The organism is Providencia sp. PROV209, from assembly GCF_028479485.1.
Lineage (GTDB): Bacteria > Pseudomonadota > Gammaproteobacteria > Enterobacterales > Enterobacteriaceae > Providencia > Providencia alcalifaciens.
In genome coordinates this window covers 115344-156246 of sequence record NZ_JAMPNR010000011.1, presented here as the reverse complement: position 1 = coordinate 156246, position 40903 = coordinate 115344, and the positions used below count along the sequence as shown (strand labels likewise).

The following is a 40903-nucleotide window of genomic DNA, read 5'->3' as shown; positions in this document are numbered from 1 at the left end:
TTGTTTTTTCGTATTCGCAACATCAACCAAACCATCATTAAGTTGTTTTTCCAACTTTTTGATGGTTTCTAAAGACTGATCATTCTGTTTGGCGAGCGCTTCCAAACTGGCTTGTTTTTCAGCAACAACACCCTTCGATTTCGTTAACTCATTGTTAAGTTCATCGATAACAACTTTATTATCAACCGACTTCACAACATTTTGTAACTGATCAATTTTCAGCTTGTTGGCTGCAATTTCTTCGCTAAGTTGATTAATCGTAGATTGTTTTTCAGTAATAATACGATTTAGCTCAGCAATACTTTTATTGTAATTGGTAAGCTTATTGACTAACTGGCCATCCGTTAAAAGCTTATTGTACGCAATTAACTCACCCACACCTTGCGCAATGCCAAGGCGATAAAGGCTTTTTAATTGTTGCTGCTCAATTAAGTTTGCCAACTGAGCTAAATAGGCAGCATTATCTGCCCCTGCTTTCTTCGTGAAATCAGAAGAATACAGACCAAGAGGATCAATAATAACTTGGTATTTGGCAAAATCTTTCGCCAAATACTTAGGATTCCATTGATTACTTTGCAGTAAGTATGAAGATGTCGGCTGGTAAGATGAAGGCTCAGTTGGTAACACACAAACCTCTGTAACAGGAGGAGTCACCGGCTCTGTTACTTGTGGTTGTGTTTTAGGCTCGACCTGCGTTTGTACCGTGGCGGTTACTGGCGCTGTAGTGTTTTGAGAATGAGACACCGTCGCCGTATTCGATACGTGCTGAGTGGCCTTTTTCTCTTTAGTATTCCTTGCATTAACCGTCTTGACTTGGCGGTTTTCTTTCGGCAGTGGAACTGGCGAAAGTGTGGATAAAACATCATAACCCTGGGCTTGTGATTTAACACTCAGCGGCACTTCGATAGGACGTGGCTTTGGCTTTTGACCTTCATTTTCAGATTGAAGGTAAGTATCAAAGTCATCGATGACATTGTTAAAACGATCCGCATAGGATGCCGATGAAAAACATGTCGAGAAGAGTGCCAGAGAGACACAAAGCCTTAGGTTAAGTCTCATAATCCATTAATTTTCTGCAAAGTTGATTCCGTTGACAGCACTGCGTTGTAACGCACCTTAGCACAAAGTACTTTTGTTTTAGACTCAATTGCCATTTGCAATAGTTCAATCGTATCTGGGCTAGCAGTTGCTTCGATTTGCTTATACAACTGATTGATTTCACTCACTTCCTTAAATGAACCAACCAGACGATTGTAATTTTCTGGTGATAATGTTTTCAATGAACTGAGTTCTTTAATACAGGTATTAAGTGGAGCAACGCCCGATTGCTCAGCACCATTTGGCGAGCGATCTAAAGCATTATTTAAAACATTTTGTGATTCAGGGTAAGAATTATCGACCTTACCGCTTTGTGAACTTTTCGTTGATGCTGTAGCTAGTTGAGAATCAGCTGATGCCGTATTTTGCGCGTTTGGACCAGAAACACAGCCAGAAAGTAAAACTGTGCTTACCGCAAGCAAAGATGCGACATAAAATTTATTTTTTAAAAACATATATTTACCTTACCAGTACTTTTCTTCGCTATTATTATGATGTCCTAGAAACCTAGTGTAAGCTAAAAACTTCTTATTTTCTATATAGTCGAATAGAGAAATAGAGTCTCCTCATAAATATAATGCATTTTTATTTTTCACTAATATAATTCCACGCTGCGGTGTCGTTATTTTAACGACAATAATACTCATCGCTACTCTAAATAAGATATCCTGCATTCCTATTTATTGGTTGTTTATCTCCATTTATTAACACCAAAAACACATCTCATTAGTAATAACTTAAAATGAGTAATGCCTATTTACTTTATCTATCCAGTTATCTACACGTGTTTTATCAAGTAAACCTAATTAGCAATGTCATATCAAAATCAATCAATTACAATCAAGTAGATTTACTCATTAAAAGACTTAAATTCTCTTAATCTGAAAAACAAAAAAGTGCTAACGCTCACCTTGATGATAAAAATAAGTATTAATGAAACAATACTCTACATTTATTAAAACCAGCGAAGAATAGCAGTTATCTTAAAAGATACAGGCATTCAATTAACGCACAACGTGATATAACTCAGCTTTTATTTGCTATAAAAGAAAAATACGACAAATTAATTGTAAGTTCACATAGGTTAATTAAATAGAACGGTGACAACGTATTGAGAGGTTCATGCCCAGCAATTTACTGGGCATGAAAAGCAAAATTTAAGCTTTGCTAGGACGTAATGCAGGGAATAAGATTACATCGCGGATAGTATGGCTATTGGTAAATAACATGACCATACGGTCAATACCAATACCTAAACCTGCTGTTGGCGGTAAACCGTGCTCTAATGCGGTGACGTAGTCTTCATCATAGAACATCGCTTCATCATCGCCTTCATCTTTCTGGCGAACTTGCTCAGCAAAGCGCTCAGCTTGGTCTTCCGCATCATTTAACTCAGAGAAACCATTACCGATTTCACGACCACCGATGAAGAATTCAAAACGATCTGTAATGAACGGATTTTCATCGTTACGGCGAGCTAATGGTGAAACTTCAGCTGGATATTCAGTAATAAATGTTGGCTGAATTAAGTGGCTTTCCGCAACTTCCTCGAAGATTTCACACTGAATACGACCTAAGCCCCAGCTCTTCTCAATCTTAATGCCAAGAGACTGAGCAATCGCAACCGCTTTGTCCATGTCATCCAGATCCGCAACATTGGTTTCTGGGCGGTATTTGCAGATAGCTTCTTTCATCGTCATTTTGGTAAATGGCTTACCAAAATCAAATTCTTGCTCACCATACTTCACAACCGTATTCCCTAACACTTTCTGCGTTAAGATACGGAATAAGTCTTCAGTCAGAACGATTAAGTCACGGTAATCCGCATACGCCATGTACAGTTCCATCATTGTGAATTCTGGGTTATGGCGTGGAGATAAACCTTCATTACGGAAGTTACGGTTAATTTCGAACACACGTTCAAAACCACCCACAACTAAACGCTTCAGATACAGTTCTGGCGCAATACGCAGATACATATCGATATCTAACGCATTATGGTGTGTGACGAATGGACGCGCAGAAGCCCCACCAGGGATGACTTGCATCATTGGAGTTTCAACTTCCATAAAGCCATGATCGACCATGAAATTACGAACTTCCGCTAAAATCTTAGAACGGATGATGAAAGTGTTACGAGATTCATCGTTAGCAATTAAATCAAGGTAACGTTGACGATAACGTGTTTCTTGGTCTGATAAACCGTGGAACTTGTCTGGTAATGGACGCAGAGCTTTGGTTAACAAGCGAACTTCATGACAATGAACAGTCAATTCGCCCGTTTTAGTTTTAAATAAACGACCCTTAGCACCCAGAATGTCACCTAAGTCCCATTTTTTGAACTGCTCGTTATAAATACCTTCTGGCAGATCATCGCGGGAAACGTAAATCTGAATACGACCACCAACATCTTGCAATGTTGCGAATGATGCTTTACCCATGATACGGCGAGTCATCATACGACCCGCGATAGTCACTTCAACATTCAGATCTTCTAACTCTTCTGCTGTTTTTTCACCAAATTCAGCGTGAAGCTTATCGGACACATTTTCACGGCGGAAATCATTTGGGAACGGAATACCCTGTTCGCGTAACGCAACCAGTTTTTCTTTACGGGCTTTGAGTTCGTTATTTAAATCGGGAGCGTGTTCTGCACCCTGTTGCTCTTGAGACATTTTTTCCTCACAGGCCAGCTTTTAAACTAGCTTCAATGAATTTATCCAAATCACCATCCAGCACGGCTTGCGTGTTACGCGTTTCCACACCAGTACGTAAATCTTTAATTCGCGCATCATCAAGGACGTAAGAACGAATTTGGCTTCCCCAGCCAATGTCCGATTTATTCTCTTCCATCGCTTGCTTATCTGCGTTCTTCTTCTGCATTTCCAGTTCGTACAACTTCGCTTTTAACTGGCGCATGGCTTGATCTTTATTTTTATGTTGCGAACGGTCGTTTTGACACTGAGTCACTATGTTGGTCGGTATATGGGTAATACGCACCGCTGACTCAGTTTTGTTAACGTGCTGACCACCAGCTCCAGAGGCGCGGTATACGTCGATACGCAAATCAGCAGGGTTAATTTCGATATCAATATCATCATCAACTTCAGGATAGATAAACGCTGAGCTAAATGAGGTATGACGACGGCCGCCAGAATCAAATGGGCTCTTACGAACCAAACGGTGAACACCCGTTTCTGTTCTTAACCAACCATAGGCATAGTCTCCGATGATTTTAATTGTCGCAGATTTTAAACCTGCCACATCACCATCGGACTCTTCAATAATTTCTGTTTTGAAGCCTTTTGACTCGGCCCAACGCAAGTACATACGCATGAGCATACTTGCCCAATCTTGCGCTTCAGTACCACCAGAACCTGCTTGTAAGTCAATGTAGCAGTCAGCACTATCATACTCGCCGGAAAACATACGACGGAATTCCAGTTGTTCTAACTTGCCTTGCAGTACGTCTAACTCGGCACCCGCTTCGTTGAACGTTTCTTCGTCATCAGCTTCTACCGCTAATTCCAATAAACCTTCTACGTCTTCGATACCTTGGGTCAGTTGGTCAATAGTCTCAACAATTGCCTCAAGGGAAGAGCGTTCTTTACCAAGCGCTTGAGCTCGTTCTGGTTCATTCCAGACATCCGGTTGCTCAAGTTCTGCGTTCACTTCTTCTAAGCGTTCTTTCTTGGCATCATAGTCAAAGATACCCCCTCAGAACCATTGTCCGTTCAGACAGGTCCTGAATCTTGCTTTTTACTGGGTTTATTTCAAACGTCATTTTCACTATCTTATAGTTGATCAATAAAGATAAATATTTCCATTCACGAACCGTTTAGTATAACGGAATTCCTGTCAGGTTTATAGGGCATCACTCCCCTATTTCTGTACGAATTGTATCGTCAGTTTAATCCGGCCAAATATGCTCAATCATCAATTGCACATTTCTATTGCCGCGAAATTCGTTCACATCCAGCTTAAATGCGATTTTAGCTTTTTTCACACTGTTGTCTGGCCATCGGCGAACATCAATATTAAACATGATACCATCGAGCATGGGTCCACCATTAACGGGCTCCAACATCAATTTCAAATGTTTTTCACCCACTAACTTTTGTTGTAATAACTGGAAATGTCCATCAAATACCGGTTCAGGGAAAGCCTGTCCCCAAGGACCACTTTCACGCAGTAATTCTGCTGTTTCTAATGACAGCTGATTACGCAATAGCTCACCGTCACTCCAGATCACACCTGATAACAGTTCAGGCTGAATAAGCTCCCCCATTAACGTCTCAAAGTGGTATTTGAAGGCGTCAAATTTACTCTCTTCAAGAGACAAGCCAGCCGCCATGGCATGTCCACCAAACTTTTGCATTAACCCTGGTTGCAGCGTATTCAAACGTTCAAGCGCATCACGCATATGTACACCTTGAACCGAGCGACCAGAGCCTTTTAATAACCCATCACCGGCGGGTGCAAAAGCGATGACAGGACGGTGAAACTGCTCTTTAATTCGCGATGCTAAAATCCCAACAACCCCTTGATGCCATTCAGGATGGTACAAAGCTAGCCCATTGGGTAATTGATTGTCGCTATATTCGATTTTATTAAATAACACCAAAGCTTCTTGCTGCATGCCTGCTTCGATTTCTCGACGAGTTTGGTTCAAACCATCAAGCTCATTAGCTAGCTCACGCGCATATGCCATATCATCCGTGAGTAGCAATTCAATACTCACCGACATATCATCGAGCCGTCCAGCCGCATTTAACCGAGGACCTAACGCAAAGCCAAAATCGTTCGCGACAAGACGAGACGCATCTCGCTTGGATACCTCAATTAACGCTTTGATTCCCGCGCAGCAACGTCCTGCTCTTACGCGATTTAACCCTTGATGCACTAAAATACGGTTATTGGTATCTAATGGCACCACATCAGCGACCGTGCCAAGTGCAACTAAATCGAGATATTCCGCTAAATTAGGTTCACTGATCCCTTGCTTTTCAAACCATTGCTGTTGGCGTAAGTGCGCCCTTAATGCTGACATTAAATAAAACGTAACCCCAACACCCGCCAATGATTTTGATGCGAATTGGCAGTCACTCAGGTTTGGATTGATGATAGCATCAGCTGTTGGTAGGATTTCACCCGGCAAATGGTGATCTGTAATAATCACCTTCATCCCATATTGATGAGCAGCATCGACCCCATCATGAGAAGAAATACCGTTATCTACGGTAATAATCAGGTCAGTTCCCTGCTTATAGGCTTCATCCACCACTAGCGGCGTCAAACCATAACCATTTTCAAAACGGTTAGGAACGATATAATTTAAATTCACATACCCCATGGCTTTCAGTGCACGAATAGCCAATGCAGTGCTGGTTGCGCCATCAGCATCAAAATCCCCTACAATGGTAATTTTTTGATGCTCCACCAGTGCGACATAGAGCAGCGTTAATGCATTCTCAACCCCTGATAATGAGCGATAATCTAGTAAATTAGAGGCTTTTCGCTCTAATTGGGCGATATCAGTGATCCCTCGAGAGGCATAAATACGCTGCAAAAGCTCAGGAATATTGGGTAATGCGGCAGCATCACCCGTTAATTCTCTTTGACGTAAAAAAGTTTCAACATTCACAATAATGATTATTTCTGTTCAAGTAATTGGAGTAATTCATCCGGTTTTAAAAAGCCAGGTAGCACTTGTCCGCTTGGCAAAATAATCGCTGGCGTGCCTGTTACTTTAAATAATTGACCTAATTTTAAATGATTACCTAAATCAATTTTACAGTCATCAATCATGGCAACCTCATCACCTTTAAATGCTTTCGTTAACGCATCTTGAGGTAAACCATTGCACCAAATGGATGCCATTTGTTTCGCCGTATCACTCTTCAGTCCTTGGCGTGGGAATGCTAAATAACGAACGGTAACTCCTTTACTGTTTAATTCGCCTACGGTTTCATGTAACTTTTTGCAGTAGCCACAGCTGATGTCCGTAAAGACGGTCACCACATATTTTTCATTAGGCGCTTTGAAAATGATCATTTCATTTTTTAGCGCTTCTACCTTCTTCAATAATGGTTGGTTACTGATATTTACAGGGACTTTGCCACTCAGATCATAAATAGGACCTTGCAATAAATATTTACCATCATCAGTCACATAGATAACGCCGTTATCCGTTTCTACCGTATTTAAACCCACAATTGGGGAAGGCTTAATAGACTCTACTTGCATATTATAATGTGCAAGTTTTTCGATAATCAGCTTCTCTTCTGTTGCTGCATAAACAGATGCCGTTAATGACGCGATGCAGGCGCCTAAAACAAGTAATTTGCGTTTCATATTTATCCTTTTCACCCATCACCCTCGAGGATGATGCTGCTCATGTAAAGCACGTAGTCGCTCAGTGGCAACATGTGTGTAAATTTGGGTTGTTGATAGGTCACTATGACCTAATAGCATCTGTACGACGCGTAAGTCTGCGCCGTGATTCAATAAATGGGTTGCGAATGCATGCCTTAATACATGAGGTGATAATGCTTCCCCATCAATATTTGCCAAAACGGCGTAATATTTTATTCGGTGCCAAAATGTCTGGCGGGTCATCTTTGTACCGCGTTTACTTGGAAAAAGCACGTCGCTGGTCTTTCCATTCAATAAGTCAGGGCGCCCTTCTGCAATGTATTTTTCCAGCCAATAAATCGCCTCTTCTCCCAGAGGGATCAAACGCTCTTTGTCACCTTTCCCCACAACACGCACAACCCCTTGCCGTAAACTGATATCCGAGAAGGTCAATCCCGTCAGCTCAGAGACGCGTAAGCCACAGGCATATAACACTTCTAACATCGCTTTGTCTCGTAATTCGAGCGAGTCCTCAGTTGCAGGCGCATTGAGTAAATCTTCGACTTGTTTTTCACTCAAATCTTTTGGCAATCGTTGCGGAATTTTAGGTGCTGCAATTACCGCAGAAGGGTCATCTGACCTAATTTTTTCACGATAAAAATATTGAAATAGCCTGCGTATCGAACTTAGCAAACGCGCCGAACTTGCAGCTTTATATCCACCGTCAATACGCTCTGCTAGAAAAGATTGCAAATCAATAGATTGAACGGTTTCTAAATGTAGCTGCTGCTTATCCAGCCACCGATCTAATGATTGGAGGTCATTACGATAAGATGCCAAGGTGTTTTCAGCAAGATCTTGCTCCAACCAAATTGTATCAAGAAACTGTTCAATTAATGGATTTAGTTGTTTACTTTCCACGCTAGATCCTATGCCTCTTTATTATTACCATGCAATCTATTATGCCTGATTGTAGCACCATCTGTTACAATACGTCCCTCGTGATAAAAACCAGCGCTGGATATAGTAAGAATATATATGAAAATAGGTCTTTTTTACGGCTCAAGTACCTGCTACACCGAAATGGTTGCGGAGAAAATACGCGACATCCTAGGTGATGATTTCATCACGCTCCATAACGTCAACGATACACCGCCAGAATTAATGGAGCAGTACGATGTTCTTATTTTGGGAATTCCTACGTGGGATTTTGGTGAAATTCAGGAAGACTGGCTGGAAATTTGGGAGGCGCTTCCCAAACTTAACCTTGTCGACAAAATGGTCGCCATGTATGGCATGGGTGACCAAGTTGACTATAGCGAATGGTTTTTAGATGCATTAGGTATGCTCTATCACCAACTAAAACCGACTGGCGCACAATTTATTGGTTTTTGGTCTACTGAAGGGTATGAATTTGAAAGCCCCAAACCACTGACTGAAGACGGTAAAATGTTTGTTGGTCTCGCACTCGATGATGTAAACCAATTTGAACAAACGGACGAGAGAATCGCCCAATGGTGTGAGCAGATCCTACAAGAAATTGAAGCTGCTCTTTAGAGATGAAGCGCAATAAACTGCAATATCAAATGTCGGGATATTGCAGTAATAATTGATTGAGGTTACGCCAATTTTCTTCGGACACTGAATCTTTCGCCACCCACAAACGCAGCTTCTGTGGCTTTCCTTGCAGTGCCTTAAGCGTCAATAAAATACCACAACGGCTACACCATGGTGCTTTGATTATTTCCCACTCATTCTTTTTCCATTGAAGCTTATTGCCATTCACCAGTACAGCAACGCCTTTCACTTTGCTAATGTTCTTTTGACTTTTTGCCCAGCTCGCCACTAAGATAACCAATAATGGAAGCCAAATCATCGAGTTACCAGGTTCCCATGGTGCAACAAGCAAAATGATACCCGCCCCCACATGGAGGCAGGTTGAAAAAAGCTGGGTTTTCCATGAAATGGAAAGATTAGATTTCCACAGGACCACGATTTTTATTTCTTTCTTGAATGAGTTTAATCATAGAGAATAGCTCTTCATCCTCCGGACGCCCGTGATTCATCAACCAATTGAACAAATCTGGATCTGGGCACTCGAGTAGACGCACAAAAATACGTTTATCGTGATCTGTCAGTTCGTCATATTCATGTTCAAAAAATGGCATGATAGAAATATCAAGCTCACGCATGCCTCTTCTGCATGCCCAATGAATTCGCGCCTTGTTATTGATATCGATTTGACTTTGCCCGCTAGGCATTCCATTATCCATTTCACTACGACCTTTTGTTGCAGTTGACTGATAAGATTGATTATTTTAAATACTCTATCAGATAATCTGTCAATAAAACATGCCACACTCTACATAGTTCACATTTTAGGTTGTAAAATACCGTTTTTCTACAAACTATTTACCCGCTTATGCTGAATAATAGGCTAATGAAACTTTAGTACCGTTTTAGGCTTGCAATGTGACCTAGCTATTTTACCATTAAGCACCATTATCAGATAAAGAACAACAGGTGAAATCATGACTTCTCATGTAGACAACACACTTCAGTTTCCCCTCAATTCTCAGTCTTTACCCCTTGTATTGATTTCACTGGAAAACTGGGAACTTATTCATCTTCACGGTGCCGACGCAGAAAAATATCTGCAAGGGCAAGTCACCGCGGATATTAGTACGCTTGAACATGCCCACACACTGACCGCACATTGTGACCCAAAAGGCAAAATGTGGAGTGACCTACGCCTATTCCATCATTTAGATGGTTTTTCTTATATTGAAAGACGCAGTGTCGCCGATGCCCAACTTGCAGAACTAAAAAAATATGCCGTTTTTTCTAAAGTCACTTTTGAGAAAAAAACCGAACTGAAATTACTGGGTATCGCCGGACAAGGCGCAAGAGAAGCACTAGCAGCTATTTTTGCCACATTGCCGGATCACCAAAATCAAGTGGTTGTTGATGGCAATAGCACCCTTCTGCATTTTGACCTCCCAGCAGAACGCTTCTTAATCATTACAGATGAGCCCATCGCACAAAAGATAACAGACACATTAAATGCACCACAGGTTTCTGACCAACAATGGTTAGCGCTTGATATTGAGGCCGGTCTCGCTGTTATTGACCAAGAGAATAGCGCTCAACATTTACCACAAGCAGCAAACTTACAGGTTATCCCTCACAGTATTAGCTTTAAAAAAGGCTGCTACACAGGCCAAGAAATGGTGGCTCGTGCCAAGTTCCGTGGTGCTAACAAACGAGCGATGTATTGGCTTACAGGTACAGGCTCAGCGCTCCCAACCATCGGCGAGGGTGTTGAATGGCAACTCGGTGAAAACTGGCGTCGTACAGGCACTGTTCTCGCGGCAGTACGTTTAGGTAATGGTGAGCTTAGCATCCAAATCATCATGAATAATGACATGGAAGCCGATAGCGTATTTCGTGTTATGGGAGATGAGCACAGTCGCCTAACAATTAGCCCACTCCCTTATTCTTTAGAAGAAGATAAATAATTGAGGTTTTTATGTCATCTGCAACAGGTACTAAGCCACAGAATATTTTGAATTTTGGGGCTTTTACCGAAGTCATCCAATTTTTAATGGAGCTCGATAAACTGAAAAGTGTTTATCGAAAAAATAAATTATTAAACCGTGAAAGACACGAAAACACCGCAGAACATAGCTGGCAATTTGCGGTTGCAGCAATGGCATTCGCACCTTATGTACCGGGCGTTAATCTGGAACGTGCCATTAAACTCGCCTTAGTACATGATATTGTTGAAATTGATGCTGGTGATGTCTTAGTCTTTGATAATGCTGCTCGTGATGCCATTCATGATGAAGAAGTCAAAGCGGCTAACCGCCTGTTTAACCTACTACCAAGCCCACAAAATGCGGAATTTTTAGCCTTGTGGAATGAGTATGATGCTGTTGAAACCTTGGAATCGAAATATGCCAATGCCATTGACAGAGCGATGCCAATGTTATTGAACTTGCATAATCAAGGTCAAAGCTGGGTTGAAAATCATATTCGCCATGAGCAGGTCGTCAGTAAGTGTGACTATATTCAAGAGATCCTGCCTGAGTTTTGGTTGCAACTTGAACAGCAATTAGAACAGGCACACCAAAAAGGATGGCTGCTGTAATTATAAAAACAGGCTACAGAAAAGGCAATCCCATAAAAAACGCCAGATCTTCATCTGGCGTTTTCATATTCAACACTGAGTAAATTAATTACATATACTCTTCAATAGGTACGCACGAACAATGTAAATGACGGTCCCCGTAAACATCATCAAGACGTTTCACCGCTGGCCAATATTTGTTCACTCGAGTTGCGTGAGATGGGAATACCGCCAATTCACGACTATAAGTATGCGCCCACTCTTCCGCTAATTCGGTTTGAACGTGCGGAGCGTTCACTAACGGGTTATCTTCCAACGTCCATTTACCTTGAACCACTTGGTCTATTTCATCACGAATAGCCAACATCGCATCGATAAAGCGATCAATTTCGACAATGCTTTCTGATTCAGTTGGTTCAATCATCAAGGTTCCCGCGACAGGGAATGACATGGTTGGCGCATGGAAACCGTAGTCAATCAAACGCTTCGCAATATCTAACTCACTGATACCTGTATCTTTCTTGATAGGACGTAGATCCACGATACATTCGTGAGCCACATAGCCTTCTTGCCCTGTATACAGAATGTCATAGCGAGCGGCTAAGCGTTTCGCGATGTAGTTAGCATTTAAAATAGCCACTTGGCTAGCTTTTCTAAGCCCGTGCGAGCCCATCATACGGATATACATCCAGCTAATAGGTAGAATAGAAGCGCTACCAAATGGTGCAGCAGAAACCGCGCCTTGCTCAGTCAACATTTCTTGCGTGACCACCGAGTGCCCAGGAACAAACGGTGCTAAATGTTTTTTCACACCAATAGGTCCCATACCTGGTCCGCCGCCACCATGAGGAATGCAGAAGGTTTTATGTAAATTCAAGTGAGACACATCCGCACCAATAAAACCAGGTGTTGTTAGACCTACTTGTGCGTTCATGTTCGCACCATCTAAATAAACTTGCCCACCATATTGATGAATAATTTCACACACTTCACGGATACTCTCTTCATAAACCCCGTGAGTAGATGGGTAGGTCACCATGACACAAGAAAGAGCTGTGCTGTGTTCCTTCGCTTTTTCACGGAGGTCAACAAGATCAATATTACCTTCATCATCACAACGCACAACCACGACTTCCATGCCTGCCATATGTGCAGATGCAGGGTTAGTTCCGTGTGCCGATGCGGGGATCAAACAGATATTACGCGCGCCTTCATTGCGGCTTTCATGGTAACGACGAATCGCTAACAGCCCCGCGTATTCACCTTGTGCCCCTGAGTTTGGCTGCATGCAAACGGCGTCATAACCCGTTAATTGCACTAACCAGTGAGAAAGCTGCTCAATCATTTGGTGATAACCTTGCGCTTGCTCTGGTGGGCAGAACGGGTGTAATTCACCAAATTCAGGCCATGTGATAGGGATCATCTCCGCAGAAGCGTTCAGTTTCATCGTACATGAACCTAATGGGATCATCGCTTGATTCAGCGCTAAATCCTTACGTTCTAAGCTATGCATGTAGCGCATCATTTCCGTTTCACTATGATAACGATGGAAATTTGGATGGGCTAAGATAACATCATCACGCAACATCGCGGCTGGAATAGAATTTGTGCCTTCTGAAACGAGCTTGTCTAATGCTTCAAAATCCAATTTTTTATCCATGCCAGTGATCACGAAGAACAACTCGTTCAGGTCATGACGTGAAGTGACTTCGCTAAATGTTACGCCCACCGCACCATGAATATCTGTGCGCAAGTTGACTTGTGCTTTTTCTGCGCGCGCTAATACTGCGGCTTTATCTGCGACTTCAATCGCGAGAGTATCGAACCACGTTTTATGACGAAGAGTAATACCCGCCTCTGTAAGCGCTTTGGCAAAAATAGAGCTAAAGCGGTGAATACGCTCAGCAATCAGTTTTAAACCTTCAGGACCATGATACACCGCGTACATTGCTGCAATGTTAGCGAGTAAAACTTGAGAGGTACAAATGTTAGAGTTCGCTTTTTCGCGGCGAATATGTTGCTCACGAGTTTGCATTGCCATGCGTAATGCTGTATGTCCTGCCGCATCACGGGAGACCCCGATAATACGTCCCGGCATCGCGCGTTTAAATTCATCTTTGCAGGCAAAAAATGCGGCATGAGGACCACCATAGCCCATTGGTACACCAAAACGTTGAGCGGAGCCAAAGACAATATCCGCACCTTGTTTTGCTGGTGCTGTCAGTAAAACGAGTGCCATCATATCCGCAGCCACACAACTGACGATATTTTTCTCTTTCAGCTTAGCAAACAGTTCACTGTAATCATGAATGTTCCCTGTGGTACCAACTTGTTGTAGCAATACACCAAATACCCCTTCATGCTCCAGTGCTTTTTCTGCACTATCCACAATCACTTCAAAACCGAAAGTACCCGCGCGAGTACGCACAACATCAAGTGTTTGAGGATGGATATCATCTGCAACGAAAAAACGCTCTGCGTTTTTCAACTTACTAATACGTTTTGCCATCGCCATGGCTTCAGCCGCCGCAGTCGCTTCATCCAATAAGGACGCTGAAGCGAGATCTAAGCCCGTCAAATCGATAGTGAGTTGCTGAAAATTCAGCAGGGATTCAAGACGCCCTTGAGAAACCTCAGGTTGATACGGCGTATAGGCCGTGTACCAGCCGGGATTTTCTAACAAATTACGCAAGATAACAGGGGGAAGTACTGCAGGGGCATAGCCCATACCGATGTAACTTTTATAGCGTTTATTAAGAGATGCGATGCCTTTTAGCTCGGCCAATGCCTCTTGTTCTGTAGCACCACCACCCACTCTTGGTGGTTCCGGTAGTAAGATTGCTTTTGGGACAATTTTGTCCATTAAATTATCGAGAGAGGTCGCACCAACAGTACCTAACATGGTTTTTATTTGTTGTTCTGATGATCCAATGTGGCGCGAGATAAATTCTGAACGGTTTTCTAGTTGACTCAGTGACATCGACATATCTGTGTTCCCATCCTTTTTGCCGTGCGTAGCGTAGGTTATAAGACTCTAGCGATGATAAGACCTATTTATAAACTGCGAGGTAAGTGGGCCAGTTCAAACTAACCTTTATAAAAACAATATTTTTAAATACGTTGCGCTGTAGCGAACTATCAGGCTACAGCGCAACGTACGATGCAATAAATTACTCTTCCGCGGCGATCATGCTCAGATAACCCTGAGCATCAATCAGGTCAGCTAACTGTGAGTCATCAGTCATCTTAATGCGGAAAATCCAACCTTCTTGATAAGGTGATTCGTTGACTAATTCTGGAGAATCACTTAATGCATCATTTACTGCGATAATTTCACCGCTAATAGGTGCATAAATATCAGATGCCGCCTTAACAGATTCAACAACTGCGCAGTCATCCCCTGCACTCACGACATCACCTACGTTAGGTAAGTCGACAAAAACCATATCGCCTAAAGTTTCTTGCGCATGTTCAGTGATACCCACAGTAAACTCACCGTTGCCTTCATCACGTAACCATTCGTGTTCACGGGTATATCTTAACTCTTTAGGTGCATTGCTCATTTCTAGCCTCTCTTCTGATTCTGAGAATATGTTTTTTGAGAATAAAACTAAATATTGTGTTGCATTAGAAAATATCTAATTATACTAATGCCTTACCTTCGCGTACGAACCCCGGCTTAACCACTTCAACCGGCATTTCACGATGGCGAATTTCAACGATGGCCTGATTTTTAATCCCATTCGGTACACGCGCTAATGCGATACTGAAACCCAACGTTGGAGAAAATGAACCGCTAGTGATCACTCCCTCATGCAATTTACCCGATTCGTCGGTAAAGCGCACAACCTGTTCAGCACGTAAAATGCCTTTTTCACGCATGACAATACCAACCAGTTTGTCTGAACCTTGCGCACGTTGCTTTTCCAATGCTTCACGACCGATAAAGTTCCGATCTTGCGGTTCCCAAGCAATTGTCCATCCCATATTGGCTGCCAATGGAGAAATAGACTCGTCCATATCTTGCCCATATAAATTCATACCTGCTTCAAGGCGTAACGTATCACGAGCACCCAAGCCAGCTGGATGCACACCCGCTTTAAGCAGCTTGCGCCAAAACTCTACAACTTGCTGCTTTGGCATTGCGATTTCATAGCCTTTCTCACCGGTATAACCTGTTGTTGCAATAAACAGATCGCCAGTTTGTACACCATAGAAAGGCTTCATATCTTTAATTGCAGCACGCTGCTCTTCAGTCAGTAAAGAGTGAACTTTATCTTGTGCCTTTGGACCTTGAACGGCTAATAACGCGAGATCATCGCGTACAGTGATTGCAACAGCATACTCTTTAGCATGCTGTTCAATCCATGCAATGTCTTTGTCTCGTGTCGCAGAGTTAACCACCAAACGATAGAAATCATCGTCAAGGTAATAAACAATCAAATCATCAATCACACCACCGGATGCATTCAGCATACCGGTATACAGTGCGCGGCCTTTGATCGTGAGTTTGGCAATATCATTGGCGAGAAGATAACGGAGAAAATCGCGGCAGCCTTCACCATGTAAATCAACAATGGTCATGTGGGAAACATCAAACATTCCTGCATCGGTTCGGACAATATTATGTTCGTTGATTTGCGAACCATAGTGCAGTGGCATCATCCACCCGTGGAAATCCACCATTTTTGCACCGCAGGCTATATGCTCATCATATAGAGTTGTTTGCTTTACCATGAATACCCTCTTTACATTACTGTGTCTGATGGGGTGATTGCGTGATGACGGTATAAATTTTTTCTGTAAACCCCGTTTCATCAAAACGCAAATCATCGAATTTGATTCAAAATCGCTAACATTCGAAATTGGATGCTATAAAAAAAAATAGGGTGACGTACTCACTGTATTACTGATTGCGCGGTTATATTGCCAGCGCTTTTTGTTAAATAATTGAGAACGATCACTCAATCCCTTCATATTTGGCTTATTGGTGAGCAAAATATCATCAAAACTGAGATTCCCATCGAAATAAGGCTCTAACAGCGTCTAATTGTTAAATTAGAAAAACTAATCCGAAATAAGGGATAAATTAGTTTTTCTCAGCCATTGGAAAGTATCAACGAGGTGGGTAGATAGTGATTACAAATAAAAAAACGGAACGCGTTAAACTCAGCGTTCCGTCTATAAGAGAAAAATAAAATCGATTACTGACTATCAATAGGGAGTTGTTTTAACCATTTAGGCATATCCGATAAGCCCATTGCATGGTTCAGCAATTGTGGTTTTATTCCGGGTAGGCTATCCGCTAATACTAAGCCAATATCACGTAACAATTTTTTCGCAGGGTTATTGCCATCGAATAACTCACGGAACCCTTGCATACCCGCTAACATCAATGCGGCACTATGTTTACGACTGCGCTCATAGTCACGTAAATAGAAATATTGACCAAAATCCTTACCTTCTCGATGCAATCTTCTGATTTCACCGATCAGCATAGCAACGTCCATAAAACCAAGGTTAACGCCCTGACCTGCCAATGGATGAATCGTATGAGCAGCATCCCCCAGAAGTGCAAGACGCTGAGCCGCAAACTGGCGTGCATAACGCCCAGTTAATGGAATAGTCACACGATCGCTTTCAAGCTGGCATAACCCTAAATTAGCATCAAATGCAACGGTTAACTCTTTCTCAAACTCGAGCTTGTCTAAATCTTGGCGACGCGCCGCGGCTAAGTTTGGTTGGGACCACACAATCGAGCATAAATGCGGGTCGCTCAATGGTAAGAATGCGAGGATACCTTCCCCATTAAAGGCTTGGCGAGCAATCCCTTCGTGTGGACGTTCCGTTCTAATTGTGGCAACTAACGCAGTATGTTCATAATCCCAGAATGTCAGTGGGATATCCGCATGACTACGTAACCATGAATTCGCCCCATCGGCACCGACAACTAATCGAGCTGTCAGCATATTTTCGTCATCTAACGTGATGAAAACATCATTTTCGCCCCAAACAACTTTCTTAATGGTCGCTGGCGCTAATAATGTCACATCACGCAATTGGCTGGCTTTTTGCCACAGCGCATCACGTACCACATTATTTTCAACAATATGACCTAAGTGCGAAAGGTTTTGGTCTTTTGCAGAAAAAGCGATACGCCCAAAACTATGGTTATCCCACACTTCCATACCATTATAGGCAGACGCTCTCATTCCTTTAATGGCTGACCACACATCTAAGTGAGCCAATAATTTTTCACTCGCTGCATTAATTGCTGATACGCGCAGCGCATGGGGCTCACTGGCAGAAAATGGCACTTTAGGCGGATGGTTTTCTACCACTGCCACACGTAAACCACTGCCTTCGAGTCCACATGCCAATGCCAGCCCAACCATGCCACCACCAGCGATAACCACATCGAACGATTGCATATTATAATTCCTCTTAATTTTGTGGTTATTTATGTGCGACCCAGCCAAGGGTTTGGCGGGCTAAAACATCACGAATAGGCGGTAACATTTCCATCGCCATCAGTCCCAAATTGCGCCCAACGATCAGGGGAAAGCAACGATTAGCAAATAACCGAACCAGACCATCCGTCATGGCGACCGTTTTTTCTCTGTCAGCTAATCGGGATTGTTGGTACTGATTTAGCAATGAATAATGACCAATATCTTGCTGATTAGCATGAGCATTCACCACTAATTCAGCTAATTGCATTACATCACGGATCCCAAGATTGAAACCTTGCCCCGCGATTGGGTGTAGCGTCTGAGCTGCATTTCCCACCAGCGCAACACGATGACTCACTGAATTAACCGCTTTTCTTAATACTAACGGGTAACAGTTGCGTTTACCGGCTTGGGTGATTTCACCTAAACGCCAACCAAATGCTTGCTGCAATTTGCGAATAAACGTTTCGTCGTCCCATGAATTAATAGCATCAGCATGCTCTTGATGATGGCACCACACTAGCGAGCTGCGCCCTTCTGACATAGGCAATAACGCTAAAGGACCAAATTCAGTAAAGCGCTCGAAAGCACGTCCTGCGGGGTCAATTGCTGTTTTGACGTTCGCGATAATCGCCACTTGCCCATAATCATCCTGCTGCCATTGCATGTTACAAGCTTGTCCAATCGCAGAGCGACTTCCATCGGCCGCCACTAAAAGATGACCCGTAATTTGTTCGCCACTTGCTAACGTGACCGTCACATTATCCACGGTACGCTCTACATGCTCTACTTTTGCAGGACAATAGAGTTTGACTCCTGGGGCCTTACGCAACAGGGTAAATAAACGGGCGCCAGCTTCATGCAATTCAATCACATTACCGAGCTCGGTAATCTGGTGACCTTCGGCATGAATATTAACAAAACCGGCATGACCTCTATCAGACACATGAACGTGATTAATCGGAGTCACACAGTCAGCAAAAGCAGACCAAACACCTATCGATGACAAGTACTGACAGGTGCCGTGGGATAATGCAATCGCTCGAGCATCAAAGCCTGGATGCTGACCTTCCGGTCGAGAGGCTTCAATGAGTGATACCGAAACGCGTCCTTGACTGAGTGACGAAATCGCCAGAGCCAATGTGGCGCCAGCCATCCCTCCCCCAACAATAATCACATTCATAGATTATTAATTACCTTCTGTTATTACTTTGTACTGCTTAACCTAAGCGTTTTTTAGCAGCCGCCATTAACGCTTCTATTTCATCTGGATCTTTCACGACCATTGACGTTAGATTCTCATTCCCATCTTCAGTGATAAGAATGTCATCTTCAATACGCACACCAATACCGCGGTATTGAGGGGGTACATCTGCATCTGGTGCAATATAGAGCCCCGGCTCAATGGTCAGCACCATGCCCGGTTCCAAAATGCGATCTCTTTCCACACCATAGAAACCAACATCATGCACATCTAAGCCCAACCAATGACTTAAACCATGCATAAAAAATGGATGATACGCTTTGTTTTCGATCAATTGTTCGACATCACCCTGTAAAATGCCTAATTTCACTAAACCTTCCGTTTTGATACGAACAATTTGTCGAGTCACTTCGTGGATGCTGGTTCCTGGGCGATAAAGCGCTAATGCGGTATTGATAGATTCAAGAACGATGTCGTAAATTTCACGCTGCGCTTGGGTAAATTTACCATTCACAGGAAACGTACGAGTAATATCTCCTGCGTACCCTTCTAACTCCGCACCCGCATCAATTAAAACTAAGTCTCCATCCTTCATAGCACATTCATTTTCGGTGTAGTGCAAAATGCAGGCATTTTCGCCGCTACCAACGATAGTGTTATAGGAAGGGAAACGCGCGCCATGGCGAGTGAATTCATATTCAATTTCACCACAGAGTTGATATTCATACATATTTGGACGGCAAGTTTCCATCGCACGAATGTGGGCTAAGGCTGAGATTTCCCCCGCTTTACGCATAACTGCCATTTCTGCATCCGATTTAAACAGACGCATTTCATGCACCATCGGACGCCAATCAATAACAGTTTGAGGGGCTTTCAAATTGCGGCGGCTACCACGGCGTAATACATCCAGCGCACCAAAAACCAATTTATCCGCATACTCAAACTCACCTTGAGCATGATAAACCACATCTAATCCATTCAATAATTGATAGAGTTGATCAACAATCTCATCAAATGGTAGCGCTTTATCTACACCTAATTTTTCAGGTGCCGCTTCTTGTCCTAGACGACGACCAAACCAAATTTCTGCGGTTAAATCACGGACGCGGTTGAACAACACGGTATGACTATGTTTCTCATCACTTTTAATTAAAACTAAAACCGCTTCTGGCTCACTAAATCCAGTCAGATACAAAAAATCACTGTGCTGGCGATACGGATATTCGCAATCCGCATTACGTTGTGCTTCAGGTGCTGAGAAAATAATGGCAGCACTTGCAGGCGCCATTTGAGCCAATAATGCATTACGACGAGAAATAAATTCCTGCTTATTCATACCGTTATTGCCTTATTATTTTGGGTTTTAGGTAAATTGCTTATTTGATGATTAGCTAAAAATCAAAGAGCAATCGTCTTATATTAGGTAAAGAGCCCCCTTAACCATAGGCTTCTGATAACCCAGAAAACCGACGGTTAATGGTCATTACCTAGCATTATAGATTAGTGGAGAACGGGCTTGATATTCTCGACTGCGGTTGGTCCATTTTTCGGCTCAACTAATGCGATGTAGCACAGTTGAACGGCAACTCTGACATATTCAACAACTTCTTCTAAGGCTTGCTCAAGCTCTTCTTGGTCTTCTTCTTCATCATAACCAAGCATACCGATGTTACGTAAATCAGTAATAACTTCGCTAATCTCTTTTTTATCAGTAAGTTTAGGTTGAGCAACACCAATGCCCAGTAAGAAGTGATTAACCCAGCCAGCTAACGCATCTGCGTGATCAAACACTGAAGCGTCTTCATCAGGAAATAGCATATTAAATGCGAATTCGCTGTCATCTAATGCATCAAATGTGAGGTCATACAGCTCACGTAGCGGCTGAGCTACCGTCTGTGGAAATGCAAGTCCGTCATTTGCCAAATCATGGACGAGTGTTTGCCAACCGTGGTCACGACTTCCTCCACAAATTAATCCGGTAATTAAACCATGGATTTCGGCAGCAGTGAGTGCGATTGAGTGCTGTTGGAGCAAATTGTCCAACGATTCATAGTTAGGTAAAGATTTTTGTATAGACATCTGAATTCGTCATGTTAGCTTGGGATTCGTGATATGCTACCACCAAGGATAGCCGCTAGACCAGTCTGCTTTTTTTTGTCTGAGTTATTATTAGTTTATTTTTATTCTAAACTAGTAATATAACGCCAATGCCTATCTATGCATAAGCTATGTGAAAATTAACAACATTTACGCCAAATGTCCCACTTTTATTGGCGAAAAAGATTTTAGTATGGAGGTATCATGTCCGCACAACCCGTTGATATTCAGATTTTTGGGCGATCTATGCGCGTTAATTGCCCAATAGAACAAAAAGAAGCGCTGTTAGAAGCCGCAAAAGAGTTAGAAGAACGTCTAAAGAATTTAAAAGACAGAAGTGGTGTAACTAACACTGAACAGCTTATTTTCATTGTCGCATTGAACGTCTGTCACGAATTAGCACAAGAAAAGACAAAAACACGCGATTATGCTTATAATATGGAAGAGAAGATAAAGGTATTGCAACAAACGATTGAGCAAGCGTTGCACGATCAGGTGAAAATCACTGAGAGGCAGGTATTGCCCCTAGAGTAATTATGCTTATTAATCAATCACTAGTAAAAAATAAAACTAAAAATTAGGTTGCATTTATACTCTAATTTCGTACAATGAAGTCACTGAGTAACGTAAGTTCTCAAAACAAATTTCTCTGAGATGCGCGTCAGTGGGTGAGTCCCCTGAGCCGATATTTCATACCAAACAGAATGTGGTTTTTGCGCTGGTGAGCATGCCTGATTCGCTCAGGAAGCCTAAAGGTTGCTAAACTGCGTTCACCTTGAACCAAGGGTTCAAGGGTTACAGCCTACAACGGCATCTTGGAGACCTCCCTTTCTTTTCCTGTTGTTTATGTGTCCTCTGCACAACTTCCCAAATACTCTGCGAAAAACTACCCATTCCTATCGCTTGCGATATACTGTTTGTTATGTTTTTCCGCTGGTTATACAACTTTCTATGAGGGAAGGTATATGGAAATGGTTATGTCAGATGCGCTTTCTTTATCACGTCAGCAAACTCGTCAATCCATTAGGGCAGCCCGTCGGGCACTTTCCCTTGAAGCACAAGACGCTGCGGCACAGCAAATAGTGACTCACTCACTCAATCACCCCAAAATAGCACAAGCAAAAACTATCGCCCTATTTCTATCGTTCGATGGGGAAATTAATACACGCCCATTAATTCAAGCTCTCTGGGAACAAGGGAAACATATTTATCTCCCCGTCATTCATCCATTTAGCCCTAATAACCTCTTATTTTTACGTTACACACCAGAAACTGCACTAGTAAAAAATAAGTTTAATATCGAAGAACCTCCATTGAATATTTCAGATGTATTACCCATTGAGCAGCTCGATATTATGATGATCCCACTCGTGGCATTTGATAGCCAAGGGCAGCGATTAGGAATGGGTGGCGGTTTTTACGATAGAACGTTAGCGAAATGGCAGCAAACTGGCTTTTATCCTATTGGGCTTGCCCATGATTGCCAGCAAGTTGAAAATTTACCAGTAGCACATTGGGATATTCCATTACCTGAAATTATCACCCCTAAAAAAATATGGCGCTGGTAAGCACCAACGCCATATGAGAATAAAAAGCTAAATTCAATTAGAACAACAGGCGAGCGCGAATAGTGCCTGGCAGTGATTTCAATTTCACTAACACTTCATCCGCCTGACCAGGTGATTGCGTCAGCACATCAATAACAACATAACCAACATTACCTGACGTTCTCAGATATTGCCCTACTACGTTGATGTTATTTTCCGTAAATACTTGGTTGATGCTATTCATCATCCCTGGACGGTTTTCATGAATATGCAGTAAGCGGTTGGTATCATCCGTATGGACTGGCAGTGAAACCTCAGGGAAGTTAACCGCAGATAATGTTGAACCATTGTCAGAGTATTTTGCTAGCTTACTCGCCACTTCTAAACCGATATTCTCTTGCGCTTCTTCCGTTGAACCACCGATGTGTGGTGTCAGGATCACGTTGTCAAATTTAATCAACTCAGAGATGAACGGATCATTCGGATCATTATTTGCCGCTGGCTCTGTTGGGAACACATCAACTGCCGCGCCTGATAATTTTTTGCTTTCTAATGCTGCGCTAAGTGCTGGGATATCAACGACCGTACCACGAGAAGCATTGATGAAAATTGCACCTTTTTTCATTTGCTCAAATTGCGTTGCACCAATCATATCCTTGGTACTTGCTGTTTCGGGCACATGCAAACTCACCACATCGCTCATTTTCAGTAGCTCAGGTAATGAGCGAACTTGCGTCGCATTACCTAATGGCAATTTATTTTCAATGTCATAAAAATAAACATCCATACCAATCCCTTCAGCTAAGATCCCTAACTGAGTACCGATATGACCATAACCGACAATACCTAAACGCTTGCCTCGAGCTTCAAAACAGCCTTTCGCTTGTTTTTCCCAAATACCGCGGTGCGCCTGCATATTGGCTTCAGGAATACGACGCAATAATAGTAATAGCTGACCTAATACCATTTCCGCCACGGAACGTGTGTTGGAGAATGGTGCGTTAAAGACAGGAATACCGCGTTTTGCTGCCGCATCTAAATCAACTTGGTTAGTCCCAATACAGAAGCAACCCACTGCCACCAGTTTCTCTGCCGATGCAAAGATCTCTTCAGTCAAATGAGTACGGGAACGGATACCGACAAAACGAGCGTCTTTAATTGCTTCTTTTAATTCTTCGTCCGACAGCGCGCTTTTGTGATATTCGATATTGGTGTAACCCGCTGCTTTGAGGTTATCCACAGCACTTTGGTGAACACCTTCAAGCAGTAAAAATTTAATTTTGTCTTTCTGCAAAGATACCTTGACCATTTACCCTACCCTATCGTACTTAATTTATGACAGATGAATTTCGTATGAACTCAAAATAATTCGAGATGCAAGTCATGAAATTAAGGCACTCCAGCCCCTCACATGCACCTTGAAATAAAACGAGAATACCAACATAGCAAAATTCAGCGCAGTAGCAATACAAACGATTGCTTAGACGCTGCTAAAAAGTGTGAAGAAAAAGAAGTTATGTGGTGGAAAATCTAGAGCGGTAACACAAAATAAGCATTTTGCCCACCCAATGGGCATTTGTGTGAGATATATCACCAAAATAACGGATGGTAAAAAAAATTTAAATAATTTTCAGGTTTACCATATTTATAAAAGTCATTAACGCTTTAGCTATCTAGTTAAAAACAAAATAAGCCAGTGAACTTAAAATCCACTGGCTTATCATTAACCACAGAAGATTACAGCTTAATAGTTTTTACACCTTCAGCTGTTCCCATCAATACGACATCAGCACCACGGTTAGCGAATAGTCCCACAGTCACGACGCCAGCAATACCGTTGATTTTGTTTTCTAATGCAACAGGATCGAGGATCTTTAAGTTGTGGACATCCAGAATAACGTTACCGTTATCCGTCACCACATTTTCACGGTAAACTGGTTGCCCGCCTAATTTAACCAATTCACGCGCAACATAGCTACGCGCCATTGGAATGACTTCGACAGGTAGAGGGAAATTACCTAAAACACCCACTAACTTAGATTGGTCAACGATACAGACAAACGTTTTAGCAATGGCAGAAACAATTTTTTCGCGAGTTAATGCGGCACCACCGCCTTTGATCATGTTCATGTTGCCATCTACTTCATCAGCCCCATCAACATAAACATCTAATGAATCTACACTGTTACAGTCAAAAACAGGAATACCCAAGGATTTCAATTTTTGTGTTGATGCTTCAGAGCTAGAAACGGCTCCTTCAATTTGTCCCTTCATTGTTGCCAATGCATCAATAAAGTGGGATGCGGTAGAACCTGTACCTACCCCAACAATCGTGCCTGGCTTAACATATTCTAATGCCGCCCAACCTACTGCTTTTTTCAATTCATCCTGAGTCATGCGAGAGCCTTATACTGGAATATTCAATCATTAAATAGATAGTGAATAGTATATACCGGACATTCTGCAAGTTGCAGTATTGTTATTAGGGATTGTGCACTACTTCTTATGAAAAATACCCTTTAGGAATATTTGCAAGTGTTATCCCTAAAAATATGGCATAGTGATTGGCAGAATAACAAGAAGGAGAGTTTTTGATGAAGCGCCCTGATTATCGCGCCTTGCAAGCACTGGATGCCGTCATTCGTGAACGCGGATTTGAACGAGCAGCACAAAAGTTATGCATCACTCAGTCTGCAGTTTCTCAACGAATCAAACAGTTAGAAAACCTTTTTGGTCAACCTTTGCTTGTGCGTACCGTTCCGCCACATCCAACTGAACAAGGTCAAAAACTGTTGGCATTGCTTCATCAAGTTGAATTACTCGAAGAACAGTGGCTTGGAGATGAAAACAGTGGCTCCACGCCATTATTGCTCTCCTTAGCGGTGAACGCTGACAGTTTAGCAACATGGTTTTTGCCCGCCCTAAACCCAGTTTTAGGTAATACGCCTATCCGTTTGAACATTCAAGTGGAAGATGAAACCCGCACCCAAGAGCGCCTAAGACGCGGGGAGGTGGTCGGGGCTATCAGTATTCAACCTCAAGCCTTGCCAGGTTGTTTAGTCGATAAACTGGGCGCATTAGACTATATTTTCGTCGCCTCACCGGGTTTTGCCGCGAAGTATTTCCCTGATGGGGTAACTCGAGCCTCCTTACTAAAAGCACCCGCGGTGGCATTTGACCATTTGGATGATATGCACCAAGCCTTTGTACAACAAAACTTTGGACTATCACCTGGCAGTGTACCTTGCCATATCGTTAACTCATCAGAGGCCTTTGTACAATTAGCTAAACAGGGGTCAACATGCTGTATGATCCCACACTTGCAAATTGCCAGTGAGTTAGAAAATGGTGAATTAATTGATTTAACACCGGGGCTCTGTCAACGCCGGATGCTCTACTGGCATCGTTTTGCACCGGAAAGTCGCACAATGAAGAAAGTCACTGACGCCCTATTAAAAACAGGACGCCAGATGCTAAAACAAGATGATGAAATCGCCGCTGAGATTAACGTTTAATTTCAAACACCACATCAACTTGATCATTAAAATCGATACTTTGCTGCTCATAGGTCTCATTAACGTTGAGATCTTGAGCCGCCGCTTTCAGTGACCCCGCTTGACCACGCACAGCCATTGGATATGGGACATCAGCTGGAGCATTGTAATTAATGCTATAAATCGGTCCTAACTGTGCATTAAACCCTTTTGCCAGCGCTTCAGCTTGTAACTGAGCATTCTTCATTGCTTGGTCACGGGCTGCATTACGGTATTTCTGAGGATCACTCACCCCAAACTGCACAGAATTAATTTCATTTAATCCTGCCGTCAACGCACCATCAAGTAGAACATTTAGCTGATCCAACTTTTTCACTTTGACATCGACGGTTCTTATCGCCGTATATCCTTTCAGTGTTGGCTTAGACGCTGAACTATAATCATAGTTAGGTTGTGTTCGTACATTTGCAGCATCAATATCCTGCTTTTCAATTCCATTTTTCTTCAGGAATTCAAAGTATTCAGCAACGCGCTTATCAACTGCCGCTTTTGCCGCCGCAGCATCTTTATTCGTAACCTGCACATTAATGCTCAACGTTGCCATATCCGGTGCTACTTTCACCGCCCCACTTGCTGACGTTGAAATATGAGGACCTTCCGGTGCTGCACTAGCCAAAGAGATGCTCGGAACCGCAAGACCTGCCAATACGGCAGCAACAACGATAGATTTCAATTTCACAGAACCTCCCAATGGTGTTTTTCTCTATAATAAAGAGGAAGTTCATCATAAACCTCCTCTGATTAAGATTCACATTATCATATTTACCACAAACTGCGATTCAGAATAATGCTAATTAATATCCTAGCCCGTGCATTGCGAGTTGAAATGCAATAAACCACATCACACAGCCTACAAACAGATTAATAAAACGCTGGGACCGTGGTTTATTCAGTATAGGAGAAAACCACGCCGCTAACATCGCTAATAAAAAAAACCAAACGAATGAAGCCGTTAATGCCCCAGCCGTGAACCATGGGCGCAACTGACTTTCTAATTGACCACCAACACTACCTAATACCACAAAAGTATCTAAATACACATGAGGGTTAAGCCAAGTCACGGCAAACAACGTCACGACCACTTTCCATCGTGTCATCATCTTACGTTCTAATTGCAATACTGCGTCATCTGGCGTCATTGCTGTGCGAAATGCCTCATAGCCATACCACACTAAAAATGCGACTCCCGCCCAAGTAATCAGTGCCATTAATAGCTCAGATTGACTTAATAACGCGCTGCCACCAAAAACCCCCGCAATAATTAAAATCGTATCACTTAATGCGCATAATAATGCACTCATCAAATGAAACTGCTTTCGGCTACCTTGTTGTAAAACAAATGCATTTTGTGGACCTAATGGCAATATCATTGCAGCCCCTAAAAGAGCTCCCTGAAAATAAATCGTAAACATGCAAATTTTCCTAATAATTATTCAGATTATCTGCACAGAATAATATCCACGAAAAATCATTAGTGAAAACGATTAACTCTAATAGGGCATAAGAAAGGCTAATACAAATTCATGGAGAGAAATTTGAAATAAGATTACCTATATTCTGGGAATAAAAATGGCGTAGTTTTCTAGTCTACGCCATTTTTCATGGTACACATGATGACTTATTCAGCAGAAATATTTTTCACGCTAGGATTAACTTGGTGGAGATGAACATCCATTTGTGGGAATGGAATTCCAATATTGTGCTGATCTAATGCACGTTTAAAGTTTTCCATTAAATCCCAGTAAACAGGCCAAGTATCACCATTCGTGGTCCAAAAACGCACTAAATAATTCAATGAAGATGGCGCCATTTCATTTAAACGGATAGTCACACCTTTATCGTGCAGAATACGTTTATCAGCCGCAACAATATCACCTAAGACTTTTTTAACCATATCAATATCTGAGTTATAAGCAACGCCCACCATGATATCTTGACGGCGAAGTGGCTCACGGGTCACGTTAATGATGCTGTCCCCAATGATTTTACCATTTGGGATAACAACGATACGGTCATCCGCCGTTCTCAATGTGGTTGAGAAAATTTGTACGCTTTGAACAGTACCGTCAATCGCACCAATCTTCACAAACTCACCCGCTTTTAATGGTCTAAATACCACCAGCAAAACGCCTGCAGCAAAGTTACCTAATGAGTTTTGTAATGCTAAACCAACCGCTAAACCGGCGGCACCCATTACCGCGATGACAGAGGCAGTTTGTACGCCAATTTTGCCCAGCACAGCAATTAAGGTAAATGCCACAATGGTATAGCGAGCAATAGCAGATAAGAATTCGCTAACAGTGGAGTCAATTCCTCTCATTGTCATCACACGATTCAAACCACGGCTAACCCATTTAGCAATCATCAACCCCACAATTAAAATAACAAGTGCGGAAACGATATTGACGACATACTGGACTAGCAGATCCTGATTTGCCACAAACCAATTCGTTGCATCATTCAATGCGCCTGTAACATCATCAGTATTCATATGTATATCCTTTTCGATCAAATTTAGACTAGGAAAACTCGCTCAATTCAATTAACAATCTCAAAAATCATGAGTAAATAATTGAATAACACGCTTAAAATAATAGCTATAAATCATCAAAATATAAAATTAATCGATAAATAAAATACTTTTTATCGATTTTCGATAACAAATTCACGATAGTCATCTAGCATATCGAAGAAGTCATTGATACCGCAAAAGGCAATGCTTTCATTATCATAGTAACTCATTCCTTCTTCTAACCCATCGGTCTCAAACGCTAACTGATTCGCACGGATCATGACTTCCTCATCATCGAGAATCAGTGTGTATTCGTGACCAATAAACTCCCACTGCTTTTCACTGCCTTTAATCAGTTCATAATTATCTGCGATAGTATCCAGTAAACTGAGGTCGTTTTTAATTTCCTCGTTTAGCCAATAACCAATAGCTTCATGATCCATTGAAAATTTTGCGGTAATACTTCCTGTAATATCCTTTAAAAATTGGTAGTCCATATGCAATACCTCACACTTTGCGTCTTTGAATTAAGTATAACGCGAGTCAAGTGGGTTTGCTTAGCGCTATTACGAGCTGTCAGAAGAATATTTCAGTATGGAATTATTGCGCTACACAAATATGCTTATTCAATTAAAATTAACTATACCTCTTCGACTCAGTAATAAGGGCTTCAATGATTAATCGCGTAGACCACCTTGTTTTAACCACCACTAATCTTGATACCTGTCTTGATTTTTACCAGCGTATCTTAAAAATGTCTGTGATCACGTTTGGTGAACAACGTTACGCATTACAGTTTGGTCAGCAAAAAATAAACATTCACCAATATGGAAAAGAGTTTGAACCTAAGGCTCACTTACCCGTGCCAGGGTCACTGGATCTCTGTTTTATTAGTGATATACCGCTTCTCGATGTGCAAAAACATCTTGAACAACAGGATGTAAAAATTATTGAAGGACCTGTACAACGCACTGGCGCTACAGGCAAAATTTTGTCGTTATATCTCCGAGATCCCGATTTAAATTTAATCGAAATTTCTCAATATATTTAGCATCAACCTATTTATCCCTCTGTATTTTTCACGTAGAAATAGAAAACCCCAATAATTGAATTAACAACTATTGGGGTTTAATTAATATAACGCTATTAATCAATCATTAAACAGCAGTTTGGAAAATCACTCCATCCGCTTTCTCAGTGTACTGATCCAGTCGATCAAAGTTCAGATAACGGTATGTGTCTTCCGCAGTCTCATCGACTTTATTCATAAACTGTTGATACTCAGCAGGTGTTGGCAAGCGACCTAATAGGGAAGCCACTGCGGCTAACTCCGCTGATGCCAAATAAACATTGGCACCTGTACCTAAACGGTTCGGGAAGTTACGCGTAGACGTGGAAACAACGGTTGCGCCATCTGCCACTCGAGCTTGGTTACCCATACACAGTGAACAGCCTGGGACTTCAATACGAGCCCCACTCTTACCAAATACGCTGTAGTAACCTTCTTCCGTTAGCTGCGCAGCATCCATCTTCGTTGGTGGCGCAACCCACAGGCGAGTTGGTAATTGACCTTTATGGGAATCCAGCAGTTTACCTGCCGCACGGAAGTGACCGATGTTAGTCATACAAGAACCGATAAATACTTCATCGATTTTTTCATTCTGAACATCAGACAGTAAACGTGCATCATCTGGGTCATTTGGCGCACACAGAATTGGCTCTTTGATCTCATTAAGATCGATTTCAATCACTGCCGCGTATTCTGCATCCGCGTCACCTTCCAGTAACTCAGGGTTAGCAAGCCAGTTTTCCATCCCTTTGATACGACGTTCGATGGTACGGCGGTCGCCGTAACCTTCCGCGATCATCCATTTCAACAGAACGATGTTGGACTGCAGGTATTCAATGATTGGCGCTTTATCCAACTTGATAGTACAACCCGCAGCTGAACGTTCTGCTGACGCATCCGCTAATTCAAATGCTTGCTCAACTTTCAGCTCAGGAAGACCTTCAATTTCCAGAATACGGCCAGAGAAAATGTTTTTCTTACCTTTTTTCTCAACAGTCAGTAATCCATCTTTAATCGCATACAGAGGAATAGCATGAACAAGGTCACGTAATGTAATACCCGGTTGCATTTGTCCTTTGAAGCGAACTAATACGGACTCTGGCATATCCAGAGGCATAACACCGGTTGCAGCAGCAAAAGCCACTAAACCAGAACCTGCTGGGAATGAGATACCAATTGGGAAACGGGTATGCGAGTCACCACCAGTACCAACAGTATCTGGCAATAGCATACGGTTTAACCAAGAGTGAATAATACCGTCGCCCGGACGCAGAGAAACCCCACCACGGTTCATAATAAAATCAGGTAGTGTATGGTGTGTTGTCACGTCTACTGGTTTTGGATACGCCGCCGTGTGACAGAATGACTGCATCACTAAATCCGCAGAGAATCCTAAACACGCTAAGTCTTTCAGCTCATCACGAGTCATTGGACCCGTTGTATCTTGTGAACCGACAGACGTCATTTTAGGTTCACAGTATTCACCAGGGCGAATACCTTGACGACCGCATGCGCGACCGACCATTTTTTGTGCTAATGAGTAACCACGATTACTTTGTGCAACAGGTTTTGCAAGACGGAACATATCCGTTGCACCTAAACCTAATGCCTCGCGTGCTTTTGTGGTTAAGCCACGACCGATGATTAGAGGAATACGACCACCAGCACGAACTTCGTCGATTAACACGTCCGTTTTTAATTCGAATGTTTCTAACAATTCGTTAGTTTCGTGATTACGAACTTCACCTTTATATGGATAGATATCAATCACATCGCCCATATTCAGCTTAGATACATCCACTTCAATTGGCAGTGCTCCCGCATCTTCCATTGTGTTAAAGAAGATTGGTGCAATTTTTCCGCCCAGCACAACACCGCCACCGCGTTTATTAGGCACGAATGGAATATCATCGCCCATAAACCACAGAACGGAGTTCGTTGCTGATTTACGTGAAGAACCAGTACCGACAACGTCACCCACATAAGCCAGCGGGAAGCCTTTTTTATTCAGTTCTTCGATTTGTTTAATTGGACCTACGTTACCCGCTTCATCAGGAACGATGCCATCGCGTGCGTTTTTCAGCATGGCTAAAGCATGCAGAGGAATATCTGGTCGCGACCATGCATCTGGTGCAGGAGATAAGTCATCCGTGTTGGTTTCGCCAGTCACTTTAAAGACCGTCACGGTCATTTTTTCAGCTAATTCAGGACGCTCTTTGAACCAATCTGCATTCGCCCATGATTCAATCACTTGCTTAGCATGCGCATTTCCCGCTTTCGCTTTTTCTTCTACATCATAGAAATTATCGAACATCAGTAGAGTGTGGGAAAGTGCTTTCGCTGCGATGGCTGCCAATTTGGCATCATCAAGAGCTTCGATTAGTGCGTGAATATTGTATCCGCCCTGCATGGTACCTAGCAGTTCAATGGCTTTTTCAGGGGAGATCAGAGGGGAGGATGTTTCGCCTTTTGCGATCGCGGCTAAAAATCCAGCTTTAACGTAAGCTGCTTCATCAACGCCAGGTGGGACACGGTTGGTCAGCAGGTCTAACAAGAAATCTTCTTCACCTTTGGGTGGGTTTTTCAGTAACTCGACTAGTGCAGCTACTTGTGACGCATCTAATGGCTTAGGGACAATCCCTTGAGCGGCACGCTCGGCTACGTGCTTACGGTATTCTTCTAGCACGACGTTCTCCTCGCTTCTTTGTTATTTATATACCCGGCTGTCTGCACCATCCTGAAAAAAATTATCATCCGGTGCCAGGTCAGAGGAATTTGCTCACATAATCTCAATGGCGATAAAATTATGTCCAGCTTCGGGCAATCAGCATAGCAGAATTTAAACGTAATGTTAATTCATTCACAAGAAAGTAACATTCTTCTGCTAACTTAACCCATTAACAAACTTTATAGGGCAATTTTTAAGCTTGAAACATCATAATCCATTATAAACATCCATTAAGACCCTACTTTTTATAATCCATTTCATGGCTGAAAGCACTCTAATTAGTGTCTTTTTTCATCCCTTATCACAAATTATATTTAATAACTCATTTTTACTTATCTGACTAATTGATAAGGCAAATCATTGCGATTGGTTTAAAATTTTTTAATGGATTTTATAGGGTTTATTGGTCTTTTTAGTCCAACCAAATTGCTGAGGGGAAGCAATAAAAAAGAGCCTACGAAAATCTAGGCTCTTCAATTGAAACTTAAATTATTTCAAATAACTGACGGATAAATGAAAACTTAGGAACCCACATATTTTCCAGACTCATCTTTCCACAAAATAGCCGGCATTTCATAAAAATACATATTCAACTCATCATCATCTTCTTCCACTGAATTTTCAGGCCAGTGAACTTCAAGGTAATTAACAATTTCTTGGCTATTAGCATTCCAGTATGAAATATTTTTACCTAGTGGATCATCAGGAGAACAAAATTTAATTACTTGATCATCTAATAATTTTTTTATCACATAGAAAAAGATATTTTTATGTTCATAAAAAGATTTATTTGGATTCCAACCAACTATGGAACCAAATAACCCTGATAGCCATAGCCCTTTTGCATCATCAATAATTTCATCAAAATATAAAATTTTTTCCATTATATGCTCACTTTAAAAATTTTATTTCTACAGGTGCAGTATCTTTAGCAATGCCCCTTGGAATATCAATCGTCCAAGCTTTTCCTGTTTCTCTAGCAGAATTCGAAAAATCACGTAAGTTGAAGCTCCCATTTGGTGTTTTAACAGTATAAATATTTCCTTTTCCTGGAACTACTCTTACTTCGGGCAAAGCTTTATTACCTGTTAACTCAACAAAATACTGCTTTATTTCTACTTCTGATACCCCACTAAAAATCTTTGCGTTACCTTTGTTTGGGATTTCAATCAAAGATCTATTCCCAATTTAAATACCAGCTCTACTGCTATCATATTCAAACAATTCTTTAATTTCATTTATTCTATTGGATGTATGAGTTTCTTGTTGGTTAAACCTTTCATCATCTGGTTCAAAGCCATTAGGAGTGCCACTTACGCTACCACCTGAGATTCCTAATTCTTCTTTTTCTTCTGCCGTTAAATCGTTCCCAAGATTTGGATTTTTAGCAGCCTTATCCAAATCCGATGCACAAGCAAATCCAAAGGAACATTCAAATGTTTCTGCTAATTTATCACCAATCGCATTCAGTTTATTTTCAATTGCTTGAGCAACACTTGTATCCATTCTTGTTGTTTCATCAAGCGTGGAGCTTCCGCTGTTTACTGGAATTAACGGTGTTGGGATTGTTAAAACACTGCTTTTTTCAATACTAATTTGAATATTTCTTAATTCACTTTCATTAGACTGAATTTCTTTTGTTAATTGAGTATGTCTTTCCTGAGTTGCTAGCAGATAATTTCTTGCTGATAATTCTGCGTTTCTCTCAATAGCATTATAAAAAGGTTTAGGATCAAAAAAGTTTAATTTTGGTATATCTATAGGGCTATCATCAAAGTTATCTGAAAGTAAGCGATCTCTATCTTGTATTGAATTAAATTTAACATTTGCAGTGATATTAAGATCTGGTGATTTAAAAAACCATTAATAATTACATGGGTATTTCTCCGGATCAGTCAAAAAATTCCATTCATAACTTTTTTCTAAATTATTTTTCTCTTCTTTTAGCACTCTTATTTTATTTAAAGATTCCTGATAACTTAATGTTAATTTTTCTTGAGGTGATGGTTCTTGTGGTGATGGTAATGGTGTGTTTACCGTATCTTCTGATACTATATTTTCTCGATTTACATCCCTATCTCTAGATATCTCCAGATTATAATTATCATTCTCTATAATTCTTGTGATAGTTTTCAAATGGTCATATTGCTCATTTATACTATTATTATTAAAAGCATAATCACCATAAAAAAGATCATCATTCGTTACATCAGTAAAATTAAAAGGGACGGGGTTGGCATAAACAGTCATTGAATCTATATAGAGCATAATTAACATCCTTGTTGTTGTTTAAAAACAGCAAAGAAGTTAAATTTAAAATCTTTTATAGTCAACTAAGTGTAAATATCAAAATTATAGCCATTATAATATTTATATAATTAAGAAAATAAGTTAGCACTGCTTTATTAATTAATAATAAAAAGACCAAAACATTTCTGCTTTGGTCTTCAATTCGCTTATTTCTTGCTAAAAAAGAAAATTATTTTTTCTTTTTCGCTTTCGCGTTTGGTAAGTCAGTGATGCTACCTTCGTAGATCTCTGCAGCCATACCAATTGATTCATACAGTGTTGGGTGAGCATGAATAGTTAATGCTAAATCTTCAGCATCACAACCCATTTCGATTGCCAAACCGATTTCGCCCAGTAATTCACCGCCGTTAACACCAACAACTGCACCACCGATGATACGGTTAGATTGCTTGTCGAAAATCAGCTTAGTCATACCTTCAGAACAGTCAGATGCGATTGCACGACCTGATGCAGCCCATGGGAATGTTGCTGTTTCATAGCTGATGTTTTTCTCTTTCGCTTCTTTCTCAGTTAAACCAACCCATGCAACTTCTGGCTCAGTATAAGCGATTGATGGAATAACTTTAGGATCGAAGTAGTGTTTCAGACCAGAGATAACTTCTGCTGCAACGTGACCTTCGTGAACACCTTTGTGAGCCAGCATTGGTTGACCTACAATGTCACCGATAGCAAAGATGTGCGGTACGTTAGTACGCATTTGTTTATCAACATGGATGAAACCACGATCATCAACTTCAACGCCCGCTTTACCTGCGTCTAAGTTCTTACCGTTAGGTACGCGACCGATAGCCACTAACACAGCGTCATAACGTTGTGGTTCAGCTGGCGCTTTTTTACCTTCCATTGAAACGTAGATACCATCTTCTTTCGCTTCAACAGCAGTCACTTTAGTTTCTAACAGTAAGTTAAATTTCTTGCTGATTTGCTTAGTGAATACTTTAACCACGTCTTTATCCGCAGCTGGGATAACTTGGTCAAACATTTCAACCACATCAATTTGTGAACCCAGTGCATGGTATACAGTACCCATCTCAAGACCGATGATACCGCCACCCATGACCAGCAGACGCTCAGGAACTTCTTGCAGTTCTAATGCATCTGTTGAATCCCAAATACGTGGATCTTCATGAGGAATAAATGGTAACTGAATTGGACGTGAACCCGCAGCAATAATCGCATTATCAAAATTGATAGTGGTGCTGCCGTTTTCGCCTTCAACAACCAGTGTATTCGCGCCAGTAAATTTACCCAGACCGTTAACTACGTTAACTTTACGGCCTTTCGCCATTCCCGCTAAGCCGCCGGTCAGCTGGTTAATCACTTTTTCTTTCCACAGACGAACTTTGGAAATGTCAGTTTTTGGCTCGCCAAATACAATACCGTGCTCAGCTAATGCTTTAGCTTCTTCGATAACTTTAGCAACGTGCAGTAATGCTTTAGAAGGGATACAACCAACGTTTAAACAAACTCCACCAAGAGTTGAGTAACGTTCTACCAAAACAGTTTCTAAACCTAAGTCAGCGCAACGGAATGCCGCAGAATAACCTGCTGGGCCTGCACCAAGCACAACGACTTGGGCTTTAATTTCAGTACTCATCATGACCTCTTTTTGTTTTGTCCAGCGGGGCCGCCGAATAAACGAATTTTCCACTGGTAAAGTACACACCGCAAGCAGTTTACAGAATTGTTAACATCCTGAAAAGGCTGAATACGTGACGTAACTCCCAACCTTTCGTTGCAACAGCGAAAAACTCTGCCCCAGCCTAAATAAAACAGACCGGTCAATTGACCGGTCTTCTTAGTTACATTACCAGACGGCGGATATCGCTCATCAGTTGTCCAACTAAAGTAATGAAGCGCGCACCATCAGCGCCATCAATCACACGGTGGTCAAATGACAAGGACATTGGCAGAATCAGGCGAGGAACAAACTCGCTACCATTCCAAACTGGTTTGATAGAAGAGCGAGACAGCCCCATAATTGCCACTTCAGGTGCATTCACGATTGGTGCGAAGCCGGTCGTACCGATACCACCTAAGCTAGAAATAGTGAAACAACCGCCTTGCATGTCTGCTGCGGTCAGTTTACCTGCGCGCGCTTTCTTAGACACTTCGCCAAGCTCACGAGATAACTCCATAATGCCTTTTTTGTTCACGTCTTTGAAAACAGGAACCACTAAGCCATTTGGTGTATCAACCGCGATACCGATATTGATATATTTTTTCAGGAACAGACGCTGTGCATCTTCTGAAATAGAGCTGTTGAAGCGTGGCATTTCTTCCAGAGCACGAGCAACCGCTTTCATCACGAAGACTAATGGAGTGATTTTCACATCCAGTTTTTTCTTCTCAGCTTCTTTGTTCTGTTGCTTACGGAACTCTTCAACTTCAGTGGTATCCACTTCTTCCATCAGAGTTACGTGCGGGATCATGACCCAGTTACGGCTCAGGTTAGCGCCAGAAATTTTCTGGATACGACCCAGCTCAACTTCTTCAACTTCACCAAATTTGCTGTAATCAACTTTCGGCCATGGCAGCATCCCCGGTAAACCACCGCCAGCTGCTGCTGGTGCTTCCGCACGCTTGATTGCATCTTTAACGTAAGCTTGAACGTCTTCACGTAAGATACGACCTTTACGACCCGTACCTTTCACTTTCGCTAAGTTCACACCGAATTCGCGCGCTAAACGACGAATAACCGGTGTTGCGTGAATATACGCATCGTTCTCAACAAATTCATTTTTGCTATCAGCAGTTTTAGCTGGAGCAGAGGCTACTGGCGCAGCTGCTGGAGCTGCAACTGGTGCTGAAGCCGGAGCTGCAGTAGGAGCTGGCGCTGCACCCGCAACTTCGAAAGTCATAATCAGGGAACCAGTTTTGACTTTATCGCCAGTCGCAATCTTGATCTCTTTAACTGTACCTGCGAATGGTGCCGGTACTTCCATTGATGCTTTATCGCCTTCAACGGTGATTAAAGATTGCTCAGCTGTTACGGTGTCGCCAACTTTGACCATGACTTCGGTAACTTCAACTTCATCACCACCGATATCTGGCACGTTAACGTCTTTGATTGCCGCTGCGGCTGGTGCCGCTGCCGGTGCTGCTGGGGCAGAAACCGCTGCTGCAGGCGCTGCGCCCGCAACTTCGAATACCATGATCAGCGAGCCAGTTTTCACTTTATCGCCAGTCGCAATTTTGATCTCTTTGACAGTACCTGCAAATGGCGCAGGGACTTCCATTGAAGCCTTATCACCTTCAACGGTAATCAGAGATTGCTCAGCCGTGATTGCATCACCCACTTTCACCATAATTTCGGTGACTTCAACTTCATCACCACCGATATCTGGCACAGCAACTTCTTTCAGTGCAGAAGCTGCAGGTGCTGTTGGTGCTGCCGCAGGAGCTTCTGGAGCCGCAGCTGGCGCAGATGCACCTTCTGCCGAATCAAAGATCATGATTAATTTACCAGTAGTAACTTTGTCACCAACTGCAATTTTAATCTCTTTAACCACACCCGCTTGTGGAGATGGGACTTCCATAGACGCTTTATCACCCTCAACAGTGATGAGCGATTGCTCAGCTTCTACTTTATCACCAACTTTAACCATCACTTCGGTGACTTCAACTTCATCAGCACCGATATCTGGCACTTGGATTTCAATAGACATTGATTATTACCTCTTATGCCAAACGTGGGTTAACTTTATCTGGGTTGATGTTGTATTTTTTAATCGCTTCTTCAACGACTTTAACATCAATCTCACCACGTTTAGCCAATTCACCTAACGCTGCAACGATGACATACGTTGTGTCCACTTCGAAGTGGTGACGCAGGTTCTCACGGCTGTCAGAACGACCAAAACCATCTGTACCCAGAACACGGTATTCACTTGCTGGAACATAAGTACGGATTTGCTCAGCGAAGAGTTTCATGTAGTCAGTAGAAGCAACTGCTGGAGCATCATTCATTACTTGAGCAACATACGGTACGCGTGGTGTTGCTGATGGATGCAGCATATTCCAACGTTCACAGTCTTGACCATCACGCGCCAATTCAGTGAATGATGTTACGCTATAGACATCAGAACCAATTCCATACTCAGCGGCCAGAATATCAGCGGCTTCGCGAACATGGCGCATCATAGAACCTGAACCTAATAGCTGCACTTTACCTTTGCTACCTTCAACAGAAGCCAGTTTATAGATACCTTTACGGATACCTTCTTCAACACCTTCCGGCATTGCGTGCATGTGATAGTTTTCGTTCAGAGTCGTGATGTAGTAATACACGTTCTCTTGTTTCTCGCCGTACATACGCTCTAAACCGTTTTGCATGATCACCGCAACTTCATAAGCGTAAGCTGGATCATAAGAAATACAGTTAGGAATCGTCAGAGATTGGATATGGCTATGACCATCTTCGTGCTGTAAGCCTTCACCATTCAATGTTGTACGACCTGAAGTACCACCGATCAAGAAGCCACGAGCTTGTTGGTCACCTGCTGCCCACATTAAGTCACCAATACGTTGGAAACCAAACATAGAATAGTAAATATAGAATGGGATCATTGGCAGGTTATTGGTGCTGTATGATGTTGCAGCCGCTAACCATGAAGAACCGGCACCCAGTTCGTTGATACCCTCTTGCAGAATTTGACCTTTAGAGTCTTCTTTATAGTAAGCAACTTGCTCACGATCTTGCGGAGTATATTGCTGACCTTTCGGACTATAGATACCGATTTGACGGAACAGACCTTCCATACCGAAGGTACGAGCTTCGTCTGCAATGATTGGTACTAAACGCTCTTTGATAGAGTTGTTTTTCAACATGACATTCAATGCACGAACAAATGCGATTGTTGTTGAAATCTCTTTAGATTGTTCTTCCAGTAATTGACTGAAATCTGCCAGTGTAGGAATTTCCAGTTTTTCATCGAATTTAGCACGACGAGCTGGTAAATAGCCACCCAGAGCTTGACGACGCTCATGCAGGTATTTGTATTCTTCTGAATCTTTATCGAAAGTGATAAATGGCAGTTTTTCAATTTGCTCATCAGCAACTGGTACATTGAACTGATCACGGAAGTGGCGAACGCCATCCATGTTCATTTTCTTAACTTGGTGAGCAATGTTTTTACCTTCTGCAGTTTCACCCATACCATAACCTTTGATGGTTTGAGCTAAAATAACAGTTGGTTTGCCTTTAGTTTCTTGCGCTTTTTTGAATGCTGCATACACTTTCTTCGGATCATGACCACCACGGTTCAGGGCCCAAATTTCGTCATCAGTCATATCTTTCACTAATGCAGCCGTTTCAGGATAACGGTTGAAGAAGTGCTCACGCACATATGCACCATCGCGTGATTTAAATGTTTGATAGTCACCGTCAAGGGTTTCGTTCATCAATTGAACCAGCTTACCGGTAGTATCTTTACGCAGTAGCTCATCCCAACGATCGCCCCACATAACTTTAATAACTTGCCAGCCAGCTCCGCTAAAGATGCCTTCTAACTCGTTAACAATTTTGCCGTTACCTGTAACCGGGCCATCTAAACGTTGCAAGTTACAGTTAATAACGAAGACTAAGTTATCTAACTTATCGCGTGTTGCGATAGTGATTGCGCCTTTAGATTCTGGCTCATCCATTTCACCATCACCTAAGAAAGCATAAACACGCTGTGCTGACGTATCTTTCAGTCCACGGTTATCCAAATATTTCAGGAATTTAGCCTGATAAATCGCATTTAGTGGTCCCAGGCCCATTGAAACGGTCGGGAACTGCCAGAAATCTGGCATCAATTTAGGGTGCGGATAAGAAGACAGACCTTTACCACCAATTTCTTGAC

General features: G+C 42.1%; 37 protein-coding genes and 1 other RNA gene (1 of these 38 running past the window's edge). 8 read left to right on the top strand and 30 right to left on the bottom strand.

Translation table 11 applies throughout. From position 1 onward, the window contains the following. From PR795_RS08380 to xerD, 7 genes are all read right to left on the bottom strand, one after another. On the bottom strand, nt 1-1059 hold a 1059-nt coding region (locus PR795_RS08380), incomplete at its 3' end, for a hypothetical protein (RefSeq protein WP_272516794.1). Further along, complete coding sequence (locus PR795_RS08375; RefSeq protein WP_036964165.1) at nt 1056-1553, bottom strand: hypothetical protein; 498 nt, start codon at nt 1551-1553, stop codon at nt 1056-1058. The genes PR795_RS08375 and PR795_RS08380, both read right to left, overlap by 4 nt. A gap of 702 nt (nt 1554-2255) precedes the next feature. After that, a complete protein-coding gene (lysS, locus tag PR795_RS08370; protein ID WP_006658054.1) occupies nt 2256-3773 on the bottom strand; it encodes a lysine--tRNA ligase in 1518 nt (505 codons plus the stop codon). 7 nt (nt 3774-3780) lie between these two features. After that, nucleotides 3781-4882 (bottom strand): peptide chain release factor 2 gene (gene prfB, locus PR795_RS08365; protein WP_112860566.1). Its coding sequence is split into 2 segments (ribosomal slippage): nt 3781-4803 and nt 4805-4882, totalling 1101 coding nucleotides; the frame shifts between segments, so codons are not numbered across the junction. Between the two features lie 126 nt (nt 4883-5008). After that, a complete protein-coding gene (gene recJ, locus PR795_RS08360) occupies nt 5009-6742 on the bottom strand; it encodes a single-stranded-DNA-specific exonuclease RecJ (RefSeq protein WP_181480112.1) in 1734 nt (577 codons plus the stop codon). An 8-nt stretch (nt 6743-6750) separates the two neighbouring features. Next, a complete protein-coding gene (dsbC, locus tag PR795_RS08355; protein ID WP_006658051.1) occupies nt 6751-7452 on the bottom strand; it encodes a bifunctional protein-disulfide isomerase/oxidoreductase DsbC in 702 nt (233 codons plus the stop codon). 18 nt (nt 7453-7470) lie between these two features. Next, nucleotides 7471-8373 carry a site-specific tyrosine recombinase XerD gene (xerD, locus tag PR795_RS08350; RefSeq protein WP_006658050.1) on the bottom strand — a complete coding sequence of 301 codons (903 nt, stop codon included), beginning with the start codon at nt 8371-8373 and terminating at the stop codon, nt 7471-7473. Nucleotides 8374-8490: 117 nt separating this feature from the next. Here xerD and fldB point away from each other — a divergent pair, with 117 nt between their 5' ends. Then, a complete protein-coding gene (gene fldB / locus PR795_RS08345; RefSeq protein WP_006658049.1) occupies nt 8491-9009 on the top strand; it encodes a flavodoxin FldB in 519 nt (172 codons plus the stop codon). Nucleotides 9010-9034: 25 nt separating this feature from the next. Here fldB and PR795_RS08340 read toward each other — a convergent pair whose 3' ends face one another. Together PR795_RS08340 and sdhE are read right to left on the bottom strand one after the other, a co-directional pair. Continuing rightward, a complete protein-coding gene (locus tag PR795_RS08340) occupies nt 9035-9445 on the bottom strand; it encodes a protein YgfX (protein WP_272516793.1) in 411 nt (136 codons plus the stop codon). Beyond that, nucleotides 9426-9692: an FAD assembly factor SdhE gene (gene sdhE, locus PR795_RS08335; RefSeq protein ID WP_036968342.1), complete on the bottom strand. Its 267-nt coding sequence runs from the start codon at nt 9690-9692 to the stop codon at nt 9426-9428. The genes PR795_RS08340 and sdhE overlap by 20 nt, the downstream gene beginning before the upstream one ends. Nucleotides 9693-9983: 291 nt before the next feature. Here sdhE and ygfZ point away from each other — a divergent pair, with 291 nt between their 5' ends. Both ygfZ and PR795_RS08325 read left to right on the top strand, forming a co-directional pair. Then, nucleotides 9984-10970 (top strand): tRNA-modifying protein YgfZ, encoded by a 987-nt coding sequence (gene ygfZ, locus PR795_RS08330; protein WP_181480113.1) that lies wholly within the window; start codon nt 9984-9986, stop codon nt 10968-10970. Nucleotides 10971-10981: 11 nt separating this feature from the next. Continuing rightward, complete coding sequence (locus PR795_RS08325) at nt 10982-11602, top strand: HD domain-containing protein (RefSeq protein WP_006658045.1); 621 nt, start codon at nt 10982-10984, stop codon at nt 11600-11602. Between the two features lie 88 nt (nt 11603-11690). On the opposite strand, the gene gcvP is transcribed toward PR795_RS08325, so the two are convergent. The 7 genes from gcvP to PR795_RS08290 form a co-directional block, all read right to left on the bottom strand. Next, entirely contained in the window at nt 11691-14567 is a 2877-nt protein-coding gene (gene gcvP, locus PR795_RS08320; RefSeq protein ID WP_181480114.1) for an aminomethyl-transferring glycine dehydrogenase, read from the bottom strand. A 184-nt stretch (nt 14568-14751) separates the two neighbouring features. After that, entirely contained in the window at nt 14752-15144 is a 393-nt protein-coding gene (gene gcvH, locus PR795_RS08315) for a glycine cleavage system protein GcvH (RefSeq protein ID WP_006658043.1), read from the bottom strand. Between the two features lie 79 nt (nt 15145-15223). Then, the gene (gene gcvT, locus PR795_RS08310) at nt 15224-16318 is read right to left on the bottom strand and encodes a glycine cleavage system aminomethyltransferase GcvT (protein ID WP_039861637.1); all 1095 of its coding nucleotides are present in this window, start codon (nt 16316-16318) and stop codon (nt 15224-15226) included. 467 nt (nt 16319-16785) lie between these two features. After that, nucleotides 16786-18012 (bottom strand): FAD-dependent 2-octaprenylphenol hydroxylase, encoded by a 1227-nt coding sequence (gene ubiI / locus PR795_RS08305; protein WP_036975145.1) that lies wholly within the window; start codon nt 18010-18012, stop codon nt 16786-16788. Between the two features lie 25 nt (nt 18013-18037). Then, nucleotides 18038-19216 (bottom strand): 2-octaprenyl-6-methoxyphenyl hydroxylase, encoded by a 1179-nt coding sequence (gene ubiH, locus PR795_RS08300; RefSeq protein ID WP_181480115.1) that lies wholly within the window; start codon nt 19214-19216, stop codon nt 18038-18040. A 37-nt stretch (nt 19217-19253) separates the two neighbouring features. Next, nucleotides 19254-20576, bottom strand: coding sequence for a Xaa-Pro aminopeptidase (pepP, locus tag PR795_RS08295; protein ID WP_006661178.1), 1323 nt, complete (start codon nt 20574-20576; stop codon nt 19254-19256). 164 nt (nt 20577-20740) lie between these two features. After that, complete coding sequence (locus PR795_RS08290; RefSeq protein WP_006658038.1) at nt 20741-21319, bottom strand: YecA/YgfB family protein; 579 nt, start codon at nt 21317-21319, stop codon at nt 20741-20743. 222 nt (nt 21320-21541) lie between these two features. Between PR795_RS08290 and zapA the strand changes: the two genes are divergently transcribed. The 3 genes from zapA to PR795_RS08275 all read left to right on the top strand — a co-directional run bounded on the left by zapA (nt 21542) and on the right by PR795_RS08275 (nt 22905). Continuing rightward, nucleotides 21542-21871, top strand: a complete 330-nt coding sequence (gene zapA / locus PR795_RS08285; RefSeq protein ID WP_006658037.1) for a cell division protein ZapA — start codon at nt 21542-21544, stop codon at nt 21869-21871. Between the two features lie 109 nt (nt 21872-21980). Further along, a non-coding RNA gene (ssrS, locus tag PR795_RS08280) (6S RNA) lies at nt 21981-22163 on the top strand. Between the two features lie 139 nt (nt 22164-22302). Next, nucleotides 22303-22905: a 5-formyltetrahydrofolate cyclo-ligase gene (locus tag PR795_RS08275; RefSeq protein ID WP_224063609.1), complete on the top strand. Its 603-nt coding sequence runs from the start codon at nt 22303-22305 to the stop codon at nt 22903-22905. A 37-nt stretch (nt 22906-22942) separates the two neighbouring features. Here the strand turns inward: PR795_RS08275 and serA are convergent, their stop codons facing one another. Then, a complete protein-coding gene (gene serA, locus PR795_RS08270) occupies nt 22943-24193 on the bottom strand; it encodes a phosphoglycerate dehydrogenase (protein WP_006658035.1) in 1251 nt (416 codons plus the stop codon). 428 nt (nt 24194-24621) lie between these two features. Next, complete coding sequence (gene rpiA, locus PR795_RS08265) at nt 24622-25281, bottom strand: ribose-5-phosphate isomerase RpiA (RefSeq protein WP_006658033.1); 660 nt, start codon at nt 25279-25281, stop codon at nt 24622-24624. A gap of 197 nt (nt 25282-25478) precedes the next feature. Here rpiA and PR795_RS08260 point away from each other — a divergent pair, with 197 nt between their 5' ends. Next, complete coding sequence (locus tag PR795_RS08260; RefSeq protein ID WP_006658032.1) at nt 25479-26399, top strand: LysR family transcriptional regulator ArgP; 921 nt, start codon at nt 25479-25481, stop codon at nt 26397-26399. Here PR795_RS08260 and PR795_RS08255 read toward each other — a convergent pair. The 4 genes from PR795_RS08255 to PR795_RS08240 all read right to left on the bottom strand — a co-directional run bounded on the left by PR795_RS08255 (nt 26389) and on the right by PR795_RS08240 (nt 29447). Then, entirely contained in the window at nt 26389-27117 is a 729-nt protein-coding gene (locus tag PR795_RS08255; RefSeq protein WP_006658031.1) for an oxidative stress defense protein, read from the bottom strand. The genes PR795_RS08260 and PR795_RS08255 overlap by 11 nt on opposite strands. Before the next feature lie 115 nt (nt 27118-27232). Continuing rightward, nucleotides 27233-27850: an arginine exporter ArgO gene (gene argO, locus PR795_RS08250; protein WP_006661176.1), complete on the bottom strand. Its 618-nt coding sequence runs from the start codon at nt 27848-27850 to the stop codon at nt 27233-27235. A 206-nt stretch (nt 27851-28056) separates the two neighbouring features. Beyond that, nucleotides 28057-28929, bottom strand: a complete 873-nt coding sequence (gene mscS, locus PR795_RS08245; protein WP_006661175.1) for a small-conductance mechanosensitive channel MscS — start codon at nt 28927-28929, stop codon at nt 28057-28059. A gap of 152 nt (nt 28930-29081) precedes the next feature. Next, a complete protein-coding gene (locus tag PR795_RS08240; protein ID WP_006658028.1) occupies nt 29082-29447 on the bottom strand; it encodes a YacL family protein in 366 nt (121 codons plus the stop codon). A 176-nt stretch (nt 29448-29623) separates the two neighbouring features. Between PR795_RS08240 and PR795_RS08235 the strand changes: the two genes are divergently transcribed. Beyond that, nucleotides 29624-30001 carry a VOC family protein gene (locus tag PR795_RS08235; protein ID WP_006658027.1) on the top strand — a complete coding sequence of 126 codons (378 nt, stop codon included), beginning with the start codon at nt 29624-29626 and terminating at the stop codon, nt 29999-30001. 106 nt (nt 30002-30107) lie between these two features. Here PR795_RS08235 and acnB read toward each other — a convergent pair whose 3' ends face one another. The 8 genes from acnB to aceE form a co-directional block, all read right to left on the bottom strand. Then, a complete protein-coding gene (acnB, locus tag PR795_RS08230; RefSeq protein ID WP_006658026.1) occupies nt 30108-32705 on the bottom strand; it encodes a bifunctional aconitate hydratase 2/2-methylisocitrate dehydratase in 2598 nt (865 codons plus the stop codon). Nucleotides 32706-33268: 563 nt separating this feature from the next. After that, the gene (locus PR795_RS08225) at nt 33269-33631 is read right to left on the bottom strand and encodes a hypothetical protein (RefSeq protein ID WP_036968231.1); all 363 of its coding nucleotides are present in this window, start codon (nt 33629-33631) and stop codon (nt 33269-33271) included. A 7-nt stretch (nt 33632-33638) separates the two neighbouring features. Continuing rightward, nucleotides 33639-33920 carry a hypothetical protein gene (locus PR795_RS08220; RefSeq protein WP_051459686.1) on the bottom strand — a complete coding sequence of 94 codons (282 nt, stop codon included), beginning with the start codon at nt 33918-33920 and terminating at the stop codon, nt 33639-33641. Between the two features lie 15 nt (nt 33921-33935). Further along, nucleotides 33936-34253, bottom strand: a complete 318-nt coding sequence (locus PR795_RS08215; protein ID WP_006661173.1) for a hypothetical protein — start codon at nt 34251-34253, stop codon at nt 33936-33938. Between the two features lie 357 nt (nt 34254-34610). Beyond that, nucleotides 34611-35015 carry a hypothetical protein gene (locus PR795_RS08210; protein ID WP_232373690.1) on the bottom strand — a complete coding sequence of 135 codons (405 nt, stop codon included), beginning with the start codon at nt 35013-35015 and terminating at the stop codon, nt 34611-34613. A gap of 211 nt (nt 35016-35226) precedes the next feature. Beyond that, nucleotides 35227-36654 (bottom strand): dihydrolipoyl dehydrogenase, encoded by a 1428-nt coding sequence (lpdA, locus tag PR795_RS08205; protein WP_006661171.1) that lies wholly within the window; start codon nt 36652-36654, stop codon nt 35227-35229. Between the two features lie 205 nt (nt 36655-36859). Then, nucleotides 36860-38725, bottom strand: coding sequence for a pyruvate dehydrogenase complex dihydrolipoyllysine-residue acetyltransferase (gene aceF / locus PR795_RS08200; RefSeq protein WP_036978473.1), 1866 nt, complete (start codon nt 38723-38725; stop codon nt 36860-36862). Between the two features lie 13 nt (nt 38726-38738). Further along, nucleotides 38739-40903, bottom strand: partial view of a pyruvate dehydrogenase (acetyl-transferring), homodimeric type gene (gene aceE / locus PR795_RS08195; RefSeq protein ID WP_006660778.1) — the 3' portion only. The gene runs 502 nt beyond the window's last position; only the last 2165 of its 2667 coding nucleotides appear in the window; the start codon falls outside the window, past its right edge; its stop codon occupies nt 38739-38741.

Bases quoted from the DNA above. Each gene is read 5' to 3' on its own strand.
- ubiH (WP_181480115.1), bottom strand. From the start codon at position 19,216: ATGAATGTGATTATTGTTGGGGGAGGGATGGCTGGCGCCACATTGGCT.
- lpdA (WP_006661171.1), bottom strand. From the start codon at position 36,654: ATGAGTACTGAAATTAAAGCCCAAGTCGTTGTGCTTGGTGCAGGCCCA.
- PR795_RS08290 (WP_006658038.1), bottom strand. From the start codon at position 21,319: ATGTCTATACAAAAATCTTTACCTAACTATGAATCGTTGGACAATTTG.
- PR795_RS08275 (WP_224063609.1), top strand. From the start codon at position 22,303: ATGGAAATGGTTATGTCAGATGCGCTTTCTTTATCACGTCAGCAAACT.
- dsbC (WP_006658051.1), bottom strand. From the start codon at position 7,452: ATGAAACGCAAATTACTTGTTTTAGGCGCCTGCATCGCGTCATTAACG.
- PR795_RS08210 (WP_232373690.1), bottom strand. From the start codon at position 35,015: ATGCTCTATATAGATTCAATGACTGTTTATGCCAACCCCGTCCCTTTT.
- fldB (WP_006658049.1), top strand. From the start codon at position 8,491: ATGAAAATAGGTCTTTTTTACGGCTCAAGTACCTGCTACACCGAAATG.
- zapA (WP_006658037.1), top strand. From the start codon at position 21,542: ATGTCCGCACAACCCGTTGATATTCAGATTTTTGGGCGATCTATGCGC.
- PR795_RS08235 (WP_006658027.1), top strand. From the start codon at position 29,624: ATGATTAATCGCGTAGACCACCTTGTTTTAACCACCACTAATCTTGAT.
- serA (WP_006658035.1), bottom strand. From the start codon at position 24,193: ATGGTCAAGGTATCTTTGCAGAAAGACAAAATTAAATTTTTACTGCTT.
- PR795_RS08225 (WP_036968231.1), bottom strand. From the start codon at position 33,631: ATGGAAAAAATTTTATATTTTGATGAAATTATTGATGATGCAAAAGGG.
- gcvT (WP_039861637.1), bottom strand. From the start codon at position 16,318: ATGGTAAAGCAAACAACTCTATATGATGAGCATATAGCCTGCGGTGCA.
- gcvH (WP_006658043.1), bottom strand. From the start codon at position 15,144: ATGAGCAATGCACCTAAAGAGTTAAGATATACCCGTGAACACGAATGG.
- pepP (WP_006661178.1), bottom strand. From the start codon at position 20,576: ATGAATAAGCAGGAATTTATTTCTCGTCGTAATGCATTATTGGCTCAA.
- PR795_RS08260 (WP_006658032.1), top strand. From the start codon at position 25,479: ATGAAGCGCCCTGATTATCGCGCCTTGCAAGCACTGGATGCCGTCATT.
- aceF (WP_036978473.1), bottom strand. From the start codon at position 38,725: ATGTCTATTGAAATCCAAGTGCCAGATATCGGTGCTGATGAAGTTGAA.
- ubiI (WP_036975145.1), bottom strand. From the start codon at position 18,012: ATGCAATCGTTCGATGTGGTTATCGCTGGTGGTGGCATGGTTGGGCTG.
- PR795_RS08325 (WP_006658045.1), top strand. From the start codon at position 10,982: ATGTCATCTGCAACAGGTACTAAGCCACAGAATATTTTGAATTTTGGG.
- PR795_RS08375 (WP_036964165.1), bottom strand. From the start codon at position 1,553: ATGTTTTTAAAAAATAAATTTTATGTCGCATCTTTGCTTGCGGTAAGC.
- lysS (WP_006658054.1), bottom strand. From the start codon at position 3,773: ATGTCTCAAGAGCAACAGGGTGCAGAACACGCTCCCGATTTAAATAAC.
- mscS (WP_006661175.1), bottom strand. From the start codon at position 28,929: ATGAATACTGATGATGTTACAGGCGCATTGAATGATGCAACGAATTGG.
- rpiA (WP_006658033.1), bottom strand. From the start codon at position 25,281: ATGACTCAGGATGAATTGAAAAAAGCAGTAGGTTGGGCGGCATTAGAA.
- PR795_RS08215 (WP_006661173.1), bottom strand. From the start codon at position 34,253: ATGGATACAAGTGTTGCTCAAGCAATTGAAAATAAACTGAATGCGATT.
- PR795_RS08240 (WP_006658028.1), bottom strand. From the start codon at position 29,447: ATGGACTACCAATTTTTAAAGGATATTACAGGAAGTATTACCGCAAAA.
- ygfZ (WP_181480113.1), top strand. From the start codon at position 9,984: ATGACTTCTCATGTAGACAACACACTTCAGTTTCCCCTCAATTCTCAG.
- argO (WP_006661176.1), bottom strand. From the start codon at position 27,850: ATGTTTACGATTTATTTTCAGGGAGCTCTTTTAGGGGCTGCAATGATA.
- gcvP (WP_181480114.1), bottom strand. From the start codon at position 14,567: ATGTCGATGTCACTGAGTCAACTAGAAAACCGTTCAGAATTTATCTCG.